The 57208-nt window shown below is 61.4% G+C and carries 57 protein-coding genes (2 of these 57 only partly in view); 37 read left to right on the forward strand and 20 right to left on the reverse strand.

Annotated features, from left to right (window positions below):
• The 11 genes from flhA to EO094_RS05270 all read right to left on the reverse strand — a co-directional run.
• Positions 1–2002 carry the 5' portion of a flagellar biosynthesis protein FlhA gene (gene flhA / locus EO094_RS05220; protein WP_128291195.1) on the reverse strand. It extends 89 nt beyond the left edge of the window, so only the first 2002 of its 2091 coding nucleotides appear in the window; the start codon lies at positions 2000–2002; the stop codon falls past the left edge of the window.
• Between the two features lie 42 nt (positions 2003–2044).
• Positions 2045–2311, reverse strand: coding sequence for a flagellar biosynthesis protein FliQ (fliQ, locus tag EO094_RS05225; protein ID WP_128291196.1), 267 nt, complete (start codon positions 2309–2311; stop codon positions 2045–2047).
• Between the two features lies 1 nt (position 2312).
• Complete coding sequence (flgD, locus tag EO094_RS05230; RefSeq protein WP_128291197.1) at positions 2313–2714, reverse strand: flagellar hook assembly protein FlgD; 402 nt, start codon at positions 2712–2714, stop codon at positions 2313–2315.
• 67 nt (positions 2715–2781) lie between these two features.
• Positions 2782–3192, reverse strand: coding sequence for a flagellar biosynthesis repressor FlbT (gene flbT / locus EO094_RS05235; protein WP_409976992.1), 411 nt, complete (start codon positions 3190–3192; stop codon positions 2782–2784).
• Positions 3189–3536, reverse strand: coding sequence for a flagellar biosynthesis regulator FlaF (gene flaF, locus EO094_RS05240; RefSeq protein ID WP_128291198.1), 348 nt, complete (start codon positions 3534–3536; stop codon positions 3189–3191). The genes flbT and flaF overlap by 4 nt, the downstream gene beginning before the upstream one ends.
• A 23-nt stretch (positions 3537–3559) precedes the next feature.
• On the reverse strand, positions 3560–4600 hold the full coding sequence (locus EO094_RS05245; RefSeq protein WP_128291199.1) for a flagellar hook-associated family protein: 1041 nt from the start codon (positions 4598–4600) through the stop codon (positions 3560–3562).
• A 4-nt stretch (positions 4601–4604) separates the two neighbouring features.
• Positions 4605–6071: a flagellar hook-associated protein FlgK gene (gene flgK / locus EO094_RS05250; protein WP_128291200.1), complete on the reverse strand. Its 1467-nt coding sequence runs from the start codon at positions 6069–6071 to the stop codon at positions 4605–4607.
• Between the two features lie 34 nt (positions 6072–6105).
• Positions 6106–7362: a flagellar hook protein FlgE gene (locus EO094_RS05255; protein WP_128291201.1), complete on the reverse strand. Its 1257-nt coding sequence runs from the start codon at positions 7360–7362 to the stop codon at positions 6106–6108.
• 74 nt (positions 7363–7436) lie between these two features.
• Positions 7437–8759, reverse strand: coding sequence for a flagellar protein export ATPase FliI (gene fliI / locus EO094_RS05260; protein ID WP_128291202.1), 1323 nt, complete (start codon positions 8757–8759; stop codon positions 7437–7439).
• 41 nt (positions 8760–8800) lie between these two features.
• Complete coding sequence (flgF, locus tag EO094_RS05265) at positions 8801–9523, reverse strand: flagellar basal-body rod protein FlgF (protein WP_128291203.1); 723 nt, start codon at positions 9521–9523, stop codon at positions 8801–8803.
• Positions 9524–9526: 3 nt separating this feature from the next.
• Positions 9527–10306 carry a DUF1217 domain-containing protein gene (locus EO094_RS05270; RefSeq protein WP_128291204.1) on the reverse strand — a complete coding sequence of 260 codons (780 nt, stop codon included), beginning with the start codon at positions 10304–10306 and terminating at the stop codon, positions 9527–9529.
• A 172-nt stretch (positions 10307–10478) separates the two neighbouring features.
• On the opposite strand from EO094_RS05270, the gene motA reads away from it, so the two are divergent.
• The 24 genes from motA to EO094_RS05390 all read left to right on the forward strand — a co-directional run bounded on the left by motA (position 10479) and on the right by EO094_RS05390 (position 34022).
• The gene (gene motA / locus EO094_RS05275; RefSeq protein ID WP_128291836.1) at positions 10479–11369 is read left to right on the forward strand and encodes a flagellar motor stator protein MotA; all 891 of its coding nucleotides are present in this window, start codon (positions 10479–10481) and stop codon (positions 11367–11369) included.
• A gap of 3 nt (positions 11370–11372) precedes the next feature.
• A complete protein-coding gene (locus tag EO094_RS05280; RefSeq protein ID WP_128291205.1) occupies positions 11373–12302 on the forward strand; it encodes a flagellar motor switch protein FliM in 930 nt (309 codons plus the stop codon).
• 265 nt (positions 12303–12567) lie between these two features.
• The gene (gene fliN, locus EO094_RS05285; RefSeq protein WP_370642383.1) at positions 12568–12873 is read left to right on the forward strand and encodes a flagellar motor switch protein FliN; all 306 of its coding nucleotides are present in this window, start codon (positions 12568–12570) and stop codon (positions 12871–12873) included.
• Positions 12874–12883: 10 nt separating this feature from the next.
• Positions 12884–13912, forward strand: coding sequence for a flagellar motor switch protein FliG (locus tag EO094_RS05290; protein WP_128291207.1), 1029 nt, complete (start codon positions 12884–12886; stop codon positions 13910–13912).
• An 11-nt stretch (positions 13913–13923) separates the two neighbouring features.
• Entirely contained in the window at positions 13924–15009 is a 1086-nt protein-coding gene (gene flhB / locus EO094_RS05295; RefSeq protein WP_128291208.1) for a flagellar biosynthesis protein FlhB, read from the forward strand.
• Complete coding sequence (locus EO094_RS05300) at positions 14987–15439, forward strand: hypothetical protein (protein ID WP_128291209.1); 453 nt, start codon at positions 14987–14989, stop codon at positions 15437–15439. The genes flhB and EO094_RS05300 overlap by 23 nt, the downstream gene beginning before the upstream one ends.
• A gap of 101 nt (positions 15440–15540) precedes the next feature.
• A complete protein-coding gene (gene flgB / locus EO094_RS05305; protein ID WP_128291210.1) occupies positions 15541–15924 on the forward strand; it encodes a flagellar basal body rod protein FlgB in 384 nt (127 codons plus the stop codon).
• A complete protein-coding gene (gene flgC / locus EO094_RS05310) occupies positions 15924–16343 on the forward strand; it encodes a flagellar basal body rod protein FlgC (RefSeq protein ID WP_128291211.1) in 420 nt (139 codons plus the stop codon). Before flgB ends, flgC begins: the two co-directional genes overlap by 1 nt.
• Positions 16343–16666 (forward strand): flagellar hook-basal body complex protein FliE, encoded by a 324-nt coding sequence (fliE, locus tag EO094_RS05315; protein ID WP_128291212.1) that lies wholly within the window; start codon positions 16343–16345, stop codon positions 16664–16666. Before flgC ends, fliE begins: the two co-directional genes overlap by 1 nt.
• Before the next feature lie 10 nt (positions 16667–16676).
• Positions 16677–17465: a flagellar basal-body rod protein FlgG gene (gene flgG / locus EO094_RS05320; protein ID WP_128291213.1), complete on the forward strand. Its 789-nt coding sequence runs from the start codon at positions 16677–16679 to the stop codon at positions 17463–17465.
• Positions 17466–17473: 8 nt separating this feature from the next.
• The gene (gene flgA, locus EO094_RS05325; RefSeq protein ID WP_128291214.1) at positions 17474–18004 is read left to right on the forward strand and encodes a flagellar basal body P-ring formation chaperone FlgA; all 531 of its coding nucleotides are present in this window, start codon (positions 17474–17476) and stop codon (positions 18002–18004) included.
• Entirely contained in the window at positions 18001–19170 is a 1170-nt protein-coding gene (flgI, locus tag EO094_RS05330) for a flagellar basal body P-ring protein FlgI (RefSeq protein ID WP_128291215.1), read from the forward strand. Before flgA ends, flgI begins: the two co-directional genes overlap by 4 nt.
• A gap of 65 nt (positions 19171–19235) precedes the next feature.
• Complete coding sequence (locus EO094_RS05335; protein ID WP_128291216.1) at positions 19236–19901, forward strand: MotE family protein; 666 nt, start codon at positions 19236–19238, stop codon at positions 19899–19901.
• The gene (gene flgH / locus EO094_RS05340) at positions 19898–20608 is read left to right on the forward strand and encodes a flagellar basal body L-ring protein FlgH (protein WP_128291217.1); all 711 of its coding nucleotides are present in this window, start codon (positions 19898–19900) and stop codon (positions 20606–20608) included. The genes EO094_RS05335 and flgH overlap by 4 nt, the downstream gene beginning before the upstream one ends.
• Complete coding sequence (locus tag EO094_RS05345) at positions 20608–21126, forward strand: flagellar basal body-associated FliL family protein (RefSeq protein WP_246008366.1); 519 nt, start codon at positions 20608–20610, stop codon at positions 21124–21126. The genes flgH and EO094_RS05345 overlap by 1 nt, the downstream gene beginning before the upstream one ends.
• 38 nt (positions 21127–21164) lie before the next feature.
• Positions 21165–21944, forward strand: coding sequence for a flagellar type III secretion system pore protein FliP (fliP, locus tag EO094_RS05350; RefSeq protein WP_128291218.1), 780 nt, complete (start codon positions 21165–21167; stop codon positions 21942–21944).
• A gap of 163 nt (positions 21945–22107) precedes the next feature.
• On the forward strand, positions 22108–23802 hold the full coding sequence (locus tag EO094_RS05355) for a methyl-accepting chemotaxis protein (protein ID WP_128291219.1): 1695 nt from the start codon (positions 22108–22110) through the stop codon (positions 23800–23802).
• A 302-nt stretch (positions 23803–24104) separates the two neighbouring features.
• Positions 24105–25388, forward strand: coding sequence for a flagellin N-terminal helical domain-containing protein (locus EO094_RS18845; RefSeq protein WP_128291220.1), 1284 nt, complete (start codon positions 24105–24107; stop codon positions 25386–25388).
• 187 nt (positions 25389–25575) lie between these two features.
• Positions 25576–27228 (forward strand): flagellar basal-body MS-ring/collar protein FliF, encoded by a 1653-nt coding sequence (fliF, locus tag EO094_RS05365; RefSeq protein ID WP_128291221.1) that lies wholly within the window; start codon positions 25576–25578, stop codon positions 27226–27228.
• Between the two features lie 233 nt (positions 27229–27461).
• Positions 27462–27899, forward strand: coding sequence for a hypothetical protein (locus EO094_RS05370; RefSeq protein WP_128291222.1), 438 nt, complete (start codon positions 27462–27464; stop codon positions 27897–27899).
• On the forward strand, positions 27892–29172 hold the full coding sequence (locus EO094_RS05375) for a flagellar motor protein MotB (RefSeq protein WP_128291223.1): 1281 nt from the start codon (positions 27892–27894) through the stop codon (positions 29170–29172). The genes EO094_RS05370 and EO094_RS05375 overlap by 8 nt, the downstream gene beginning before the upstream one ends.
• A gap of 311 nt (positions 29173–29483) precedes the next feature.
• Positions 29484–31799 carry a hypothetical protein gene (locus tag EO094_RS05380; protein WP_128291224.1) on the forward strand — a complete coding sequence of 772 codons (2316 nt, stop codon included), beginning with the start codon at positions 29484–29486 and terminating at the stop codon, positions 31797–31799.
• Between the two features lie 2 nt (positions 31800–31801).
• Complete coding sequence (locus EO094_RS05385) at positions 31802–33439, forward strand: flagellar hook-length control protein FliK (RefSeq protein ID WP_164879562.1); 1638 nt, start codon at positions 31802–31804, stop codon at positions 33437–33439.
• 115 nt (positions 33440–33554) lie between these two features.
• Positions 33555–34022: a transglycosylase SLT domain-containing protein gene (locus tag EO094_RS05390; protein ID WP_246008427.1), complete on the forward strand. Its 468-nt coding sequence runs from the start codon at positions 33555–33557 to the stop codon at positions 34020–34022.
• Positions 34023–34354: 332 nt separating this feature from the next.
• Here the strand turns inward: EO094_RS05390 and EO094_RS05395 are convergent, their stop codons facing one another.
• Positions 34355–38317: a PIN domain-containing protein gene (locus tag EO094_RS05395; RefSeq protein WP_128291227.1), complete on the reverse strand. Its 3963-nt coding sequence runs from the start codon at positions 38315–38317 to the stop codon at positions 34355–34357.
• Positions 38318–38769: 452 nt separating this feature from the next.
• Here EO094_RS05395 and EO094_RS05400 point away from each other — a divergent pair, with 452 nt between their 5' ends.
• Both EO094_RS05400 and EO094_RS18675 read left to right on the forward strand, forming a co-directional pair.
• Positions 38770–40578: a sensor domain-containing diguanylate cyclase gene (locus tag EO094_RS05400; RefSeq protein ID WP_128291228.1), complete on the forward strand. Its 1809-nt coding sequence runs from the start codon at positions 38770–38772 to the stop codon at positions 40576–40578.
• Positions 40575–41297, forward strand: a complete 723-nt coding sequence (locus EO094_RS18675; protein ID WP_246008367.1) for a putative bifunctional diguanylate cyclase/phosphodiesterase — start codon at positions 40575–40577, stop codon at positions 41295–41297. The genes EO094_RS05400 and EO094_RS18675 overlap by 4 nt, the downstream gene beginning before the upstream one ends.
• A gap of 9 nt (positions 41298–41306) precedes the next feature.
• On the opposite strand, the gene EO094_RS05410 is transcribed toward EO094_RS18675, so the two are convergent.
• Together EO094_RS05410 and EO094_RS05415 are read right to left on the reverse strand one after the other, a co-directional pair.
• The gene (locus tag EO094_RS05410) at positions 41307–41756 is read right to left on the reverse strand and encodes a GNAT family N-acetyltransferase (RefSeq protein ID WP_128291230.1); all 450 of its coding nucleotides are present in this window, start codon (positions 41754–41756) and stop codon (positions 41307–41309) included.
• 158 nt (positions 41757–41914) lie between these two features.
• Positions 41915–42745, reverse strand: a complete 831-nt coding sequence (locus EO094_RS05415; protein ID WP_128291231.1) for a helix-turn-helix domain-containing protein — start codon at positions 42743–42745, stop codon at positions 41915–41917.
• Positions 42746–42867: 122 nt separating this feature from the next.
• Here EO094_RS05415 and EO094_RS05420 point away from each other — a divergent pair, with 122 nt between their 5' ends.
• A complete protein-coding gene (locus EO094_RS05420) occupies positions 42868–43839 on the forward strand; it encodes a threonine dehydratase (protein ID WP_128291232.1) in 972 nt (323 codons plus the stop codon).
• Positions 43840–44104: 265 nt separating this feature from the next.
• Entirely contained in the window at positions 44105–44944 is an 840-nt protein-coding gene (locus EO094_RS05425; RefSeq protein WP_205649826.1) for a hypothetical protein, read from the forward strand.
• Here the strand turns inward: EO094_RS05425 and EO094_RS05430 are convergent.
• Both EO094_RS05430 and EO094_RS05435 read right to left on the reverse strand, forming a co-directional pair.
• Positions 44891–45328, reverse strand: coding sequence for a very short patch repair endonuclease (locus tag EO094_RS05430; protein ID WP_128291234.1), 438 nt, complete (start codon positions 45326–45328; stop codon positions 44891–44893). The two genes, EO094_RS05425 and EO094_RS05430, sit on opposite strands and share 54 nt — an antisense overlap.
• 4 nt (positions 45329–45332) lie before the next feature.
• Entirely contained in the window at positions 45333–46487 is a 1155-nt protein-coding gene (locus tag EO094_RS05435) for a DNA cytosine methyltransferase (protein WP_128291235.1), read from the reverse strand.
• A 174-nt stretch (positions 46488–46661) separates the two neighbouring features.
• On the opposite strand from EO094_RS05435, the gene EO094_RS05440 reads away from it, so the two are divergent.
• A complete protein-coding gene (locus EO094_RS05440) occupies positions 46662–47039 on the forward strand; it encodes a hypothetical protein (RefSeq protein ID WP_128291236.1) in 378 nt (125 codons plus the stop codon).
• Between the two features lie 337 nt (positions 47040–47376).
• Complete coding sequence (locus EO094_RS05445; protein WP_342772730.1) at positions 47377–47619, forward strand: pyridoxal-phosphate dependent enzyme; 243 nt, start codon at positions 47377–47379, stop codon at positions 47617–47619.
• 131 nt (positions 47620–47750) lie between these two features.
• On the opposite strand, the gene EO094_RS05450 is transcribed toward EO094_RS05445, so the two are convergent.
• On the reverse strand, positions 47751–48140 hold the full coding sequence (locus EO094_RS05450) for a winged helix-turn-helix transcriptional regulator (protein ID WP_128291238.1): 390 nt from the start codon (positions 48138–48140) through the stop codon (positions 47751–47753).
• 182 nt (positions 48141–48322) lie between these two features.
• Here EO094_RS05450 and EO094_RS05455 point away from each other — a divergent pair, with 182 nt between their 5' ends.
• From EO094_RS05455 to EO094_RS18680, 6 genes are all read left to right on the forward strand, one after another.
• On the forward strand, positions 48323–49138 hold the full coding sequence (locus EO094_RS05455; protein ID WP_246008368.1) for an alpha/beta fold hydrolase: 816 nt from the start codon (positions 48323–48325) through the stop codon (positions 49136–49138).
• 1115 nt (positions 49139–50253) lie between these two features.
• A complete protein-coding gene (locus tag EO094_RS05460) occupies positions 50254–50904 on the forward strand; it encodes an SMI1/KNR4 family protein (protein ID WP_128291239.1) in 651 nt (216 codons plus the stop codon).
• A 467-nt stretch (positions 50905–51371) separates the two neighbouring features.
• Positions 51372–52016, forward strand: a complete 645-nt coding sequence (locus EO094_RS05465; RefSeq protein WP_128291240.1) for a hypothetical protein — start codon at positions 51372–51374, stop codon at positions 52014–52016.
• Between the two features lie 363 nt (positions 52017–52379).
• Positions 52380–53198, forward strand: a complete 819-nt coding sequence (locus tag EO094_RS05470) for a DUF2711 family protein (protein WP_128291241.1) — start codon at positions 52380–52382, stop codon at positions 53196–53198.
• Positions 53199–53403: 205 nt separating this feature from the next.
• Positions 53404–53973, forward strand: coding sequence for a cupredoxin domain-containing protein (locus EO094_RS05475; RefSeq protein WP_128291242.1), 570 nt, complete (start codon positions 53404–53406; stop codon positions 53971–53973).
• Positions 53957–54268 carry a GNAT family N-acetyltransferase gene (locus tag EO094_RS18680; RefSeq protein ID WP_342772732.1) on the forward strand — a complete coding sequence of 104 codons (312 nt, stop codon included), beginning with the start codon at positions 53957–53959 and terminating at the stop codon, positions 54266–54268. The genes EO094_RS05475 and EO094_RS18680 overlap by 17 nt, the downstream gene beginning before the upstream one ends.
• Before the next feature lie 13 nt (positions 54269–54281).
• Here EO094_RS18680 and EO094_RS05485 read toward each other — a convergent pair whose 3' ends face one another.
• Positions 54282–54653 (reverse strand): SecDF P1 head subdomain-containing protein, encoded by a 372-nt coding sequence (locus tag EO094_RS05485; protein ID WP_128291244.1) that lies wholly within the window; start codon positions 54651–54653, stop codon positions 54282–54284.
• 96 nt (positions 54654–54749) lie between these two features.
• A complete protein-coding gene (locus EO094_RS05490; RefSeq protein ID WP_128291245.1) occupies positions 54750–55370 on the reverse strand; it encodes a hypothetical protein in 621 nt (206 codons plus the stop codon).
• Positions 55371–55577: 207 nt separating this feature from the next.
• Here EO094_RS05490 and EO094_RS05495 point away from each other — a divergent pair, with 207 nt between their 5' ends.
• Positions 55578–55991: an ASCH domain-containing protein gene (locus EO094_RS05495; protein ID WP_128291246.1), complete on the forward strand. Its 414-nt coding sequence runs from the start codon at positions 55578–55580 to the stop codon at positions 55989–55991.
• A 174-nt stretch (positions 55992–56165) separates the two neighbouring features.
• On the opposite strand, the gene ptsP is transcribed toward EO094_RS05495, so the two are convergent.
• On the reverse strand, positions 56166–57208 hold the 3' portion of the coding sequence (gene ptsP / locus EO094_RS05505) for a phosphoenolpyruvate--protein phosphotransferase (RefSeq protein ID WP_128291247.1). The gene runs 1498 nt beyond the window's last position; only the last 1043 of its 2541 coding nucleotides appear in the window; its start codon lies off the right edge, out of view; its stop codon occupies positions 56166–56168.

Here is a 57208-nt window from a genome sequence, read left to right on the forward strand (position 1 = left end):
TAATCATGCGCACGTAGATCCGTGCTTCCGGCGCCGTCACCAGCACGATGCTCTCGTTTTCCGCAAGGCGCGCACGCAGAACCTCGGATGCCTCTGTGGCGAACTCCTCTACCAGGCGCGGATCAATGTCGAACTCGATGACCTCGCCCTTGGCATCGCGCTTCAGGCTCTGGTGGAAGGCGAGGTCCCACCGATTGCCGAGACGCAGCACGTTCAGCACGCCGCCCTGGGCAAGGTCGCCGCAGATCTGCTGCGCCATGCGCATGCGCACATGCTCGGCGATCTGTTCGGAGCGGCGCGCATGCGGCACGATCTCCGCCAACGCTTCCAGAATGAGATGCAGGTTGCGGATGGAGACGCGCTCGGTAAGCAGGAGCTTCAAGACTGCCTGAAGTCCGGAATAGGTGATGTGGCTCGGGCAGATGTCGTCGACCAGGCGCTTGTACTCCGGCTCCAGCCGGTCGAGCAGCATGCGCACGTCCTTGTAGGACAGGAGCTGCGCCAGGTTGTTGCGGATGACTTCGCTCACATGAGTGAGCACGACGGAGAGATTGTCGATCGGCGTATAGCCTTCGCGGCGAACCTCCGTGGCGAAGGCGTCGGAGATCCACATCGCCTTCATGCCGAAAGCGGGTTCGCGAACCGCGTCGCCAGGCACGTCCGGTATCGCATTGTCGCCGGTGACGACGAGCAGCTCGCCGATGCGCATCTCGCAGGTTGCAAAGACCGTGCCGTGGATGCGGATCTCGTAACTCTTAGACGGGACGTTGAGGCTTTCCGTCAGTTTGATTTCGGGCACCACGAAACCGTATTGCTGCGCGAACTTGCGCCGCATGCGGCTGACGCGATGAGCGATCTCCGGCATGTTGGAGAGGATCTGTGTTGCGAGCTGCTTGCCGATGCACAGCTCGATCTCACAGGTGCGCAGCGATTCCTTTACGGAATTGCGCGCTTCCACTTCGGCCGCTTCCTTCTTCTTTTTTTCCTTCGTCTCCGCTTCCTGGCGCTTTGCCTCCTGCTGACGGGGAATGGTGTAGGCAACGAAAGCAAGGAACCCGCCAAGCGCCCCAAAAGGCAGGAGCGGCAGGCCTGGCATCAAGGCGAAGACGAACATGAGAGCCGAGGCGACGCCGAGCGCTTTCGGATAGGCTCCGAGCTGGCCGAACACGGCCTTTTCTGCCGAACCGCGCGTGCCGCCCTTGGAAACGAGTAGGCCTGCGGCGAGGGAGACGACAAGAGCCGGGATCTGAGCCACCAGACCGTCGCCGACCGACAGGCGCGTGAAGACATCAGCCGCTTCGTCGAGCGGCATGCCGTAACGGGTCGTGGCGATGATGATACCGCCGAAGATGTTGACGGCGATGGTGATGAGGCTGGCGATCGCCTCACCGCGAACGAACTTTGATGCGCCGTCCATGGAGCCGAAGAAGGAGCTTTCCTCCTCCAGTTCGCGGCGGCGCAGCTGAGCTTCTTTGTCGTCGATGAGGCCAGCATTGAGATCGGCGTCGATCGCCATCTGCTTGCCGGGAATGGCATCGAGGGTAAACCGCGCGCCGACTTCGGCGATACGCGTCGCACCCTTGGTGATGACGAGGAAGTTCACCGTGACGAGAATGAGGAAGACGACGATGCCGATGACAAAGTCGCCGCCCATGACGAACATGGAAAAGCCGTTGATGATGTTGCCCGCGGCCGTCACGCCTTCATTTCCGTGGGCGAGGATGAGCCGTGTCGTCGCCACGCCGAGCGCGAGGCGCAGCACGGTCGCGATCAAAAGCACCGTCGGGAAAGAGGAGAATTCGAGAGGCTTCTCAATCCACAGCGCCACCATCAGGATCAGCACCGAGAAGGCGATCGACAAAGCCAGACCGAAATCGATCAGGAAGGTGGGGATCGGCAGGAACAGGATGACCAGCATGCCGATGATCAAGGTTGCGAAGCCGATATCCCGCTTCGACTTCTTTTCGAGCGCGTCGCCCGCAGTGAGCAGCATCTCCGACATGATCAATTCTTCCCCGGATATGGTCCGTCGTGAGAACGCGCGCTAAAAGCCGGTGGCAATGCGCCCGTAAACTTCGTTGGTGAAGGCGAAAATCTGAGCGCCGATGAAGGGCGCGCTGATCGCGGTCATGAGCAGGATGACAATGATCTTCGGAATGAAGGTCAGGGTGACTTCCTGAATCTGTGTGAGCGCCTGGAAAAGCGCGATGCCAATGCCAACGAGCATGGCCGCACCGACCGCCGGCCCTGCGGCGATGATGATCGTCCAGATCGCCTGGCGGACGACCTCAAAGGCGTCGGCTTCGTTCATCTCAGGCGACTGTCACGCCGGCGCCGATCAGCATCTGCGTGCCGTCATCCAGGTTGGCGATGAGGCCATTGGAGGTGATGCGCACGGAGGCGACGGTGCCTGTGGTGCTGCCGTCAGGCGAGGTCACGGTGTGTCCGATGAGTTCGTTGGCCTGGCCGATGGCCGAAGAGGTCAAGATCTCGTCGAGCTTGTTGTTGGTCTGAATCGTCTGCTCGACCTGCGAGAAGCTTGCGAGCTGCGCCATGTACTGGGTGGTTTCCATGGGCGAGGTCGGGTCCTGGTTCTTCAGCTGGGTGACCAGGAGCTTCAGGAAGGTGTCGTAGTCGACCGTGGAGCCGGGGTTGTTCGTATTGCTGTTTGCGGCCGCAGTCGTGCCTGCGCCCACGCCAGAGGTGGAAGTCATGTCAGATCTCCAGATGTTCGCTGGGCCCCGCTGAAAGGCGGGACTGCTCTCGCTCGTGCGGGCCGTCTCAGGCGGCGCGGGCTGACTGCTCGGAGCTCTCCAGGATGCGGCTTTCCACTTCGAAAAGGTTGCGCAGTGTGCGCAGTGCCTCGAAGCAGCGACCGCCTTTGACGAGCCCTGCAACCCCTTCCAGATCCTTCAAGATTGCATCGTTCTTGAAGGTCGTCTTCAAGCGCGTATGCATGTCACCGAAGAGGCGGCGGGCTGCCGCTGCTCCGTCAGGATCGATCAGCATCGTCTGGATCACAAAATAGAGCTGCCGCAGCGGCGTCGTCGTCTCGTGAGCCTGAAGAATGTGGTTATCGAGCAGGAAGGTCGCGTCATTGAGGAGCGTAAACGTGACCTTGCGGTCGACGCGGATCACAGCTCCATTCAAGAACAATCTCTGCCCGGGTCGGAGCGAGATCCGCATGGTCATTTGAGACCGTCCCGGATCGTCTGGTTGACCTCGATGAGGGCGGCGAAGTTGCGCGAAGGGTCGACGAGGACGTTTTCCGCCTCGCGGATGACCCAAAGTCCCACGGAGATGAGATCCCGGCGAAGCTCCTGGCCGAGGCCGTTTTGAGGGCTGGCGAGATCGCGGATCATGAAGTTCCAGAGCTTGTTGACATAGCCAAGAGCCTCGGCGGCTTCGGGGCTGCCCGCGCCGCGTATCTCCGCAACGTGCAGAAGCTCCAGCGCGTGATCGAGCGCCATCTGCTCGCGAGCGCGTGATTCCCCGCCGGAATCGTCGAGGATCTCCGCGTAAGAGAATTTGTACATTTGAACCTCCACCCACGCCTGAATCAGGCGTACTTCAAAATGCTCAAGTTCATGATCTGAGTTGTCAGTGCGTAGGACATTTCGATCTGTGTCGTGAGCGTATCGAAGCGAACTTTCGCTTCGGCCGGATCGACATTCTCCAGTGACTGAATGCCCTTGGAGATGAGATCCTTTTCGGCTGTCATCCTCTCGGTCGCCGCGGTCACACGCTGCTGCGTGAAGCCAACCGCGCTTTGCATATCGGTGAGCTGAGGCAGAGCGCCGCCGATCAGCTCACGGGCCTTGTCGACGACGACCTGGATGGTTTCCGGTCCAAGTTCTGTCGTTCCGAGCTCGGCTACCATCGTATAGGCCATGGCGAGGTTGCGCAGAGCTTGCGTGTTGCCGTTCACGGAGGTGGTCAGCTCTTCGTGGGGAGAGATCCGGCTCGTGATGTTGGTGTTGGAGGCGTTCGACCAGACGGTCCCCCATGAGGGGTCCTCGAAAAGTGCCGCGAAGTCGCCGTCGAGGAAGGTCTCCATGTCGCTTGCGGTGATATTCGCAACCGCGGGATCGCTCTGCGAAAAGCCGAAGAAGGTGGCGAAAGCACCATCGACCGCGGCCTTCGGCCCTCCGGCATCATAATCGTTGAAAGGTGCCGTGCCGGTGTTGATCCCGGAAAAGAGATACTGCCCGTCGGCAGCCGTGTTGCCGAGCGAAATGAGTCCGGAGAGTGCGGCTTTCGCTGAGGCCTGAAACTCTTCGGAGGCAACATAAGGATCTGACACCGAGACGAAGACCGCGAGGGTCTTGTTCGCCGTGTCTGCGATCCCATCCATTGAGATCTGGGTGCGTTGCAGCTGAGAGGAGAGAAGGCCGTTGGTTGCGATGAAGGATTCCGCCTGCGTAAAATCGTGGCGGAACGACAGCGTTCGTGTTGTCGAATAACCGAGCGTCAGCCCGACATCGGCGTGCCGGCTCGTTGCCATCTCGACGCCCGCCTTTGCGAGCTCGGACTGCATGCGCGGAACGCTCGAGCGCAGGTTGTTGGCGAGAGCGTACGTGGAGACGAAGGTCGTTTTCATGGCGTCAGCGCGCGTTCATGAGCAGAGTGTCGAAAAGCTCGTTAATCACCGACAGAACCTTGGCGGATGCGGCGTAGCTTTGTTCCAGCTGCAGCTGCAGTGCATATTCGTCGTCGAGATTGACGCCCGTCGCGTTGGAAAGCGCGTCGGAACTGTGAGCAACGAGGGTGTTCTGGTATTCCACCTCGGCGGTTGCCGCCTGGCGCCTGCCCTCCAGCCAGCCGGAGGAGGACGTGGTGAAATCGATCAGGCTCTGGCTGTCCTCGAGCTGCGTTGTGGGATCGAAGCTGCGTGCCGTTCCCATACCGGTGACGAGCGCATCGAGCCGGTCGGAGAAGGCGGCCGCCCCGGTCGAATTGTAGGCGTAGGCCGCCCCGTTGACGCCACCGTCGCGCAACCGCGAAAGTGTTCCGCCCTGCAGGGGATCGATGGCCGCGTTGACGGTAATCGAAGCAGCGAGACCAGCTATTGCCGTGCCACCTGCCGGAACTGCCGGGCCACCAGGATAGGTGAAAAGCCCGGCCTGATCGGGGGCGCCGCCAGCCGTTTGGTCGGATTCCGCAAAGACCTCGATGAGGCCGCGGGCAACTTCGTCTAGCTGGTTCTGATAGGTGAGGGCGACGTCGTCGCGCAGTGTCGTCAGACCGACGAGCGCGCCGCCGTGAAGCGGCATGGTGGCGTTCGGCCCAGTTACCGGAACGCCGTCGACGAAGACCGCATTGCCGGGTGCGCCAGCCGTCAGGGCAGGCGAGGCAGCAAAGGTGACGCTTCGAGCCGTCGTTTCGAACAAGGTGGCGCCGCTATCGGTATAGAGCACCATGTCGTTGTTGGCGCGGGTGACGGCCGAGACGCCCATCTGCTCGGAGATCTGGGCGAGCACGGCATCGCGTTTGTCGAGCGGATCGGTGACGTCGGCCCCTGCGAAGGAGCCTTGGACGACCAGGTTGTTCAGCGTCTCGAACTTGTCGAGAAGGCTGTTCAGGTTGCTGACCGCGTTGGCGATATCGGCATCGGCGTCCTGACGGACCTCGGCGATCGTCTCCGCGGACGAATGGAGTTTCGTTGTCAGCGCGTTGGCACGGGTCACCACATTCTGCGAGAGAATGGAATCGTCCGGTCGGTTGGCATATTCCTGCAGAGTGATCTGCAGCTGGCTGAGCTGCGCTGCCGGCGAGTACTCCGATTTTGGATCACCGATCGTAGCTGACAGCCGGTTGAGGCCGGCAACGAGAGCATCTTCGCTCGCGGCGCGCGATGTCGCGCCGAGCATGGTCGTGTAGAGAGCGCGGTCTGTGGCGCGGGTTGTGGTGACGACGCGCACGGCGCCGTCTGGCGTCGTTATCGACGGCGCCAGCTTGCGTGAATAGGTCGGGTCGCCCGCCCCGGAGACATTCTTGGCAGAGACGGAAATCTGTGCCGCGGTTGCCTGCAAGGAGGAACGCGCCGTCGTCAGCGCGGCCTGAAGGCTCATGGCTAAACTGCCCTTTCAGTGGGAGAGGACGTGATTAACGCTTCAGGTTCATGAGGACGTCCAGAAGCTCTGAGCCTGTCTGGAAGACCTTGGAATTGGCCGAATAATCCCGCTGGGCAACGATCATGTCGGTGAGCTCCGAGGCCATATCGACATTCGATTGCTCAAGAGCTCCTGAGACGATTGCGCCGCGTGATCCTTCCGTTGGGAAGCCGACCTCGACCGCACCCGATTCCAGCGTCACCGAGAAGACATTGCCGGACAGGGCTTCGAGCTTATCCGGGCTTGGCACGTCGGCTAGCGGAAGGCGGAAGGCCGGGGTCATCGCGCCATTGGTGTAGTTGGCGTAGACCGTTCCGTCCTCGGAGATCGTCACATCCTTGATCGTCGCCGGCGCGTTGCCGTTGACGGTGGCCTTCATTGGTATGTACTCGGCGGCAAGATGCGTGGTGCCAGTGAGATCGAGCGTGATCGCTTCACCGCCCGGCACCGTCAGTGCGATTTCAGCCGGTGTGCTCGTCAGGGCCCCGGCGTCATCGAAGGTGACTGTCTGGGTCGACAACGCGGCTGATGCGTAAGGAAAGCCACCGTCGGTGGCGCCGGCGTGATCGTAGACCGTGTATTCCCATTCCGCCGGGCTGTCGCTCGTCTTCGACATATAGATGTCGAGCGTCACTTCGTTGCCGACCTTGTCGAAGACGGTGATGGACGACTTGGCGGTATAGGCTGAATCCGCCGCGTTGGCGGACGGCAGGTTGCCTGTCACGACCTCTGCGCTGTCGGGCAGATTGACCTTGAAGAGGCCGCTGGTGGTCGGATTGGCGGTCATGTTCATGCCGCCGAAATTGACCGGCTGAAGTCCCGTGAGGCCGTTCAGGACAACACCCGGATCGCCACCGCTGATATCGTAGCCCATCAGTGTGAAGCCGGCCGTGTTGACGAGATTTCCGGTGTTGCCGTCGAGTGTGAAGGCGCCTGCCCGGGTCAGATACGGATTGCCGTTCGGGTCGTTGACCACGAAAAAACCGTTGCCCTGGACGGCGAGGTCGGTGTTCGACGTCGTATAGGTCAGCGGTCCGCGATCGCTGATGGCATGACGGATATCCGTCTTCACCGCACCCGGATTGTAACTGCCTTTGCCGCTGTTCAGGAGCAGCGATGAGAACTGGGTGTCAGCGCGCTTGTAACCGATCGTCCCGCTGTTGGCGATGTTGTCGGAGACCGTGCCAAGCAGGTTCGACTGGGCGTTCATGCCCGAAACGCCGGTGCGGAGCATCCCATAGAGGCTCATCAGCTTAATCCTTTTCCTCAACCCTTGTGTGGCCTGTTTGGCCCGGTGAGCTTGCGTGAAGCTGTCGGTGGCGCCTACTGACGCAACAAGACAGCGAGGTCTGCGAAGGCGTCCTGGGCAAGCGGGCTCGAGGGGTCCTGACGCAGCGCATCATAGACGCGCGGCACGAGCTGAACGGCCCGGTCGAGCTCAGCATCGGCACCCTGGTGGTAGCCACCCATGAGCCTCAAATCGCGTGTGTCTTCGAAACGAGAGATCAAGGTGCGAAGCTTCCGCACCAATTCGCGCTGGTCAGTCGTCCAAACGATCTGCGCCAGTCGCGAAATCGATCCGAGAACGTTGATGGCCGGATAGCGTCCCTGATCGGCGATGTTGCGATCGAGAACGATATGGCCGTCCAGCGTGCCGCGGATGGCATCGGCAACGGGATCGTTATGGTCGTCACCGTCGATCAGGACGGCGAAGATGCCGGTGATCGATCCCGCTCCTTCCTCGCCGGGGCCTGCGCGCTCCAAAAGCTTCGGCAGATCGGAAAAGACGCTGGGCGCATAACCGCGCGCCACCGCTGGCTCACCAGCTGCGAGAGCGATGTCGCGTGCTGCATGCGCGTAACGTGTGACGGAATCGACGATGAGCAGAACGGAATCGCCCTGGTCGCGGAAATATTCGGCGATCGCCATGGCGGAGAGCGGGGCGAGACGGCGCATCATGGGACCTTCGTCGCCGGTCGCCACGACCGTGACGGCGCGGGCACGATTGCCGTTGAGGGCGCCTTCGATGAATTCCCGCACTTCTCGGCCGCGTTCACCGACCAACGCCACGACGACCGTGTCGAAACCGTGCGAATGCGCGATCATCGACAGAAGCGTGGACTTGCCGACGCCGGAGCCGGCGAAAATGCCGATGCGCTGTCCTTCGCAGATCGGCGTGAAGATATCGATCGCGCGCACGCCCGTCGTCAGGGGGCGGTGCAAGCGCGCGCGGGTCATTGCGGGCGGGGGCTCGGCGTCGACATTCATCATGCGCTGGCCGTGGGCGAGGGGACCGAGCCCGTCGACCGGTTCGCCCATGGCGTTGATGACGCGGCCTTTCCAGTCGTCGCGTGGGGCCAGGCCGATCGCGCCGATGCGATGCGCCTCGGTGCCTATGCCGAAGGGCATCCGCGTCTCGAAAGGTTTGACGATCACGTCACGCCCGTCGATGCGCACAACTTCGCCAAGCGCGTTCATCTTGTCCCAAGAGAAACGCACCCGCTCGCCGAGGCGCACGAACGGAGAAAGACCGGCGACGCGGCAGTAAGTCGGCGCAACCTCCGTCACGAGGCCGCCCACACGCACGGGCGGGATTTCGACCGCTGCACTGTCGATCACGGATTTGAGACGCGCGAGAGCGGTCATTCAGCCATCCCCTGATGTCGGATCTTCTATTTCCTGACGGATTAGGACGGGCCGAGCGAGCGGATCGCCTCTTGCTGCGTGGATTCGCTCTTCTCTACGGCCGAAGCCGCACTGTCGAAGGCGCGTTGCAGCATGATCAGCTTACTGATCTCGGAGATTGGATTGACGTTGGCGCCTTCGACGTAGCCCTGACGCAGGCCGTTGACGGTCATATCCTCGACGGGCTGGGCCGCTTCGCTCGGGATCACGCCCGAGTTTTCATAGCGGCTGAGCTTGGCAGTTTCGGGGATCGAGAACAGTCCGATCGCGCCAACCTGGTTGCCGCCTTGAGAAATGGTGCCATCCGCCGCGATGGAGACCTCGCCGCCGCGCGGATCGAGAAGAATGCCCGCTTCACCCGGATCAAGAACGGGATAGCCGGCGGTGCTCAAGAGCTCGCCGGTTGCGGTCATCTGCAGACGGCCGTCGCGCGTGTAGACCGTGCCGTCTGGGGTCGAAAGCGCGAGCCATCCATCTCCCTGCACGGCAACGTCGAGAGGATTGCCGGTGTAGGAGACGGAGCCGGGACTGCGCGAAATATATGTGTCGCCAGGTGACGCGAAGGCGACCTTCTCGGGACCTGTCCGCGTCATTACAGCGTCGAATTTAACCTCTTCCGCACGAAAGCCCGCCGTGTTCATGTTGGCGATGTTGTTGGCGATCGTCGTCAGGCGGCGGTCGAGTGCCACCTGTGCGGAGAGTGCGACGTAGGTGCTTGTCGGCATGTCTCAGGTTCCGCCGTGCTTCAACTGGTTCAAGGTCAGGAGGAGGTCGGCGCTGACCGAGGTCGAGCGGCTGTTGGAAAAGAGATTGAGGATCGGATCCGCTGTCACGTTTTGCGTTGCGTCCCACATGATGGTGAAACGCTGGATGAGCTTTGCGAGTTTTTCCGGATCCTTCAGGTCAGCGATGTCCATCCGCTGCTCGACGGCCTTGGCCTGTTTGTCGATATCGGCGTTCGCCATTTCGGCGGGAAAGCCGAAGGTCGTTTTGATCACGGCCCACAGCGCATCATCAGCGAGGAGGCCGTAGGCCGACTTCACTTCGGGAGCCGCACGCTCGAAATACAACGCGAGCCGGACGCCTTCATTGTCGTCACCGGCCTTCTCTTCGAGTGTCTGGCGGGTGTAGAGATCGACGACGCCCTGCTGCGCCTCTTTCGCTGCGGTGGTCGTTTCGCCGTTCTCTGAAAAGTTGAAAACGGTTGCCAATTCCACGAAGCGATCGTCCGACATGCGATTGGCGAAGCTCTTCGGATCGCTCACCCCTTCTTCCAGGACCTTGCGAATTAAGCCCTTGGCATACGCCATATCTTCGAGGCCGAAGGCCTTCATCGCGTATTTGTAAACGCGATCGTTGTCGAAGAATTCGTCGAGCGATTTGATCGTGCCGATATTGGCGAGATAGTAATTGGTTTCGCGCGTCACGATCCGATCGCTGGAGACTCGGCTCAGAGACTTGTCCATGTCGCCGGAGATGCGCTGGTAGCTGATAGATGTCGAGATCATTGCGGCCTCACAATCGAGATGAGGCTCTAGGTCGCCAAGCTTGCGCGAAACTGGCTTCTTCTACGTTTCTGACTTCCTCGCGATGCGGCCGACGCAGCCGAGTGCTCCAGCTTCACGCAAGCCAAATCGAACAGTGAGGGCTGCGAACGAAACCATTTCATGGAGCGGGCTCTTGGCTATCCTACTCGGCTTGGTGATCGGCATCGGCTCGATGCTCGGCGGCTTCATGGCCATGGGCGGCCATGTGGGGGTCATCTGGCAGCCCTTCGAATACGTGATCATTGTCGGAATCGCGCTTGGCACTTTCATCATCGCCAATCCGATGGCGATCATCAAAGATGCCGGGGCCGGTATCTTCGAGGCGATGAAGGGCACGGCCCCGAAGCGGAGCGATTATCTCAGTATTCTGAGTCTGCTTTTTGCCTTGATGCGAGATCTCAGGACTCGTCCTCGCAACGAGGTCGAAGCGCATATCGACGATCCGGCTAATTCGGTGCTCTTTCAGCACTTTCCGACGATTCTGAAGGACAAAGAGCTCACCGCTTATATCTGTGACTACGTTCGCCTGATCATCATCGGCAATGCGCGCTCGCACGAGATCGAGGGGCTGATGGAGCAGGAGATCTCGACGATCAAGAAACACAAGCTGAAGTCTGCTGGCGCGTTGGGGACGGTTGCTGAAGCGCTTCCGGCGATCGGTATTTGCGCCGCGGTCTTGGGGATTGTGAAGGCGATGGGCGCTATCGATCAGTCACCGGAGATTCTCGGCCACTACATCGCCTCGGCGCTAATCGGCACGTTCATCGGTATCTTCCTGTCCTACGCAGTGCTTTCTCCTCTGGCAGGCAAGATCAAGATTCTGCGTGAAAAGCAATGCCAGCCTTTTGTCATCGTCAAGCAGACGCTCATTGCCTTCATGAATGGTGCGCTGCCCCAGGTCGCGCTCGAGCATGGCCGCAAGACGATTTCTTCCAAAGAGCGCCCGACCATCGACGAGGTGGAAAACGAGGCGATTTCCAACACCCCGAGCTCATCGGCAGCTCCTATGCAGCAGGCGGCCTGATCCATGTCCGAACCACAAAAAGGCACTGATATCCGTGACATGCTGCTCGATGCGGCAGGTCTGTCGGTCGACAAGCTGCCGATGCTGCAGATTATTTTCGACCGCATGGCGACATTCTGTGCCGATAGTCTGCGCACACTGGCTGCATCTCAGGCCTATTACTCCCTGAGCCATGTGGAGAGCGGGCGTATCGGTGACATCCTGGAGATGTATGAGGCCAATGCCGTCGCCGGCATCTTTCATGCGCCGACCTGGGACAACCACATCATCGTCGGCTTCGATCGCGATTTCATTTTCTCGATGGTCGAAGTTCTGTTTGGGGCCGATGGCTCGGAGCCGCCTTTCGACGACGAGCGGAATTTTTCCACGATCGAAAACCGAATTGCACAGATGCTATTCGAGCAGGCGGGCAAAGCCCTGCAGGCCTCTTTTGCCCTCGTCTCAGACACGCCGTTTAAATTTGAACGTCAGGAAACCCGTATGGACTTCGCCGTCATCGGGCGGCGCAATAACATGGCGGTGGCGGCAAAGTTTCTGCTGCAGGCGCTCGGACGCGGCGGCGAGATGTTCGTGATCATTCCGCAATCGGCGCTGACGCCGATGCGACAGGTTTTGTCGCGTGTGATCTCCGGCGAATCGAACGCGGGCGATCCGAATTGGTCGCGCCAAATTCGTACCGAGGTGAAGAAGGCGAGTGTGCCTCTCCGCGCGGTGCTCGAAGAGCGCAGCATCATGCTCGACGAAGTCGCGCACTTTAAAGTGGGCCAGGTTTTGGAGTTGCAGGCCACGCCTGCAAGCCGCGTCAAGCTCGAGGCGAACGAGCAACCGCTTTTCTGGTGTCAGCTTGGCCAGACGGAAGGCTCGTACAAGCTCCGTGTGGAAGAGGTCTTTGATCCCGAGAAGGAGTTCATCAATGACCTTCTTTCTAACTGACTTGGCGATCCTGGCTGCCTTTGCTGGAGTGAGCGCGGCTGCCGTTGCTTTGCAGCTTCGCAATCGACGTGAAGAAGCTGTGGCCAGGGTTAAAGGCTCACGCACCAGGGAACTGGAGCGCCGGCGCTAAAGGGGGCTGGTCCAACGCCGCATGCGTGAGGGCCTGCAGGATTGAATCGAGAGGAGCGTTTTCATGTCTGGAGATCCTTTGAAGGATATGCAGGAAAAGCTGAACGAGACTTCCACGCACGAGGATGATTTCACTGTGGAGGTGTCGGCAGGGCAGGGCGAGACTTTTGGCACCGGCCGCAATCTGGAATCCGTCATGCGGATTCCCGTGCTGATGCAGGTCGTGCTCGGCTCCGCACGTATGCCCGTTGCCAATCTCATGAAGCTTGGTCGAGGAGCCATCGTGCCGCTCGATCACCGCGTCGGCGAACCTGTCGAAGTGGTCGTCAATGGTCGCGTCATTGCCCGCGGCGAAGTGGTGGTCGTCGAAGACGACAATTCCCGCTTTGGTGTGTCGCTGACCGAGATTGTTGGTCCGGCTGGCGCCGAGCTGACGAACTAAGCAGGGCGAGATGGCAGCCACCGCAAACAAGCCGCCTGCGCCGCGTCCTCTTCAGGGGCCGGACCGGGTCGCCGCGCTACTCATGGCGATGGGCAAGCCCGCGGCTGCCCGCGTGATGAAGCATTTTGATCCGGAGGAGATCAAAATCATCACGCGCTCCGTGGCGACGCTGAAATCTGTTCCGCCTCAGCAGATCGAACAGCTGATCGAGGAGTTCGCCTCGAACTTCCTGAACGGCGCTCAGCTCGTGGGTACGACGGGGGAAGTAGAAAAGCTTCTGGAAGGTGTTCTGCCTCCCGATCAGATCGGCGAGATCATGGCCGACGTCATGGGCAATGCCAGTCGCTCCATCTGGGATCGCATGTCCAATGTCTCGGAAAACCTGATCGCTGCCTACATTCTGAAGGAGCATCCACAGACGGCGGCACTTATCCTCTCGAAGGTGAAGCCGACTTGCGCGGCGAAGGTCATGGGGCATTTGCCGCCGGATCGCCGAAATGAAGTCATGCGTCGCATGCTCGGCTTCAAGCCGATGGTGGACGAGACGATGCGTATCATTGAACGCGTCGTGCACGAAGACTTCATGACCAATCTGTCCCGAAATCAGGGTGCGGATCCGCACGCCAAGATGGCCGATATCGTCAATAAGATGGAGCGCGATCACATGGAAGACGTGCTCAACAGCCTATCGGAATCGCGGCCGAAATCTGCGGAGATCTTGAAAAGCCTGTTGTTCACTTTCGACGATATCTCGAAGCTCACGCCGAAGGCGCGGACTGCTCTCTTCGACCGCGCACCGACCGACAAGGTGGTGATGTCGCTCAAGGGCACCGATGCGGAATTCCGTGAGATCATTCTCTCCTCCTTGTCCTCGCGCGTGCGGCGCATGGTCGAGCAGGAACTCAGCAGCAGTGAACCGGCCCCGCATCGTGAGGTCACGGATGCTCGCCGTGTAATTACCGACATGGCTCTCGATATGGCAGGAAAGGGTGAGATCGACCTCAATTCCGACAACGAGGAAGACGCCTACGTCATGTAGGCGCACTCGCTATGTCGGAGAAGCCGGACAAGGACAGCCAAACCGAGGAGCCGACAGAGAAGAAAATCTCGGATGCGGTGGAGAAGGGCAATACGCCGCATTCGCGTGAAGCGGCGATCTTTACCTCGATACTTGCGATCCTCATCATCATGACGCTGCTGATCCAGGGCGCAGCCCGCGATCTCAGCGCTATCTTGATGCACTTCATCGACAATCCGGGAGGTTTTTCTCTTTCGAACGGGACAGAGGCGACGCTCTTTCTTTGGCGCGTCGCCTGGGATTGCGGGCGCCTCATCCTGCCGGCCATCTTCGTTCTGGCGCTCTTCGGTATCGCTGCTTCACTCTTTCAGAACGTGCCGAGCCTCGTTCTTGAGCGCATCCGTCCGCAATGGTCGCGCATATCGCCTGCTGCTGGATGGAAGAAGATTTTCGGCAAACAGGGCGCCGTCGAGTTCCTGAAAGCGCTTTTCAAAGTCACGGCTGTGGGCATCACGTGCCTACTCGTCATCAACGCGGACCAGAACGCCCTCATGAGCGCCATGTACAGCGACCCGACCCTGGTTCCGCAATTGATCCTTTCGATCTCCGTGCGCCTTGTTTCCACCATTTGTGTGGCCACTATTGTGCTCGTGGGCGCCGATATCGTCTGGTCGCGCGTGCGCTGGCGCAACGATCTCAGAATGACACGTCAGGAGCTCAAGGAGGAATTCAAGCAGGCGGAAGGGGACCCGATTGTGAAGGGGCGCTTGCGGGCGATCGCACGTGAACGCGCCAAGCGCCGGATGATGGCGGAAGTGCCACGTGCCACGCTCATCATCGCCAATCCGACCCATTTCGCCATTGCTATACGCTATGAGCGTGCCGAGGGCGGAGCCCCTTTGGTCATCGCAAAGGGAGCCGATTTGGTGGCGCTAAAGATCCGCGAAATCGCGACCGAGCACAATGTTCCGATCATCGAGGACAAACCATTGGCCCGCGCAATGTACGATGCTGTGGAAGTCGACCAGTTCATTCCGTCGGAGTTTTATGTCGCCGTCGCGAAACTCCTCCATTATATCTATTCGCGTGAGAGTAATGCACATCACCACTCAGCGTAGAGTGATCGAACGGTGCCCGGAGAACGAGCAGGACTTCCTATCCTGCGAGAAAGCTCTCGCGGAGGCGTTGAAGCCGTTCATGGCGGAATTCTACCTCATCAACGCCGGCGTGATGGCCTACTACATCTACGCGGAGCGTGAGGCGAATATCCGTGATATCGTCGATTCCTCGGCTGAAATGCTGCGGCGCCCAGAGCTTTTGCGCTACGCGCGGCAGGCAGCCGTGCAGTTCGATTGGCACAATGCTTTCGCCATCGCCATCCGGATGGAATTCGTCCAAGACAAGGTCACGGCCTTGTTCGATCTCGTTTTCAACACCGATTATGTCGGCCTCGACATCCTCTCCATCGTTTTTCACGGAGAAGGGGATGAGAATTTCTGTGAGCGTTTCCGTCAGGCTGTCGCCGACCTGACCCGCAACGACGCCTGACGAAAGGCGGCACCTGCCGCCATTCCCTTTCGCTTCCCACGCCAGCTTCGGGCAAGGCTCGATGTCTAGCTAGGTCGCGTAGAGCGAAAGGGAGGTTCCTCTTGCAGCCCGTTCATTTATTTGATCTCGCTGCCCGTCAGGCGCAATGGGCGTCGGTCCGGCAGTCGCTGATCGCTGGCAATATTGCCAATGCCAATACACCGGGATACGTCGCCAGGGATATCGAGCCTTTCTCCAAGATCTTGGATTCCACGCATCTTGAGATGACGCGCACCGCGTCGGGCCACGTCGATACCTCCGGTACGTCTCTTGAGACCGGCAAGATCAAGCCTGAGGATAGCTGGGATGTCAGCTTCTCCGGCAATTCCGTGAGCATTGATCAAGAACTGATCAAGGCGGGCGGGACCGAGCGCGCCTTCCAGCTCAATGCCAGCCTGGTGAAGGCCTTCCATCGCATGTTCCTAATGAGCGTGAGGTCGAGCTGATGATCGATCCACTCGCCAGCGCCTCCCAGATCGCGGCCTCGGGGCTCAGAGCCCAGTCGACCCGTCTCAGGATCGTCGCCGAAAACCTCGCCAATGCGCAATCGACCGGTACGACACCCGGCGCCGATCCCTACGTGCGCAAGACCGTTTCTTTCGAGAGCGTGCTCGATCGCACCATCGATGCTGCCAGCGTCAAGGTGAAAGCGCTCGGTGTCGATAACGCGCCGTTCCGGCTGGAGCATGATCCGAGCCACCCGGCGGCCGATGAAGACGGCAACGTCAAGATGCCGAACGTCAATCCGATCATCGAGATGGCCGACCTTCGCGAGACGACAAGGTCTTACGAAGCGAACCTGCAGGTGATTAAGCGGGTGCGCAACATGTTCTCCACCACGATCGATCTTTTGAGGAATAGTTGATGGTTTCTCCGGTTCAGTCGCTGTCCTTCATGGTCGACAGCGCGGCCTCTTTGAGCGGCACCCGCTCGACGGCCGCTACGCCCTCGGTCGCTGGTGCGGCGGGGGGAGCTGATTTCGGCAGCGTCCTCGCCAACATCTCGGGCGATGCGCTCAACACTTTAAAGGCCGGCGAAGCCGCGGCCATCACGGGTATCAACGGCGGTATGCCTGTCCAGGATGTAGTTCAGGCCGTGATGGCGGCCGAGCAAACCCTGCAGGCGTCTCTGGCAATCCGCGACAAGGTCGTTGCGGCTTACCAGGAAATCAGCCGGATGCAGATCTAAGGAGATTGAGATGAGAGCGCTCGCAATCGCAGCGACCGGCATGGCTGCTCAGCAGATGAATGTCGAAGTCATCGCCAACAACGTCGCCAACATCAACACCACCTCCTTCAAGCGCGCCCGCGCCGAATTCTCCGATCTTCTCTACCAGACGGAGCGGACTGCGGGCGTTCCCAATGCGGGCGGTGGCAATCCCGTTCCGGAAGGTACCCGTATCGGGCTTGGTACGCGTACGATCGGTGTGCGGAATCTCCATATTCAGGGTCCGCTCGGCCAGACCGGTAATCCGCTGGATCTCGCCATCAACGGCGGCGGCTGGTTTCAGATTACCAACCCGGCAGGCGAGACGCTTTACACGCGTGCCGGCTCCTTCAACAAAGGTCCGAACGGCGAGCTCGTGACGATCGACGGTTACACCGTCGAGCCGGCCATGACTTTTCCTGCTGATACAGTCGATATCACCGTGAACGAGTCTGGCGAAGTCTACGCGACTGTCGCAGGACAGGCCGATCCGCAGCTTCTGGGTCAGCTGACGCTCGTCAATTTCGCAAATGATGCTGGGCTTGAGCCTCTCGGCAGCAATCTCTACCGCGAGACGACCGCTTCGGGTCAGCCGACCACCGGCGTTGCGACCGACCCGGGATTTGGCAAGATCAATCAGGGATATCTTGAAGGTTCCAACGTTGATCCGGTGAAAGAGATAACGGAACTGATCGCGGCCCAGCGTGCCTATGAGATGAACTCCAAGGTGATCCAGGCAGCCGACGACATGTCGGGCACGGTCTCCAAGGGCATTCGCTGAGCAAGCCGATGATGGGGAGGAACTTCATCGGCCTTCGGCGTAAGGCAACGAACGCGCTCGCGCGTGCCGTTTCCGCCCGGCGCATTCTCGCTGCCTGCGCGTTTGTGTTCGCGGCGAGCGTTTCGGCTGCCGCTCAACAGCAGGCTCAGCCCTACGATCTCCTGCCTGTTCCCTCCGTCACCGTTTATCCGGGCGACGTGATCGATCGGGACATGCTGAAGGAGATGAACTTTCTGCCGAATACGCGTTCGCGATATCCGGTGGTCGACAATATCGACGCCCTCGTCGGCAAAGTGGCGCGCCGTACTCTCGTGCCGGAACGGCTCATCCCGTCCAACGCGGTGGAGGAGCCGGAAATCATCGCACGCGGCTCGCTCACGCGGGCGGTCTATCAATCCGGTGGGCTGTCGATGACGGCAGGCGTGCTCGCTCTCGAAGCAGGCTCTCTCGGAGATGTCATTCGCGTCCGCAATGTCGATTCCGGCCAGGTGATTGCCGGTGTCGTCCAGGCGGACGGAAGCGTGAAGGTGGGACAATGAAAAGGCTTGCCGCCGTCCTTTGCGCTGTGGCGCTCGTTGCCGCCGACACAGTCTGGGCTGCAGATCTCGTCGGAAATGTGCCGATCGGCGATCCCAATCAGATTGCTGGTATCGATCCGTCCTCCGGAGCCCGCATCAAGGACATCACTACGGTTCAAGGCGTGCGGGAGAACCAGCTGATTGGCTACGGCCTTGTCATCGGCCTGCAAGGCACGGGCGATTCCATGCGCAATTCGCCCTTCACCGGCCAGGCACTGGAATCGATGCTCGATCGTCTTGGCATCAATGTGAGCGGCGCGGCCCTTCGTGCGCGCAACGTCGCCGGTGTGACCGTGACCGCCAATCTGCCAGCCTTCGCTGGGCGCGGTGGTGAGATCGACGTGAACGTCGCGTCTATTGGTGATGCAACCTCACTTAAAGGCGGTACCTTGTTGATGACGCCACTCTCAGCCGGCGATGGTGAGGTTTACGCCGTCGCACAGGGGCCTGTTGCGGTCTCCGGCATCAGCGTGGGCGGAGAGGCTGAGACTGTGACGCAGGGTGTTCCGACGGTCGGTCGGATTCCGAACGGAGCGATCGTGGAGCGTGAAGTTCCGGGCTCGATGGAAGACCTCGGCGAGCTCGTTCTCGTGCTCAACAATCCGGACTTTAAGACCGCTGCGATGATGGCCGATGCGGTCAATGCCTATACGAGCCGTCAATTCGGGCGCCCGTTAGCCGTCGAACGCGATTTGAGGAGTGTCGCCGTCCGCAGGCCCGCTGGCGTCACCTCTGCTCGCTTCATGGCCGCGATCGGGCAGCTGCGAGTTGCTCCGGATACCCCCGCGCGCGTCGTCGTCGATCAGCGCACCGGCACGGTCGTCATCGGCTCCAATGTTCAGATCTCACAGGTTGCCCTGACTCATGGCAATCTCACTGTGCGGGTTACCGAGATGCCTCAGGTATCGCAGCCGGAGCCCTTCAGCGACGGACAGACGGTAGTGACGCCGTTGACCCAGGTCGACGCCACCGAAGAGGAAGGTCATCTCGCCATCATCGGCGGGACCGATCTGAAGACTCTGGTGCATGGGCTCAACCAGATCGGGCTGAAACCGAGCGATATCATCGCGATCCTTCAAGCGATCAAAACTTCTGGTGCGCTTCAGGGCGAACTCATCGTCCAGTAGCACAGATTGTCGGGCACCCAGCCGGACCCGGCCCTTGAGAAAAATCTGGAGAAAGGCAGCCGAAGATGAGCACGCCTGTCCGAGAATTGCGTAAGTCGATTGCCTGTCTGCTGGCAACGAGCGCCTTGATTTTGGTTCCTGCTTTCGCCAAGGCGCAGATGTCGGACGCTGCGCAACAGGCGCAGGATATAGCCAACGTCCTGCCCATTCCGTTGGATGCGGAACCACCTGCGACCGGGGCGGTCGCGGGGGATGCCAATGCGGCTTCCGTTCTACAGACTGAGCCGGACCCTGCGCCTGCGCAGACCACGGCAGCTGTGCAGTCTGAAAATGCGCGGCAGTATTGCAGCAACATCACCGACGAGGCCACGGATGCGCGCTATGCGCGCCAGGTCGCTGCTCTGAAGAAGCTCGAGGAAGACGTCAATGGACGTATCGAAGCTCTCGAAAAGAAGCGTGCGGAATATGAGGAATGGCTGAAACGCCGCGAGGACTTCCTACGCAAGGCTGAGGAAAGCGTCGTCGCGATATTCACGCAAATGCGCCCCGATGCAGCGTCTCAGCAGATGGCTGTGATGGCGCCGGCCGCTGCGGCCGCGATATTGGTCAAGCTCAAGCCTCGCAGCGCGAGCGCGATCTTGAACGAGATGGAGCCAATCAAGGCGGCGCAGCTCACGACTACAATGGCAGGGCTCGCAAGAGCGAGTGATGAGGCGAAAAATCCGGGATGAAAAAGATCTGCACAATCGCGGTGCTGCTCGTCATGGGCGGCTGCGCTGCACGTGACAACATCATCACCGGTCCCGAGCTAAGCCCGGTGGGCGAGGGGATCGTTGTGAACCGCCAGCCTCTGCCCGTCAGTTTCGTCGAGCCGGAGCCGAAGACGTTCCAGTCGCTTTGGAGTGGAAAAAAACAAGTCCTCTTCACTGATCGTAAGGCACGGCAGGTGGGCGATGTCATCACGGTCAATATTCAGATCAACGACAAGGCCCAATTTGACAACCAAAGTGACCGGTCGCGAGATTCGAAGTCCGATCTGAGCTTTGGCGGATTTCTCGGCTTCGGCGGCTTCAACGTCGAAAATGAATCCGGTGAGGCCTCCGGTGGTCTCAATGTTGCGTCAAAGACGTCGACCAAGGGTGAGGGTTCAATCGATCGCTCGGAAAAGCTGCGTTTGTCGATCGCAGCGCTGGTCACCGAGGAATTGCCGAACGGCAATCTGATGATCAGCGGTTCACAGGAGGTGAAAGTCAACAACGAGGTCCGCGTGCTCAACATCGCCGGCATCGTCAGACTTTCCGACATCTCCACGGATAATTCTGTCTCCTATGACAAGATCGCGGAGGCACGCATCTCCTATGGCGGCCGCGGCCGAATTTCCGACATGCAGCAGCCGGCCTGGGGCCAGCGGATTTACGACAAAGTGGTGCCTTTCTGATGAGCGACGCATCCATGGCTTTGGCCGACGATGTCGGTGAGGAGGTGGCGCCCAAGAAAAAGGGCTCCTTCCTGATGGGCCTTCTTGGCGTGCTTGCTGTGACGCTGCTTGCCGGCGGAGCTGGCGGGGGCCTAGGGATCTATCTGGCTGGCGCTATCGAAGCGACGGTTGCCGAGAAGCTCAAGGACAAGCCGGAAGACGAGCCGCAGCTGCTCTATTCCGGAGACATGGTGTTGCAGCCGGTCGGTCCGGTCGTCGTGAACGTGGCCGATCCTGCGGATGTCTGGATTCGCCTCGAGACCGCGATCGTGTTTCCAAACGGCGCTCTTGAAAATCCCGAAGTCACAGCCGGGGAGATCCGCGAGGACATCATGGCCCTTGTGCGGACCATGCCTCTGTCGCAGCTCCAAGGCCCGAGTGCATTGCAGCACTTACGCGATGATCTCAACGATCGTGCCGCCGTAAGGACCGACGGTAAGGTGAGTGAGCTGATCATCGAGACGATGGTCGTTCAATAAACACCAATGGCGGTTTTCCGCCTTGTGAGACAGTTTCGATGAAGCGCTTGTTCTTCGCTCTTTTGCTGGTGCCCTTCCTGGGGGTTGCGGCCCATGCACAAGTACCCGACCTGGAGAGCCTCATCCCTTCTGGCGATGCGGCGGCGACCGGCCGCATCGTGCAGCTCGTCGCTATTTTGACAGTGCTCTCGATTGCGCCGGGCCTCCTCATCATGGTGACGAGCTTCACGCGCTTCATCATCGCTCTGTCGTTTCTGCGCTCCGGCCTAGGCCTGCAGGGCACGCCAGGCAATCTCGTCTTGATCAGCCTGTCGCTGTTCATGACCTTCTATGTGATGGGGCCGACTCTCGATCGGGCCTGGACCGAGGGCCTTCAGCCGCTCACAAACAATGAAATCACCGAACAAGAAGCGTTCGAACGGATCACCGATCCATTCCACGATTTCATGCTGACGCAGGTCCGACCGAAAGATCTTCAACTTTTCGCCGATCTGTCCGCTAGCAAGCCTGGGGCGGAAGAGGGGGCGGAGCTGGCGCTTCCGGAGACGGGAGCGGACGCGACACAAGCGGAATCCGTGCCGTTGCGTGTTCTCATTCCCGCTTTCATGATCTCTGAGCTACGGCGTGGCTTTGAAATCGGTTTCTTGATCGTTCTGCCATTCTTGGTGATCGACATGATCGTCGCCACGCTCGTCATGTCCATGGGCATGATGATGATGCCGCCGGCGGTCATCGCTTTGCCCTTTAAGATCCTGTTTTTCGTTCTGATCGACGGCTGGAATCTGTTGGTCGGAGGGCTGGTTCGTTCGTTCTTCTGACCTTTAGACATCGAAGTCGTTTCGAAATGCTCAGAAAATTAACCGCGACTTCGATCAAACCGATCTGACGCTTCCGTGAACGTCAGTGGAAGTCTGACGCAAGCCCGGTGCAAGCTGACTGAAGCCTTGTGTGCTGACGCAACGTCAATAGGGGGCACACTCAATGAAAAAAGGGCTTCGTCTTAGGCTTGGACATAAGATTTATGCGGTCCTTGCTGTCGGCTTTATAGGCTTTTCCGCCATCTCGGGTTTCCAGCTGCTTGAGCTGGGTCATGCGCTCGAAGATCAAAAGAGCCGCGAGCTTTCGCATCTGACAGAGCTTGCACTCGACATAGCCAAGGAAGAAGAGGCCACGGTCGCGACTGGCGCTCGCTCGCTTCAAGACGCTCAGGCGGATGCCGCTCGCCGTATCGGGGCGCTACGTTATGGTGACAATGAGTATTTCTGGATCAAGGATCGCAACGCCCGCATGGTGATGCATCCGATCAAGCCGGAGCTCAATGGCACGGATCTGACCTCGATCACGGATCCCTCCGGCAAGCACCTCTTCGTTGAGATGCTCGATCTGGTGGCCAAAGAAGGCAGGGGCTTTGTTCGCTATGAATGGCCCAAACCCGGCTCAGCAGAGCCGCAGCCCAAGCTCTCCTATGTCGACGAGTTCGCTCCCTGGGGCTGGGTAATCGGTACCGGCGTCTACATTGATGATTTGCGCACGCAGACATGGGCAACGGCGAAGACCGTTCTCATGATTGGCGGCCTCGTGCTCCTCGTCGTGGCGGCAATTTGCGGTTTCGTTGCCAGACGTATCTCACAGGCAATGCATGCCACGACCGCGGCCATGAACGAACTCGCCGGTGGCAATTTCGAGATTGTTCTGCCCGGGCTCGATCGCGGTGACGAGGTCGGCGAGATCGCTCGTGCCGTCGAGGTGTTCAAGCAGAAGGCCATAGAGAAGGCGCGGCTCGAAGCGGAAGAGCGCGAAAACAAGTCGCGCCAGGCTGAGGCGGAGCGACGCCAGGAAATGCAGCGCCTGGCGGATATGTTCGAAAATGCGGTCGGCGAGGTCACCGAGGGCGTGTCGTCTGCGGCAACGGAACTTGAAGCGGCCGCTGGCTCGATGACAGAAACGGCGGAACGCACCGAAAACCTGTCGAGCACGGTTGTCAGCATCTCCGGTCAGACTTCGTCCAACGTCCAGTCCGTGGCGTCTGCGTCAGAGGAACTTGGTGCCTCGGTTGGAGAGATCAGCCGCCGCGTTCAGGAGAGTGCCAAGATCGCTGGTGAAGCGGTCGAACAGGCCGGCAGCGCCAATCGCCGGGTCGTCGATCTCGCCGACGCGGCCCGTCGCGTGGGTGCGGTCGTGAACTTGATCACGGCGATTGCCGAGCAGACCAATCTGCTTGCGCTCAATGCGACCATAGAGGCAGCCCGCGCCGGCGATGCCGGCAAGGGCTTCGCAGTCGTGGCGATGGAAGTGAAGACACTCGCAGCCCAGACGGCGAAGGCGACTGAAGAAATCGTCGGCCAGATCACCTCCATGCAGCAGGCGACCGATGAGGCGGAGAGTTCGATCCGTTCCATCACGGAGACCATTGCACGCATGTCTGAAATATCTGCGGCGGTCGCCGATGCCGCGGAGCAGCAGTATGAGGCGACTCGCGAGATCGCCGAGAACATCCAAGAAGCGGCGCATGGCACGGCGCAGGTTGCGACCAATATCCTCGATGTGCAGGAGGGTGCAGGCGCGACGGGTGCTGCCTCTTCGCAGGTTCTGGCTTCGGCGCGCTCTCTGTCTCAGGAGAGCCATCGCCTCAAGCAGGAAGTGCAGAGCTTCCTGGCAACGGTGCGTGCCGCCTGAGGTCGCGACAGCCCTTTTTTGACGCTCTGCGGCGGGGGCTTCCCCGCCGTTTTTGTTTTGAGAACCAGCGCGACCAGAGAATTTTTGCGCAGCCGTCCGAAAAACCGGCATGTCTGCAAGCTTCACGCAAGCTTGCGCTGCTATCCCTTCATGCATGGCAGGTTGGTTGCTCGACACGGGCAGCAGTTACGGAAGCCGAGTGCTCCGTCCCACCAAAGGCATGATGCCGCCCTGCCATGCCGGTGAAAGCCCGGCATGTCCCCATCAATATCTCTGACACTTAGTCTGAAGGGACATCAATTATGTCTAGCCTTATCACCAACACCTCCGCAATGGTCGCCCTGCAGACCCTGCGTTCGATCAACTCCAACCTGGACGAGACGAACAACCGGGTTTCCACCGGCCTGCGGGTGAATACCGCTTCCGACAACGCCGCCTACTGGTCCATCGCCACGACCATGCGCTCCGACAATCAGGCCATGTCGGCCGTGAAGGACGCTCTTGGCATGGGCTCGGCCACTGTCGATGCGGCTTATACTGGCCTCTCCAAGGCTGAAGAAGTCCTGACCAAAATCAAGGCGAGCCTTGGTGCTGCGACGGGCGAAGGTGTCGACCGGGCGAAGGTTCAGGAGCAGATTTCGGCTTACCAGGACCAGCTGAAGACGATCGCGGAATCCGCGTCGTTCTCCGGCCAGAACTGGCTGAGCACGGGCTCCAGCACGGCCTTCAACAAGGAGATCGTGTCGTCGCTGTCGCGTGATGCCAACAACAAGCTTGCGATTGGCACCATCGACGTCGATATCACCAACACCCGTCTTTATGGCGATGGTACCGCTCAGTTCGGTATCCTCGACAAGACGATCGACCTGAACACCTACACCTCTAACTCGGGTCAGGCGGCAAGCGTCGAGACGGCTGCGGTGGCCTTTGCTGCGGCGGATGACAAGATCAGCTTCAGCGTGTCGCAGAACGGCGCTCCGGCCAAGACGGTCGAGATCACTCAGCAGACCCTGGCGGATGCCGGCCTGTCTGACACCTCGATCCGCTCGAATGCCGATCTTGCGGCGGTCTACACTCAGGCCCTGAAGGATGCCGGTATTGAGGGCATCGACGTGGTTCTGGACGGCTCCGACCAGGTTGAGTTCTCGTCTACCGATGACTTCAGCATCTCCGGTGCCACGACTGCCGGCGCGACCGGTATCACTGTCGCTTCGCTCGGCCTGTCGGCCACCGACGTGACGACTTCGGCGGCTGCGGCTGGTGCTGCCTCCGTTGCCACGATCGACATCTCGTCGGCTTCTGGCACCGAAGTGCAGAACTTCATGAAGGTCGTCGACGAGGCGCTTGGTCAGGTGACCTCGGCTGCGTCTTCTCTCGGTACGGTTCAGACCCGCATCGACATGCAGACGGAGTTCGTGAAGACCCTGATGAGCACGATCGACACGGGCGTTGGTGCCCTGGTCGACGCGGACATGGAAGAGGAATCCACGAAACTGAAGGCTCTCCAGACCCAGCAGCAGCTGGCTGTGCAGTCGCTCAGCATCGCCAACTCCTCGAGCCAGAACATCCTGTCGCTCTTCCGTTAAGCGAGGTGAAGATAGCGAGGTAAGAACCTTCCAAGGTTTCGCCTCACGCTCCTCCCCCGTGCAGGCGGACCAAGAGAGCCACGCTCCGAAAGGAGCGTGGCTTTTTTCGTATGCAACGCTGAGGCAAGCTTATCACGTCAAATCCCCATGAGACGCAATGCAAGACTGTATGGCGTGGGGAGACTTGATGAACGCGCGCGAGCAGATGGATAAGCTGTGGGCCAATCTCGCTGGGCTCGGCGGCCGGCGGCTTGCTGCCCTGGGAATTGTGGGCGCGACCGTGCTCCTGGCGATCGGTCTCGGGGCCTTCTACCTGAGCAAGCCAGAACGAGAGATCCTCTATAGTGGTCTCAGCCGCGAAGATGTCGGCCAACTTGGATCGGTCCTGAAAGACAACGGAATTGGCTTCGACGTCGCTCCCGATGGCACGTCAGTGCTGGTCGGTCACGCCGACACGGCCCGTGCCCGGATGCTTCTCGCCGAGAAGGGCCTGCCCCAGAGCACCCATTCCGGCTATGAGCTTTTCAACGAGCTCGGCTCCTTCGGCCTCACCTCTTTCATGCAGGATGTCACGCGTGTGCGCGCCCTCGAAGGCGAGCTTGCGCGCACCATCCAGACGATGGACGGAATCAAGGCTGCGCGCGTCCACATCGTGCTGCCCGATCGCGCCTCGTTCCGTCGCGACCAGCAGAAGGCCTCAGCCTCGGTTGTTATCCGTACGCGGCTTCCCGATGATGCGACGGCCGCCAACGCTATCCGTCATCTCGTTGCCGCCTCCCTGCCGGGCATGGACACGAACAACGTTACCGTCCTCAATACCGAGGGGGTTGTCCTTGTCTCGGGGGACGATCCTTCCGCCTCTGGTGGCGGCCTCATGGACGATCTCAAGCGGCGAGTCGACCGTGAGCTGGAAGAGAAGATCCGGCGTACGCTGACGCCTTATCTCGGCTACGACAACTTCCAGATCAGCGTTTCCACTCGTCTCAACACTGACCGGAAGCAGGTGAGCGAAGTCATCTATGATCCGGAATCCCGCGTGGAGCGCTCCGTGCGCGTCGTGAAGGAAGCCGGCACCAGCCAAAACAGCACGACCGATTCCGCTGCGACCGTGCAGCAGAACATCCCAGTCGCGCAGATGGCGGCCGGCGGCGGCAATAGCTCCAACGAAGAGAACGAGCGGCGCGAAGAGCTGACCAATTTCGAGATTTCTTCCAAGAAAGTCGACACTGTTCATGACGGCTACGAGGTGGAGAACTTGTCCATCGCCGTTCTCGTCAACCAAGCGCGGCTGCAGGCCGATGAGGGGCAGCCCGACGTGATGCCGATCGAAACGCGGCTCATGGAGATCGAGCAGCTCGTCCAGTCGGCCACAGGCTTCGACAAAGAACGCGGCGATCAGCTCAAGGTCTCTTCGGTCATGTTCGCCGATGGCGGTAACGACCTCGAGCCAGTGCCTGGTCCTTCGATGGGCGAAGTGCTGATGCGTCAAAGCGGTACGCTTATCAATGCCGGCACTATCCTGGTCATGGCCATATTGCTGATCTGGTTCGGCCTTCGTCCGACGCTGAAGACTGTCCTTGGTCGTAGTCAGCAGCTGGAAGCCGGTGCAGTCGCGATCGAAGGTGAGATGGCTGCCGGTATGCTGCCTGGCCCGGATGAAGCTGACATGGCCGATGGTCATGTCGCAGGACTGGCGCCTCCGGAACAGGTCAACCTGATCGAAGATCTGACCAGCAAAAAGAACCGCACACCGCAGAAACGTCTCGAGCAGATTATCGACTTTGACGAAGAGCAGGCGGCGACGATCCTGCGGCAGTGGATGCGCGTGGAAGGAGCATGATGATGCATGCTCTTGTCCGCCTTCTGCCCGACTTCGATGAGCCTGAGGCAGGCCGCAACTTGCGCAAGGTTCTCCCAGAGTTTCCAGCGGAAACGCCGCGTGTCGAACCGACCCTGGCTAGTATTTTCGCTGTCAAACCACCGAAAGAGGATCCTGAGAAGGCCTTGGCGGCAGCGAGAGACGCTGGGTTCGCGGGAGGGCTTGCGGCCGGCCGACGCGAAAAAGAGACAGCCTTGGAGGAGATACGCGCCAGTTTCGCGGCAGAGCTCGAAGAAAAGCGCGCCGGTTGGGTGGCTGAGGAAGCAGAAAAGATTGCCGAAAGCATCGGCAATGCGTTCAGCGAACTCGATGCAAGCCTCAGTGAAGCTGTGGCCGCCATTCTGGTCCCCCTGGTCGGTGCTGCAATCGCCCAGAAGGCCGTCGCCGAGCTGTCAGACATGATCATCGACATGAGAAGCCGTGAGGACGAGCCGGTCCTCGAAGTGGTGGGGCCGGAGGATCTTCTCGAGGCGGTGAAAACTCGTCTGGGCGAGATGGCCAGCGGGATCGGTTTCAGGGTGGGTGGGGGGCCGGATGTGCGGGTGACCGCCGGCCCCACCATCATCGAGACGCAGTTGCAAGCCTGGCGCGAGCGCGTGTCGCGGGCGATCAGTGAGGCCGAAAATGTCTGACGACGCCAAAGACCATCAAGAACTTATCATCATCAAGCGCTACGAGGACGAAGAGCACGAGTCTCATTCGAGCGCGTGGAAGGTTGCGCATGCCGACTTTATGACGGCGATGATGGCCTTCTTTTTGATCATGTGGCTGATCAACGTCACCGATGAGGAAGTGAAAAAGTCGATTGCTAACTATTTCAATCCGGTGAAACTTTCGGCCAGCATCACCGATCGGAAGGGCCTTAACAACCCGGAGGAGATTGGTGAAGGCGATAGCGAAAGCAGACGCTCCGGCGACGGCGCGGAGCGTGGCACCCCAGGCCCGCTCGAAGGCGGCCACGGTCAGGATGAAGAAGCTAAACGTGACGCCTCTACTCACGAGGAAGCTCGAGGAGAGAGCGCTGGAGGTGCCGAGGGCAACTCGCCTCCAATCGACCGTCCTGCACCCGATGCAACGATGACTGCTGAACAGGCGGCCTTCAGCGATCCCTATCTCGTCCTGGCTGAGCTTGCCGATGAAGTTCCGCCGGCCGATCCGGCGACGATGGAAGCGCCTGTCGGCGAGACGGGAATCGTCGGTGTGACGGGCGGCGAAGTTTATCGTGATCCGTTCGACCCCGTTTACTGGCAGATGCAACCAGCTTCTCAGTCGAAGACCAAGAAGCCTGGGGACGTTAAGAAGATTGCCGAAAGACCAAGCGATCGGCGGCTGGATGCCACTGCGGCGAGCGATAAAGATATTGCAGACGCTTCCTATGATCAGCCTGTGCTCTTTCCCCAGGTGGTGCCTGGTGCTGCCAAGGGCGTGAGCCAGGCCGAGAGGGTCGAGGCAGCCCAGATGGAAGCGCAGCTTCAAGCAGAGCTCAAGAAAAAGCTCGGGGAACTCGATGCACCAAACATCAGCGTGCAGGCGACCCCCGAGGGCATTCTGATCAGCCTTACGGACGAAATGGACTTCTCCATGTTCGAAATTGGTTCGGCGATTCCGAAACCCGTCGTCGTCGTTGCGATGGAAAGCGTCTCGGAGCTCCTGGTTGATCGTCCAGGAGATATCATCGTTCGGGGCTATACGGACGGACGGCCCTTTCGTTCTCCGACCTACGACAATTGGCGCCTGTCCACGGCCCGTGCCCATATGGCGTATTATATGCTGACGAGAGGACGTCTTCCGGAAACGCGCATTCGCGCGATCGAAGGTTTTGCCGACCGCAACCTCAAGAATCCTGAAGATCCGAATGCGGCTGAAAACCGTCGTATCGAGATCCTGCTTAAGGAGCCGGCATGATGTGCGTCATGAGGCTCAGGATCGTCGTGGCGCTGTCGCTTCTTATCGTGGCCGTGCCGAACGCCGTGTTCGCACAGACAGGTTCAGACCGTTTGCGTCCCGCGCGCGTCCTTGATCTTCCGTCATCAACGGATCAGGGCGGCCGCGCTTCTTTTTTCTCTCGGGGCCTTAGGCTCTTTGGGCGTGAAGAAGTGCCGCCTACGCCTGCACCGAACTTAGATACCGAAGTCGAGCCTGAGACGAGTGACCAGCCTACGAAGGCACGCCGGCGCACCCCTGCGTCCGCACCCCGGCTTCCGCGTGCACGGCCAATGGTCTCTGAAGAGGACAAAGCCGATGTCGCTCAAAACGCTGGTGCTACGGCGGATATCGACGCTGAAAACGTTCAGGAACTTCCGGGAGTGGCTGTGTCTTCCGAGCCCACGGAGGAACCTCTAGCGGCAAGCGTATCGGATGCCCGAGGTAAGGGGGCACGTGATGAGGCGATGCAAGCTGAAACCGGGCAGGGTGATAATGTTGCTGCCAACGATGTTGCCGAGCAGAACGCCGCGTCTGCCGATGTCGAGCCTGCGGGTGATGAGGAGTCTGTACCCCAGAGCGAAGAGCCGACCCCCATCGTTCCAAAGGACGCGATGGACGGTGAAATGCTCGCGGCCCCTGGCGCTGATGGTGACGGATCGGCTCCCACGGAAGCTGGGGTGGCCGAGGGTTCCGGTGCTGGTGAGGATGGCGCTCCAGCGTCCGTCTTGGGCTCAGCCGGCTCTACGGTAGACCCGTTCTCTCAGAGGCCGGACGATGGCAGTGCCGAGGTTGCTGGCGGGCACGAAATTGCCGAAGGCGCTCACACTGAAGTTGGTGGAAGGTCTGCTAGATCGGCCGACCGACACACGTCTGAACAGACATATGAAACCAGCGTCGGGGGTGAGAAGTCGTCTGTCCCACAGGATGGAGCGGATGAAAACCACGGTGCGAGCGTCGATCCTGAGGAGGGGACGGACCATGGTGGTCCCCACGTCGTCGGTGATGCCTCGACGGTCCAGACCGGAGCGCAGCCGAATGAGGTGGTGCCTGCTGTCGAAACATCCCATGCGCCGGCGACGAATGAGGGCGCTCATACGGACATCGCTCCGCACGATGACGCACATGCCGACGCGCACGAGGCCGACAATGGTCATAAAGCTCTCCAGCAAGCGGAAGTGAGCGACGACGAGCGTGCATCTGAGGAGACGCATGTTGAAGACGGCGTCAAGGCGGAGGCCGGCCGGAGCTCTGAAGGTATTGATGACGGCCAGAGCAGCGACCACGCTGATGATGAGACCGAAAGTGGTGCCGATAAACATGCTGCGGACGATGCGCATGCGGGCAGCGAAACTGAACAAGGTGCGGGGGATGACGAGTCAGTGCCGGCCGGAGGTGATGGTGATGGTAAGGCCGCGGAGAAGGTCGAGCCCTTGCCGATTGCCCCGCGTCCCGGGCTCGATGCTGCAGCGCTGTTCCGCGACCTGCAAAGTGTGCAGGATCGGATTGCTCAAGGATCGACGGAGGCTCTGGCCGAACAGCGCCAGGTCCTCGATCGCATCGAAGTCGAGTTCCGTAAGGCGGCGCCGGAGACCTGGCAGGATCCACGCAATGCGGTGTCTCTTGTCGGCTACGTGCTGAGCGGCGGAAGGCCCGCCGTGCTGCGGGACATTCTGCGCTCTGAACCTCTGCCGGCCGTCGATGAGCAATTGATGCGAGGCGCGCTTGCCTATGCAGAAGGGCGGGCGCAGGCTGCGAAGGAAGCTCTGGCGGAGGTGAAGGCGCGGAACTTCACCTCGACGGGAAGCCAGGTCGCCATCGCTCAAGCGGCTCTCGTCGTGTCGGAAGATCCCATGCGGGCAGCCGCACTCCTTGACGAAGCGCGTTTGCTGGCGCCGGGCACGCTGGCCGAAGAAGCGGCTTTGCGGCGCGAGATTCTCGTTGTGGCGGAGCTTCAGCAGGTGGAGAAATTCGCGCTCCTGTCGCGTCAGTATCTGCAGCGCTTCCGTCATTCTGTCTATGCGGGCAACTTCCGGCAGCGTTTCGCGACGGCGCTCACGCGCATGAAGTTCGTCGATAATCCTGAGGAATTACCGAGGCTTGACGACATCTTGAGCGACATGGAGCCGGCGGCGCGTCAGGAACTTTATCTGATCATCGCGCGCGCGGCCGTCGTGCAGGCGAAGGCACCGATTGCGCGCTTTGCGGCGGACAGGGTCCTGGCGATGACGGATCTCAGCGACACCGCCAAGGAGCAGGCGCATCTCTATCGGGCGGCTGTGTCTGTCGTTGGGGTGGAGACGTTCGACGGCGCGAGTGCGGCTCTCAAGAAGATCGATCGCAACCTTTTGGAGGAGGCGGACCGGGATCTTCTCGACGTGGTTTTGGGGATTGCCGACAGCATTCGTAGGGCACCTCAGGTCACACTGACGGATGTGGCCGCCGATCGCCCGGCGGACGAAAGCGCTGCGGACGCGAACCCGGCGAGCGCCGCCGCATCGCCGCAAGCTGCTGAATTGAAAGATGAATTTTCACAGACAAATCCCACCATCGCGCGCGCCCAACAGGCGGTTGAGGCGGCCGATGAACTGCTCGGGGGAGCCCAATGAACGTGGCTGATCTACCTTTTCTCACAGGGCCGGCGCGGCCGGATGGCAAGGCGAGTGCGGGCGGGAAGGGCGCGGCGGAGGCGGGGGACGGCTTCGCGAAGCTCATGCAGAATGGCGCTGCGGAGGCGGAGAAAAAGCCCGCTGCAGATGTCACGTCGAGAGCCCAAGACACTGACATAAAAGAGAAAAATGCCGGCGCGAAAGGACGCGACGGCGCAAGCGGTGAAGCGGCCGACGAGACCGGCGGCGCCGAGGATGCGGCGGCGCGGCTGAGGCGGCGTATCGCCAGTGCGGAGGGCCAGGAAAACCAAACGAAAACAAAGACTTCCGACGAAGACCCGCGGATCGCCATGCGCCGGGCCGAGGCGCAGAAACGCGAAAAGGACGCGGCGGCGAAGGTGGCCGGCGAGGCGGGCGCGGAAAAGACCGCAGAGACCGCAGACGACGGCGCTAACACGCTGACGGATAAAGAGATTTCGTCGGATCTGCAGGCGTCCGAGCCCGCCGAGGAGAGTACGAAACCGCAGGATAAATCGCGCCCAGATGAGGCAAAATCGGGCGAAAAAGCTGCGCAAACCATCGATTTCGCGGCGGATGCGCTCGCGAACGTCGTCGATGCGGGAAAAACCAACGAGGCGGGTGGGGCAAAGACGCAGAATGGCGCCTCAGGGCTCTTCCCCGGCGCCCGTGCCGTCACGCAAGCCTTTGAAGGATATAAGCTTTCTGGCGAGGCGGGGACAACTCCCTACGTCATGCACCGGGTCGACGTGATCCAGCAGGAAACGAACTTCGCGCCGGTGCTGACGCCCGGATCGCGCTTCGCACAGGCGCTTTCGACCGCCGAGCTGTCGCAGAAAACCGTGTCTGCGGAAGGGCTTAGCACGCAAGCGGCGGGGCCGGAGCTGGTGCTTGGGCGCGAGGCGCGCGGTCAGGGCCGGGCGGGCGCGCAGGAGCGGGGAGAAGCCGCACTCTCGGCGAAGTTGGCCGAGACTCGCGCTGCGACCGCTAAGACCGCGGACCTGGCCGAGGCCGGGGCCGACGGGGACAATGCCGGGCTTCCGGGCGGCGAGTTGAAGCGGATCGCGGATGCGATCGTCGCAGAAAACCGCGGTGGCGGCGGATCGCAGACCGCGGAGACGGGGCGCTCGGCGAATTCCGCGGCATCTGCCAATTCGCCGGCGCAGCAGGCGTTCAACAGCCCGGCGCGGCTGTTGCGCATCCAGTTGCACCCGGAATCGCTCGGCACCGTTCAGGTGGAACTCCGCATGCGCCAGGGCGAACTTTCGGTGACGTTGAAGGCGAGCCGGCCGGAGACCGCCCGCATGCTGGAAGAGGACAGCCACAAGCTGTCGGAGATCCTGAAGGCGGCCGGGCAGGAGCCCGACAGCGTGACCATTCAGTCTGAACGCGCGCTGCCGCAGATCGATACATCGTCGAATGCGGCACGCTCCGGCATCGCGTTTGCGATGGGCAACGGCTCCGCGAATGGCGGGCCGCAGGCCGGCACGCAACAGGGCGGGGCCGGCGAGAATGGAACCGGCGGCCAGAATGGCGGCGGACAACAGACCCAAACCCCAGAGGAGCAGAGACATGGCCAGGCTTCTGAGGAAAACCGCTCTCGCGGCGGCCTGTTCGTTTAGCCTGATCGCGGCGACCTGCGGGGCGGCGGGGGCGGCCGCCACGCTCGGCGACGGGGCCGGCGCGGCCGGCAAGGCGGCGGGGAAGGCTGCGGGCGGCAATATCTGCGAGCGCGAAATGGCGGTCGCGGCGAAGAAATACGGCGTGCCGCTCGGCGTTCTTTATGCCGTCGGGCTGACGGAGACGGGGCGCAAAGGCTCGCTGCAGCCCTATGCCATGAACATTCACGGCCGCCCGTTCTTCGGCAAGAGCGTGGCCGACGCCCTCGACGAATTCAAACGCTCGCGCGCCGCCGGGTCCAAGCTGATCGACATGGGCTGCATGCAGATCAACCATTATTTCCATTCCGAACATTTCGAGTCCCCGGCCGAAATGTTCAATCCGAAGAAGAACGTCGATTACGCGGCGCGGTTTTTGACCAATCTTCGCAAGCGCGAGGGCAGCTGGACGCTCGCCGTTGCCCGCTACCATGCCGGGCCCAACAACAACCCGGCGCAGAAGCGCTATGTCTGCGCCGTCATCACCAACATGGTGGCGACGGGGTTTGGGGCGTGGACGAAGGAATCGAAGGAGTTTTGCGGGTAGGGGGTAGGCTGGTGAAGTGGACGGCGGAGATGGGGCGAAAGTGGACCTACCGCTTCCGGGTATACGAAGCTCTTTGGCGGACATCTGTTTAGCTGACTGTTAGACTGGCAAACCTAAGGAAAACGCTCACGCTTTTCGTCCGCTTCACGGTTTCTGATGTTCATACAGGCGGTTGGAGCAGATAGATGACACACGCTTGGTTCGCTTCTAAATGCTCGACCCCGACAACGTCCTTCCTGCCACCGTTGAGCTTCTGATTTGACATCTGATGTTGTGCTCGATTGAAAGGTTCAGGGTGAATACCAAGCTCGGGAGCGTGCCCGCGTGACGCATCATCGCCCCTCTCTAAGCGTCGCATGCAGCAGAAAGTGGCCCCGCAACCAACCCCACACGTATTCCGACAGGCCGAACGTGCCGTGCGACAAAGCGAGAATGGTCTGCAAGATAATTGGGTAATCGCCATCCCGTTCGCGAACTAACTGGCGCAGCAGATGCCCGGTCACCGGCTGTCGGTAGCTGACGGTGCGATGATCTGTCCAGAGGTCGTCCAGGCAGGCGACCACCGCCTGCACGTGCGAGATTGTTTCCGCCGCACGACCGCCGATCGTTTTGCTCAAAGTCCGAAAAAGATAGCCGGGCGCATCATCCTTAGCCGCGTCGAGACGCGCCGCGTGGGCCAAGTCCGCGCCTGACATGCCAAGGTAGTTGTGTCCTGCATCGACCAAGGCGGCCGACCAGCGCACGTACTGGTCGAAATCGGCGTGCTTCCAGTCCACGGCGATGCCGAAAACCACGTGCAGCCAAGCGCCGCCGTGACCGCCCACGATTCGGTCGGCCTGTCGCGTGGGCAGGTCGTCGGTGACGAGCAATGTTCCAGATTGTCGGGCGAGGATTAGGCTGTCGAAGATGTCAGATCTCCCGAGGCGCAGATGCTTCCGCAAGCCCTCCGGCAGATCGTCGCTCGCCACCACCGGCGACACTGTCGCGTTCGCCTCTGCCCAAGCAATAGCACGGTCGATCTCGTCGCGCAGACCGACGACCACCTCCGCCGGCACCTCACGCAGCACGAGCCTGCCGTCCTCGTAACCTGCGCTCCTGTGGCCGTCGCGCGCCGAGAACTCGAACTGCTCTCGACGTCCCCGGAGCCGGTCCAACACGCTCTGCGGCAGATGGATCCGCCCGCAGGTTGACTGCACGGCGTCGAGCGCATCAAGCCGCCACGCCGTCCAGAACGCGAGGAGGTCGAGCACGCAACCGCGGCGGGCGTTCTCGCGGACTGCCCCGCTGGCAGACTCGCGCTCATCCAGGTTGCCAAGCGCAACCTTGAGCTTCACGCCGTGCCCGGCCAGCCCGTTCGCCACCTCGATCGTGTCCATCCCGACCCGGTGCGCGAGGACGCCGAGTGGCATCGGGCTGTTGAGGTATCGGCTTTCCTCCTCCTCGATCCAGTCGCGCCGCGCCTTGACTTCAGCGATCAGGCAGTCGAGTCCGCCATGCCGCTCGACGTCGACCGATACGCTCTTAAAGCCGGTGATCTCAGGAAAGCGCGTCTCGTGATGCTCCATAACGAAGTGGAGCCGGGCGACGTACTTGTGACGAACTCGGCAAACGACGCCTTCGCGTCCATCTGGCCCAGTGAAGCGCTCACCCGCTTTGAGCCCTGTCACGGACCGTGCCACCGCGTGGTCAGGCTCCCAAGACTCCGGGTCGAACTTTCGCAAAGCCGCGTCCGGCTCGACGACGAAGAAAACTTTAGTGCCGTCGTCATACACGAGATCCACCGCGGCGTTCGAACAGACCTCCGACGCGTTCCACAGCCGCGGCTTGTCCTCCTCACCTCGGCCTTCGTCCAGGACGAGCATTGACAGCGTCATCCAAGCCCGGGACAGATCACGATGTTGCAGGAACAGCCGGTACGCGAGGTCGGCAGCGCGCTCTGTGAAGCCGAAGTGGCCGAGCAGTGACGCCAAGCGGAACTGGTCGCTCGGTCGCTTCCACAGCAAGCGTTCGAGCGGCTTCTCCAACTCCGCAAAGAGTTCGACGGAGCGGTCCTGGCGAACGAGTATCTCGATCTTAAGCAGACGTGCCTGCGACTGGTCCGGCTCTTGGGCGAGCAATTCGTCAACGGCCGTCATTGCGGCGGTGAGGTCGCCTAAGTTCCAGGAGTGCGCGGCGACGGTCCAGAGCGTCTCCGGGTCATTGAGTACCTCCGGTGCGGCCTCGGCCAGAGCCGCCCGGAATGCTGCATCGCGACGGGCCCCAGCCAAGCTCTGGAGGAACAAAGATGTCAACGGGCTACGCCGTGTCAGATCGACATGCCCTTCGAGAAGTCTCGATGCCTCCTCCGGCATATCCTGGTTCCGCAGCTCATCGGCCAAGAAGTAGCGGGACACCGTGTCGAAATCGGCTGGGACGGATGCCGCCAGCGCTCGCAGCCGCTCTTGGGCGGTGTCCTCATCCGCCACCGTCTCCCGCTCGCTCCGAATCTGCAGCAGGCTCGCGCTGATATCCTGCGGGTTAAGGGAGCGCAAGCCAGCAACTGCCGCGTCAAGGCTTGCCTGATCGTTGATGCGCAGGGCGCACTCGCCGACGATCCGCCACCGAAGCCGTTGTAGCCGCTCCGGCAGATCATCAGTTTCGATTGCACGCGCGTCCGCCATGGCGCTGACTGCCTGGCCAGCGGAGATTTTTAACTCAGCACGAAGGATCTGGTTTTCCGGATCGGTGTCCCCATCGAGCCCGGCGATGGCTTCTTCGTACCGATCCCGAACCGAGCGGATCAAGGCCAACAGTCGCCGCAGTTGCGGTTGATCGCCGACCTTCGGCATCCCGCGCACGAGGAGTGCTTCGGCCTCGCCGTGGCGCTCGCAGAGCCGGAGCAGGACCGCGGCATTGTTCAGATGGACCATCAGGTCGTGCGTATCGGCGAACCCGATGTCGAGGCAGTGTTCGGCTAGGGCCTTCATGTCGTCGGCTGCTGCGCTCAGCTCGACGTTGGTCACCGGACCGTGGCCGCCCGGGATGATCGCCCCGCACTCGACCGCCAGCGACAGAACGGCGATGGCGCGAACACGCTTGAACTCCGGTACGTCGGCATGGCGGCGCGCCATCTCGAGGCTTCGTTCGGCCCAGCCTGGTACGTCTCGGCGGCGCAGGAATTCCGCTATGCCGATGTCCGCCTGCGCCGAGCCCACCAGGTCAGGTGGGATAAGCGTCTCGGGATCTCCCAGCCAGTCCGACCGTGCGGCCGCTTGGAGCAGGTAACCTACCGCGTGATCCGCCCGTGGGGCGCCATTGAGGGCGGTTTTCGCCGCGGTCATAGCCTCATCGAACCGCCCCTGTATGGTCCGGGCCAAGGCCAGATTCGCCAGCGCGTTGGGATCTCCTGGGCGGACTGCGTGCGCGGCCTCGAAGTGGGTGGCCGCTTCCGCCTCGCGTCCAAGATCGATTGCAATCGAGCCGAGGTTCGTCTCGACGCGGTATCGCGCCCATGGCTCCGCCGAAAGGTCTTCCTTTGCTAGGATTGCTCGCAGCCCCTTCTCGGCTAGCAGCGGTTCGCCTTCATCCTTGAAAAGATCGCGGAAAGTGTCGATACGGGCGTGGAGCGCCGGATCTTCATCAGCGCTGGCAGTACCCTCACGGGGCGCGACGGTCAGGGTCGCGCCGCGCATTTGCTCCACGACTTGCGCCGCAACGAACGCCGCAAATTCGGGCGTGCCTGCTGGCGCGGTTATGCTCTGGGGTGTCGAGCTAGCGACCGCAGAGGGATGGAAGGCGTTATGCGCCACCTCGTGGAGCGCGATGATCGTCTGCAGCTGACCCCATCCGTAAACCACGACTGTCAGGTCGTGTCCTTCGGCCCTCAGTGTCCGGGTGACGGCGATAGCGGCGTCGGAAGCGGTCGTGTCGTCCGGTGCCGTGGTCGCGAAGATGAGTTCCTTCAAGCCCGCCTTGAGCTTAAGCGCCTCGCGGGCATCGGAGAGTATCTTCTTCTCCTTCATCGGCTTGGTGATGAGCCGGCACTGTACCCCAACGAAGTGATCGTCCCGCCCGTGGCGCCGGGCAAGTATGTCAATGCCACCCTGCTTCTGCCCGCCGCGGCCATATTCCTGCGCGTGAGGGTCATTCAGCTCGGTGCGGAACAGCAACACGCAGTTACGCTGGAATGCCTGCCAATCCTTTGGCTTCGGAATTTCGATCGCGAGCCGCGTCGTGATCGGAATGGTCGCTTTCCTGTCCTGGCCGAGAGGTGATGATGGCAGAAGGCTATTGCTAGATTCTACCCCATTGGACACGTCGGTACCTGCTCATTCCCGCAACACCTCTCTTTGCGCTCATCGCCGGCTGGTTGCGATCACTTGTTGCTCATCACCCGGGGCCGGGGAGTATTGATTAGTCATAAGACTCAGTGACGCGATACGCTAGGCTTGTCTGTGAACGATGCCACTATCGTCGCTCGCCGTCTAAGGCCGGCCAGGCGGTAATTCCCAGGCTTATCGTGCCGCCACCCTTCGGCCGCCTCGCAATGGCAGGGGTTTGGGCGGTTTCTTGAGAAAATTCGCAAACTGGCTCGCCTCTTCGGATGGGATCTCCGAAAGATGCCAGCGTTGCGTGTATTGTGACAGTTTTATTGCAGTAAACTCTTACGGTTTGGTTAGAACTCGCCGTTACGTCTGACGATATCCTTGGGGGTTTCGGGGGGGGCAAGTGATATCGATACTGACGTCAAGATGATCGAAGCGGTGAGATGACCGGGCACGAGAGAGAGACTGGGGCGGCGAAGGCGGGTTTGCGTCTCGACAATCCGGTGCAGCATTTTTTGCGGCGTTGGGCTTCGGAAATTCGGCCGGGCGAGACGCTGCCGTCTTATGAGAGCGTGGCGCTCGGGCATCTTGGGCGGCTCATCGAGATGAAGGCGCTGGCGTTTCGCGATGCCGGCGAGGCGGAGGATTTGCGGCTTCTGCGCATCGGCCCCGCCTTTGCCGCCTGGGCCGACACTGCTGGCGATGCCGATGGCGGGGAGAATGGTGCGGCGGTGGTCTCCGGGCTTCGCCGCGACCGCGCCCGCGCCGTTTGCGAGGTCATCGCGCGCGCCGAGGAAAGCTGTCGGCCGGAGCGCGTCGAGACGCATATGATCGTCAACGGGGCGATCGCCACCTACGATCTCTGGGCGCTGCCGCTCTCGAACAGGTGGGGGCCGGTGAGCTTCATCCTGCTTCTCGACGAGCACGCGGCGCGGCAGGATCTTCTGGAGACGATGTTCGTCGCCACGATGGAGGGGATGCTGGCGCTGCAGGCGATCCGCGACCGGGCGGGGGCGGCGGTCGATTTCGAGATCATCGCCTTGAACCAGGCGGCAGCAAGGCTCCTCGACCGGGAGGCGGGGGCGCTCTCCTGGCAAAGAATGTCCGATCTTGCGGGGCTGTTTCCGGGGCAGGATCTCGTTTCGGCCCTGCTCGCCTGCGTCTGCGATGGGGGGCGGACGCATTTTGAAGCGACGTTTGAAGGGGCGACGTTTGAGGGGGCGACGTTCGAGGGGGCGGCGTTCGAGGGGGAGGCGGGCGCGCGGCATCTGCGCTTCGGCGTGGCGCCGACGGGCGATCTCGTCTCGGTGACGGTGAGCGACATCGCCGATATTCGCGCGCGCGAGGAGGCGCTGCGCACGCTCTTCGACGACAATCCCGTGCCGATGTGGCTCGTCGACAAGGAAAGCCGCCAGATCATCCGCGTCAATCGGGCGGCGAGCGCGCATTACGGCTATGGGCCTGAGGACTTTCTGACGATGGATGTGCTCGATGTCGCCGCCCCCGGCGACCGCACGCGCATGCGCGAGTTTCTGGAGACGCTCTCGGACACGCGCTCGGGGGCAGGCCAGGCGGCGCGGCCGGTGGAGCAATCGTGGATCCATGTGACGGCGGACGGGCGGCGGATCGAGGTGTTTCCCTATGCGCGCGAGCTTTTTGTGGAGCGGCGGCCGGTCATTCTCCTGTCGGTGATCGACGTCACCGAACGGCGCAAGGCGGAGGCGCGGGTGGAGCATATGGCCCATCACGACGCGCTGACCGATCTGCCGAACCGGCTTCTCTTCCGCACGCGGCTCGAAGCCGATCTTCTGCGCGCCCGGCGGAGCGAGGGGGCGCTCGCCGTCCTCTGCCTCGACCTCGACCATTTCAAAGGCGTCAACGACACGCTCGGCCATCCGATCGGCGACAAGCTGTTGCAGGCGGTGGCGGAGCGCTTCAACCGCACGCTGCGCGAGACGGATTTCGTGGCGCGGCTCGGCGGCGACGAATTCGCCATCATCCAGGCCGATCTCGACGATCCCTCGGATGCGAGCGGGCTCGCCGGCCGGTTCATCGAGGCGATCGAAAAGCCTTTCGATATCGACGGCCATCAGGTCGCCGTCGGCACCAGCATCGGCATTGCGTTCTCGCCCTTGGACGGATGCCAGGCGGATACGCTGTTGAAGAACGCCGATATGGCGCTCTACCGCGCCAAGGCCGACGGGCGCAGCACGTTTCGCTTCTTCGAGCCCGGCATGCCGAACGCGGCATGATCCCGCCCGATGCCTTCATTCCGGTCGCCGAAGAGATCGGCCTCATCGTGCCGATCGGCGAATGGGTGTTGCGGCAGGCCTGCGCGGAGGCGGCGGGCTGGCCGGAGATGATCAAGATCGCCGTCAATCTGTCGCCGGTGCAGTTCAAGAGCAAAAGGCTCGTGGAGACCGTCGTCGAGGCGCTTCAGGAATCCGGGCTCGATCCGGCGCGGCTTGAGCTGGAGATTACGGAATCGGTGCTGCTGCACGGCAGCGCGGGGAATGTGGCGGTGCTGCAGGAGCTCAAGGATCTCGGCATCCGAATTTCCATGGACGATTTCGGCACCGGCTATTCCTCGCTGAGTTACTTGCAGAAATTCCCCTTCGACAAGCTCAAGATCGACCAGTCCTTCGTGCGCGAACTCTCCGACCGGCCGGAGGCGATGGCGATCATCCGCGCCGTCACCGGGCTCGGGCGGAGCCTGCAGATGCTGACGACGGCGGAGGGGGTGGAGACGCCCGAACAGCTGGAACGCCTGTCGCGCGAGGGCTGCACCGAGGTGCAGGGCTATCTCTTCAGCGAACCGCGGCCGGCGAGCGAACTCGCACGCCTTCTCGCCTGCGGCACGGCGCCGTTCGAACGCCTGGCGAAGGACAGGGCGGCCCTGGGAAAAATGGAGGGGGCAGAGATGGACGGGGGAGAGGCGGGAGAAACGGGGGAGATGCAGGCGGTGGCGTAAGCGGGTGCCTCAGCGCGCCGGCCTGCGCAGGCGGGCGTTTTCGAACGGAAAGCCCTCATCGTCTCGGGGGCGGCGCGAGATTTCCTCAAAGCCTTGCGCCAGATAGAAGCGCAGGGCGCCCGCGTTTTCCGTGTAGACTTCGAGGGTGAGTTCGTCGCGGCGCGTGAAGGCATGGGCGATCAGGCGGCGGCCGATGCCTTTTTTCTGATGCGCGGGGGCGACGAACAGGCCGCCGATGAAATTCTCCATCAGGCTGATGAAGCCCGCGGGCTCGCCGCTTCGACATGCGACCCATGTCTCGGCCGCGGGAAGATATCTCTCTTCGATGAGACGCCGCTGTTCCAGGAGCCGGTCGCGGCCGATGAAGGGATGCGCCAGGAGCGAGGCGTCGAGCCAGATTTTTGAAAGTCTTTCGGTGTCCGTCGCCGGGTCGAAGGCGCGGATCGTGACATCGTGCATGAACCCCTCGCAAAAGACGATGCCCGGAGCAGGTCGCCGGTCTTAACTCCGGCGCCGGACCGCGATGAACGAGCTGCGGTTAGTCGGGCTGGGAGATGCGCGTCAAGACGCGGGATGCGCGTTTTGCTGTGGGGCCGCAGAGCCTGCAGCCATCGACATCATGCCCGCCGAAATTGGCTTGGGCACATGCCCAGTCGTTGGCTGAACTGTGCGGTCATATGGGCGTGAGAGGAGAATCCGCTCGCCAGGGCGATTGCGGCCAACGGCGCATCGCTCTTCAACAGCAGATCGCGTGCATGGCGAATGCGGCGGTCGATGATGGCGTCGCGCGGGGTCCGGCCGAAAGCCGCGCGAAAGGCGCGGGTGAAAAAATCGGCAGATAGATTAAGGGCCTCGGCCAATTCGGCGACAGTCAAAGCCTGGGCAAAGCGGGCTTCGATGATCGCCTCGACACGGTTCATGCGTCTCTGCGTCATCCATTGCGCCGCCAAATCGCGAGGTTCCGCCCCATCGATGATCGCCGTTGCCGCACGCTCGAGGTCGAGGGCCAGCGCTTCGATCGCGAGGGGATCGCGGGTGTTTTGAAGCAGGATTTCCCGGCGCAAACGGTGGGCTGAATTGGTCGCCGCCCGATGGGCCGTATCGCTGAAGTGCCGCTCGCGCGGCCTCGCATATTGGCCGTTCTTGCGCAGAATTCTGAGGTATTCGCCGCCGCCTTCAGAGCGCGAGTAGATTTCGCAGCCGGCGGGCAGATAGGCGAAGCCGTTCGCACGCGCCGCAAAATCACGGGTCCTGTCGCCCGCAAAGGCATGCACGCCATTCTGGCGATCAAACGCAAAGCCGATCACAGGTCGTTCGGGCGTGTAGCGCGTTTCGTAGGCCTGCCGGGGGAGGAGCTCCACGCGCCATGTCGCGTCCTCGTACGTCCTGACCGGCTCGGTGGGGTAAGCGCCCATGCTGTGCGTCGTCGTCATGCCGCAGCGTAGCATTTTGCGGAGGCATCCTCACCCGCAGTTCATGGACGCAGGCGATTTCGCATCGGATTCATGAAAGCCCGCCGGGGCACGCGGGGGGCATGATCCGAGAGCCATTGCCACGCAAGGATTTTGCAATGCTCTTCACCCTGAACGACCTGGACGCCGCCGTTGCCGTCGTCGGCACGACCGTCAAGCCGACACCGGCCTATGCCTGGCCTCTTCTCGCGAGCCGAACCGGGGCGGAGGTCATCGTCAAGCATGAAAACCACACGCCCACCGGCTCGTTCAAAGCGCGGGGTGGGCTGTTTTATGTCGAAAAAATGCGCCGCGCCGGCGCCCTGCCGCCCGGCCTGGTGACGGCGACGCGCGGCAACCATGGCCAATCCATCGCCATCGGCGCCGCCCGAGCCGGCATTCCGGCGAAAATCATCGTTCCGGAAGGCAATTCGCGCGAAAAGAACGCGGCGATGGCGGCTTTCGGCGGCGAAGTCATCGTCGCGGGCAAGGATTTCGACGAAAGCCGGGAGATTGCGGCGGGCTATCAGGCCTCGCACGGCTTTACGTTCGTCCCCTCCTTCCACCCCGATATCGTTGCGGGCGTTGCGACCTACGCCCACGAATTGTTCACCGACCACGCCGATATCGATGCCGTCCTCGTTCCGGTCGGCATGGGATCGGGGATCTGCAGCCTGATCACGCTGCGCGATCTGTTGGGGCTGAAGACGGAGATCTGGGGCGTGGTCGCCCGAAACGCGCCGGCCTTTGCGCAATCCTTCGAGGCCGGCCGCCCCCGGCCGACCTCGACCGCGCGCACATTTGCCGACGGCGTGGCCTGCCGCGAGCCTCAGCCGGAGGCGCTGGAGATCATTCTGAACGGCGCGGCGGGCATCTTGCAGGTCGGCGAGGACGAAATCGCCGAGGCAATCCGCATTCTCTACACCCACACGCACAACATGGCAGAAGGGGCGGGCGCCGCGCCTCTGGCTGCGCTGATGGGCGAGAGCGAACGCTTCCGCGGCAAACGCGTCGCCCTCATCCTGACCGGCGGCAATATCGACATGCCCGTCTTCCGGCAGATTCTTTCGGGCCAAACGCCGGTAGCTTAGATGCGGTGGAGGTCAAGCCGGGAGGGTGCGGCGTGCGGGTCGAGATCGCAGGGCGCGATTTTGCCGAGGGGATGGAATGCAGTTTCTCTAAAGGGGGCGCAGGATGGGCCTGGGCGGCATCGACACTACCGTCCACCTGCTCTGTGCCTCGTTTGCCCCGGCCGGCGGAGGTCTTCTGTTCACTTATAATCGCACGGAGTCGACACAGATCATCGGCACCGCTACCTATGCACGGTTATTAGGTCGCGGGTTGTAGATGGCTGGATTGGAAATTCTCGCACGTACGCTGAGCGCAGTTACTCGGCCGGATAAACGAGGCAATCACTGGCAGTACAACTCTCGAAGCGATCATCACTCGAAGGTGGCTTGCTGGGCGATAATTTTCGACCTCATGCAGCGTAGCACGCTTCTGAGGGAGCACGTCGAATCGGGTCTCGTACATTTCGGCATCAATCACGAAATGCGTGACTTCACCAACAATCGGAAGAAGGATCTCGATCTTGTACTCTGCACGGCGGCAACCGGCTCCGTCGTCTCTGAGGAAATGACCCTTTCGGCTCTCGCTCTACGGTACGATGTACAGCTGACCGCCACCGAACAGCAGATTCTGCGAGGCCTTCCGGCGCTTACAATGGCGCCAGTGGGTGCGGTTCTCATGGCGCTTGAAGCGAAGGCCTGCATGACCGAGCATTCGAAGGCTCGGCCGAGGCTTTACGACGAACTGAATTCTTCGCACGCTACTGTTCACGGCGCGACTGATCAGGCGATCGCAGCTGGCTTCGTGATGGTCAACTTTGCCGACGAGTTTCTCAGTCCCGGCCGCAATCAAGATATCCAGCGGGTAGGGCCCGTATGGAACCGGCACCGCCAGCCCCATGCGACGACCACCGCGATCGAGAAGGTGCGTGAGCTTCCTCGTCGGTCGCGTCTCGGCGACGTGGGTTATGACGCGCTGGCAATCGCAGTCGTAGAATGCCGTAATGACGGCTCTCCGGTTTCTCTGGTTACCGATCCGCCGGCACCGCAGCCAGGCGACGTCGACCACTACAACTCACTTATCGACCGTCTGACCCACATCTATGCGACTCGGTTCAGTCAGCTTTAGGACGCGCTTGCGGGCCTCTTCGCCCTGACACTCCCAGATAACGGCGACGCGGTAGCCTGCCCGTCTAAGCTCACGAATAGCATGCGCATCGCGCTGACGGTTTCGTTGAAACTTCGCCCACCAGAAGTCTCGGTTCGCTTTGGGTACTGTGGCTTTTCGACAGTTTGTGTGGTGATGCCAGTAGCAGCCGTTGACGAAGATTGCCCAGCGCCGTTTCCGGTTGGCGAAGTCGGGGGAGCCGGGCAGCGCGCGTACATTCTTGCGGTATCCGACGCCCAATTCTCGGAGCAGTGATGCGATCCTCAGCTCCGGTGAGGTCTCCTTCTGGCGCACCCGGCCCATAAGGGCGCTGCGTTCCGCCGTCGTGGGGACCGGTTGTCCCATCAGCTCATTCCGCAGCGATGTTGTTGGCAGAAACCATCATACGGTGAAGGTGCTGGCGCACCCGGTCTCGAAACCCGGGCACAAACCGCAAGCTGCTGCGCTCGGTGCGGGACAGGAAACCCTGACTCGCTCTTACCGATAGCGGCTTTCCCGGATGTTGCAGGAACTCGGCCAACGGCGCGCGCGGCCGATAGTCGGGGAAGCCACTTATCTCTACTGCGAGGCGGTTTGTTCCATCGTAGCGAGCGGCACGCGGCCAGCGGCCATTCGCCGGCAACGCGCGGTCTCTGGCACAGTCGTATCCACCTGGCATTGACAGTCTCTGTCCGATCCATTCCGCGACAGGCACGGATACGGCGTTGCCTACCAGTGACCAGCGGCTCGATGGCCGAGCGACTTTCTCGGCTTCAAGCGTCCAGTCTCTGGAGAACCCTTGAAGCCGTTCGGCATCACGAATGTCCGGGGTAACGACGTCGCCGTTGGGCAGCAGAATCGCCGGGGGCGAAGGTATCCCGATCGTGGATCCATTCTTCAGCGTGGGGATGGCATCTGGTGCCCATCCCAGACCGCGCACACCTTCGGTCCAATAGAAACCATGCGCGTGGGTCTCGAGACGCGTTTCTGGCGTCGGGGCTTCGGCTTCATCTGCCAGCACTACACTGGCCGGATCGATATCGCTGGTGGTTGCGATGAAAATTACCCGTTCGCGTCGCTGCGGCAGAAAAGCTAGCGTATTCACCACGCGATAGGCCCACCTGTAGCCCCTCTCCTCAAACGCCTCAACGATAGTGCGCATGCCGCGCCCGGCGTCGAGCTGTAGCATAAATGAAACGTTCTCCAGGACGACCCACGGCGTTGGATGGTCATCCAATAGACGGAAGATCTGTCCGACAAGGCCGGAACGCTCACCCGTGATACCCTTTGTTGTGCCTGCCTGACTGAGGTCCTGACAAGGGAATCCCGCAGTGATCAAATCTACGCTGCTGGGGAGATTTTGGATCGCGCGCACATCGCCGGCACACTCGATATCAGGAAACTTGGCAGCCAGGACGGCTCGCGCCGGTTCGGATATCTCGCTGAGAAGCACTGGATGGTGACCAGTTGCTGCGAGACCGATCTCCAGACCGCCGATGCCAGCAAAGAGTCCTGCGACTTGCAAACTTCCCGATCCCGCGTTTGACGGCCTCTCACGTGATTCGCTTTTTGTTCACGTAGGGTACCCATACAACGCTGGTTGGTCGGTGGAAACACGGTTTCTCGATTTCCTAACAGACAAACCGCCTATGGCCTTCTCGCAGCACGCGTTCGGCCTCGCTGGTGATCGGAGCGGCTGTTGGTTTTGACAGAGCCGCGCCGGGCGATCAGTCTCTTGGGCGGGGCGCAGGATGAGCCTCAGATGTCGATCCCGGTGAGGGGAGAGCAGATGGATCTGATTGATATTGAATTTGTCAGGAGCGCTTTGATGGCGCTTTTCACTATCAGCTTTTTTGCCGGGTTTATTAATACTTTTATAGTTATCGGAAAACTTAGTTTGATCGATATGAAGCCTTCGACTATGGGGCGGCGCGCGGCTCAGAGTTCGGAGCGGCTCGGATATCTGTTTACGAAGAAGGAGTTTCGTCGGGAAAGAAATATCATGTTTCTTTCCATGGGCGGTTGTTTCTTTTCGTTCATGTCGCTCGCCATTCTCACGGCGGTCGCTGGCAAGTAGGGCGTGACCTGCGGGCGAGGCCCGGCTTTCGGCTTGCCCGAGAGGGTGGTGTTGCGAGAATGGCCCCGGACGGGTTCTCGGCGCCGTGGAATGGTCGCGAAAGCGGTCCGTGGGCGGTGGCTACTTTGCAGGGGCGAGGGTGAGGATGGAGCGGCCGCTCTGCAATCGCTTGGCCAGATCCTGGCTTTTTGCTGCGCTCTCCGATCCGCCGACCGTTACGGGCTTCGCCCGGTGTCTTAGGCGGGACGCGCGACGGCGGGGTATTGGCGTTCAAACCTTGTGAGATGCCAGCATCCAGACTTGTCGGCCTACTGTCCGCACAGCCGGGCCGGCCGTCTTGGCACGCCGAATGTCCGACGCCACCTTGCAGGTCGGCGAGGACGAAATCGCCGAGGCAATCCGCATTCTCTACACCGACACGCACAACATGGCGGAAGGGGCGGGTGCTGCGCCTCTGGCCGCGCTGATGGGCGCGCGCGAACGTTTTCGCGGCAAACGCGTCGCCCTCATCCTGACCGGGGGCAATATCGACATGCCCGTCTTCCGGCAGATTCTCTCGGGCCAAACGCCGGTCGCTTAGATGCGGTGGAGGTCAGACTGGGGGCGGTGGTGTGCATGTCGAGATCGCCGGGCGCGATTTTGCCGAGGGGCGCCGTTCCGGCGATTGTTATGCTTCATAACAGCGGACATTCGCGAGGCGGGACGAGGGCTTTAAGCGTCCGCCGAGCCGTGGTCAGCCTGCATGGCATCATAGCGCCGTTTGGCTTCTTCTATTTTATCGAGATTTTCGATTGACCAGTCATAGACTGCCCGGAAGGGAACTTGCAGCGTCTGCCCGAGGGGGGTGATGGAGTATTCTACGGCGACAGGCGAGGTTGCTAGGACCCGGCGTGAGAGCAGGCCATTGCGCTCCAGCCGGCGCAGCGCCTGAGTCAGTGCCTTGTGGGTGACCCCCTCCATACGGCGCTTCATCTCGTTGAAGCGCGACGGCCGCTCACTGAGGATCGTCAGGATCATCACCGCCCACTTGTTCGCCACCTGATCGAAGAAGGATCGCGCCGCGCAATCGGCAAAGAAAACCGGATCGTGTCCATCAGCCACTAGATATCCTCACATCCATCTACGCACTTTCAGGTGCGTAATTGATCCTAGATATCCGATGTGCATCTTGATGTCAGCTTCTATGAGAAGTGGCGCGACAACGGCATCAGGACCAGATGGAAATGGATCAACCGAGTTTGTCGAGGCGAAGTCTGCTTGGTTTTGCAGGTGCTGCGGGCGTCATGGCAATGGCGCCGGCCCGCGCGGCGGCAGCGGCGCGAACAACCGCCCGCCTTTTCTCGACGGAAAGCGGCAAGGGCCGAAATCTCCTCCTGCTCCACGGATGGACGGCGGACTCGAACGATTGGTGCTGGCAGCTTCCCGTTCTGGAAAGTCGCTATCGCACCGTGGCCGTCGATTTGCGTGGGCACGGCTGGTCGGAGGTCGTGCCGTCAGGCGCCTACGACCCTGCCGACTACGTCTCGGACCTGGAGGCGTTCATCGACACCGGATATCCGACAGAGCGGTTCGTGCTGGTCGGGCATTCGATGGGCGGGCAGCTTGCCGCCCGGCTTGCAGCCAAGCGCCCCGACATCGTGGATGCCGTCGTGTCGGTAGATGGCTCTTTGGGGTTCGCCGAAAACCTCACTCCAGTATTCCAGAAGGTCAGCGCCGCTCTCGGCACTGGTGATCCTGGATCGGTCGCGCCTGCGCTCTTCGAACAGTTCTACGATCCTGCCACGGCTCCGGCGATGAAGCGCTGGCACGCGCGGCGGGTCCAGGGCATGCCCGCCCATGTGGTGCGTGAGACGTTCGGCCCACTGTTTCTAGGGGCCAATCAGGTCGGCGTCGGCGCGCAGAGCGAAGTCTTCTGTCGCAAGCTTCGCGTGCCGGTCTATCATTTGTGCCGCGACGACGCGCAAGCCGAGCGGATGCGGCCCTGGTTCTCTCATCCAGCGTCAAAGGTCGAAGCGTGGGAGCATGCCGGGCACTGGATCATGCAGGACCGTCCCGAAGACGTGAACGCCGCGCTGACGGCGTGGATCGACGGGCTGTGATTGAGCTGCTCCGACCCCGACAAATCAAGCCGCAGTAGACTCTGCGGTCGCGTGAGATCTTTCAGAGGTTTTCGGTGTCCGACGCCGGGGCGAAGGCGCGGATCGTGACATCGTGCATGAAACCCTTCGCAAAAGACGATGCCAGGAGCAGGTTGCCGGCCCGGCAGGGTCGCCGGCCTGACCTTCGGCGCCGGACTGCGAGGAACGAGCTGCGGTTCGTGGGGCGGGGAGATGCGCGTCAAGACGCGGAGTGCGCGTTTTGCCGGGGGCAGACGAGTCGCGAGTTCAGGATCGTCTTTCCGTAGGATGCGAGACGCGGAACGATGTCAGAACTGCTCGCCTGAGCGGTCGCTGCGACAAAGTCAGCGGAGGGAGCGAAGGAGCCGCCAGATCAGGACGATCAGTGCCGTCGGGGCGATCACGATGCCCATGAGAATCAGGGCCACAAAGAGGAATTCCCCCTCTTCAGAGCAATAGGGGCTATCGGAGATGAATGTTACTCCGCAGTAGCGCATTAACCCCCAAAATCCAAAGAGAACTCCAGCTGTGCCTGCCACGGTCATTCCCAATGGCCAAATGTAATGGAGCGGGCCTTTATTCGAGTAACTTGTATCGTTCATTTTTGCGATGCTGCCGGTCGAATACGTTCCGTCCTGCCAGGTAAGCGGGGCCAGGTAAGCGGGGCCAGGTAAGCGGGCCAGCCTAACTAACCTCGCGCTCTCGTAGTGTCGTGGAAGGGGCGCAAGCAAGGCCGCTGTGGAGGGCCGGTAGAACAGCTCAATGCGTAGCTGCCGCAGTTCGAGACGGAAACCCCACCGCGCTGCGCGTGTGGTCAGCCTTGCCGTCCACAATGAGATATTGTTCGAAAGAGGAATAGGGCGGGAGCTGTGGCCTGCTGCCGGTTTCCATCCGTCCGAGCCCTATGTAGCGCCGTCACGACGGGACGATTGCTGACTGTCCGGTCTGGAGTGGGTGCACTGGATAGATGCCGTTTCCAGTCCAACCTCCTATCCCCGCTCACGACCCATCTCCGCCCTTCCCAGACTCTCTACCGCTTGCCGTATGCGGACTCCGCGTCAGTTGCTACGGAAAGGTCTGGCGAGAGCGGGTGCATTATGGGCTCAGGCGGTTTCAACGAGGTGCTGGAGGAGCAAGGGCCGACCACGGACACGTTCTTTCGAGGCGAGCCTCACTGGTCGGATCCTCCTGTGGCGAATGTCGCTTTGATCGCCGCAATCGAGGAACGTCTCGACATCACCCTGCCCAGCCTTCTGAGGGAACTCTACCTGCGCCAGAATGGCGGCAGCACCGACTTCGTATTTTCCGCCATAACGCCCGACGCACCCCTCGACGCAGGCGATGATTTTGAGCGGCACTGGCGCACCAGCCTGCCCGACGATGGTCTTCGACCCGTCGGTGACCTCGATACGATGACCGAGTTGCAGGCGACGTTCGACCACGATCCAGACGGCTCCTGGGAGACGTATCTTCCGGGAGCGGAGCGGCTCGTTCGCATCGCACAGCAGGGTTGGGACGAGTATCTTTGCCTCGATTATAGCGATGGGCGACGCGAGCCGAGGGTCGTCCTGTTCTATGACGGACACTCGGCACCGAGGAGCGAGATGACGTTCGAAACAGTGTGGCCGAATTTCGAGGCGTTCTTCTCTGGACTGCGTCGCGCGACCCTGACGGAAGAAGGCGGAGTTCTCTATCGCGGCATCAATCCCGCGGGGCCGCACGATCAGCAGGGGCAGGGCTCGCAATAGAGGGGGGCACGGTAGCGGTAGCTCTTGGGGAACTCGTCTCGGAGGCAGAATGGAAATTATCCACCCAACCCCGCGATCGAACCCGCCGCTCCGATTTCTCGATTGCGGAACGGCAGCTTCCCGTTGGATGCTGCTACAAAGCTGTCGATCCGGTCTCAGCCCAGAACGGAAGTGCGGCGTTCACTTTCGTTTTTTGCCACGGAGGCCATAGGATCGGATCGTCTGCTATGGCGACCTGATCGACCAAATTTATCATATTGAGGACATCGGGCACGGAAGGACTGGCTCACATGACGCATTGGCGGACCGTGATGGCCACGATCTGCATCACGGCGGCCGGACTTGCCGCCACTCTCTGGACTTGGACGGAGGAAACTGCCGCGACATTGGCCCCTGCGAAGTCCTTGCCGGTTACTCTGCTCGGGGACGTCGTTTCGTTTCACCAGCACATCGGGGAGCCACCTTATATGGGGCATGACGGCGGACGGGAGGACATCGGCACATTTTTCTTCGAGGCCCCCGCCGCGGCGACTGAGGGGCCGGACGGATATGTCCTGCGTTACGAAGATGGCGAATGCCCGCCCGTGATCTTGCCTGCGGGACGCATGGTGGCTGTCGATTACGTCGGGCTGTGGATCTCCGGCGTTTCCGCGACCCTGCCGATGGAGCCACTCTCTTTCGAGGAGGCGCGCGCGATGGCCGAGGAGATCATGGAGAAGATGATGGCCGCCAGCTGGGAGCGGACGTACCATCGTCCGGACTTCGATGCGGCCCGTATCGCGAACGTCATGGGCCACCGCCACACGCTCGCAAGATTCACCGTCTGCGGCGATACAGGCACCTACGCATCGGTGGTCGTGCGCAACTACGGCGATGGCCCTGCGGGGTATTCGATTCCGCCGATGGCCGTAGGCCAACCCTTGCCGGAGAACACGCCGACGCGTTACCTCGTGCGCGTCGAGATCCTGGGCCGGAACTTCTCCGACGACACTCCAAACCTCATCGATGACCGTAAAGCTGCGGTCCGATCCATGCGCGAAAAGGTTTCGGGCAACGCGAAACAGGCGATCCCGCTCTCCGTCTGGCTAGATAAGCCGGATTGGCAGCCCTAACCGGCGAGCATGGGATAATCCGATCGGACGCGATTGAGGTTGTGATACTTCAATGGCCTTGGATGAGTTCGACTGAACATCCGCAAGGTATCAGCCGTCGATCTGCGGTCTCGCGAAAGACTGGTTCCATCCGCCCGGAGAGGTCCATAATGCCTCTCCTGGCACTTCTTTCCTAACGGTTGTCCGTTTTCAAGCAGCAGATTTGACTGTCGCAACGACCGAGATGGGGCATTGCTGCCGCGATTCACGGGCGGCGGATTTCCAACATTTCTTTCGGAGCGCGCGCAATCGTCATTGGTGGCGCGCTCTTGTCGCCTGAAGCGCGGAGGCTGGCCTCGCAACGGTTCGTGCTTAAAATGAGGCGTGGATGCAGTCGATCGATATAGATTTGGGCCGCCGGATGACACGCCAATCCTGCCTTGGTTTGGTGGCGCATACACGCATGGCTTTGTCGCCCTCCATCCATTTTTCACTGTAGATGGGCTGGACCCGACGATCTGCGAATACGGTACGCTCATCCTCTCGCGGGCAGCTCTGCCTAACGGGCTCGGTCTGTTGGAGTGGGGCGACGACGAGGAGGCCAAACGACGTGTCGGCAAGGACGTCGATCCCGAAGAGGTCGATCGCGCGGCAAAGCGGAATGGGCTTCAGATCGGCTGGCAAACGATCTGCCGGCAGGCTGGTTTTGCCGACCACTGCGAACTGGATCAGGCCCTTCGTACGAGCATCGACGGTCTCAGAGATGATCTCGCGGACGCAGCCAAGTCCGACCGGCTGGCGTCTTACTGCTCTCTGCATCGCATATTTCCGCCGAACGAAGGGCGTTTCGAGCCGCTGATGCAAGCCAGCCTCGCCAGCCTATTCAGACGAACCGGTCACGACCGGGTGATCGTGGGAGATGAGTTCGGTGAGGACGAGCGCCTGGTTGACGCTGGTCTGTTGGAACAAGGTGATTTGTGGGATGCCATGGCCGAACTTCCACAATATGGCGTGAAGCGCCTTATCGCTCCCGATCGATCGCTTCTCGCATGGGTCCACTGGGATAGCTTTTACACTCTGATCCTAGGGAAAGCCGAGACGTTCCAAGAGCTCGAAATCGCCGGGCTATTTGAGGGATTTTGGTGTTCCGACGAAACGGAGACTTACTGGCTGACACAGCCCTGCATCCCGCTTGCGGAATAGATCGCAAGCCAATCGGCCTTTTCAGATCGGCTGGATAATAGCGGCCCGGCGGGGACCCGAACGGCGTCACGTCTGCGATGGTGCCGCGTCGTCGTGTCTGCGGGCGATCGGTGGTGGATGGTTGGAGATCGTGGGCCCGATTGGCCGCGGACGCGTTATCGTGGGAGCTCGAAACGAGGTGGTGGCTCTCGATGGAGTATGACGAATGATCGCCAATCGCAGGCTTTTTTCTGTCCTCGCCCTGATGATGCTTGCGGAGCCCGTCTGTTCGTCGTTTGCCCAGGAGACGATGACGCCGCAGGAGCTCTGCGCCGGACTGCCCGCCTTGGCGCAGGAAAACTGCAATGCTGCCGGCGAGCTTCTTTCGGCCCCGCCGACCGAGGAGCATCTCACCGTATTCTTGAGGGCCAGCGACGGCGCTCTTTCCGTCGAATACCGTTTCTCTGGCGAAGGCGCTTCTGACGATCATTCGGTCGAATGCTCTGCGGAAAACGTGATCACTCTTCCGGCGGGCGAAGTTGTGCGTCTGCTCTTTACGTCATCGGACGCCATCTACAGCTTTGACGTGCCAGGTTATGCGGGGCCGGTCGACCTTGTTCCGGGTCGCGTGAACGAACTCCTCGTCAAATCTCCTTCGCAGCCGGGTGAGATCGATGGGACCCTTCAGACGGATCCGGAGGATACAAAGAGAGCCGTGCGCTTGCGCTTCGTCGCGGACAAACAAGCGTTCAATCCGCAAGACGGAAAACGAGTGGCAACTGTTTGCCCTCGATGAAGGCCGACCCGTCGGATTTGTCTCGGTTTGGGAGCCAGGCAATTTCATCCACCACCTGCATGTCGACCCGCGAGAGACAGGGCGGGGCATCGGTCGGGCGCTGCTGTCCGCGTTGCCGGGCTGGGAGGTGGCTCGCTACCGGCTCAAATGCGTGTCTGCGAACGCCGAGGCGCTCGCTTTCTATCGTGCGCGCGGCTTCATCGAAGTTGGTGAGGGCAGCTCCGATGGGCAGGGTTACCTCATCCTGGAATCATCTGTGTCGTTCGCCATTCTCTCGGCGGTCGCTGGCAAGTAGGGCGTGGCGGTGGCTATTCTGCAGGGGCGACGGTGAGGATGGAGCGGCCGCTTTGCAATCGCTCGGCCAGATCCTGGCTCTTGGCCTGGCTGTCCGAGCCGCCGATCGGGAGAGGGCCGCCGTAGATCGGTGAGCGGATCATCGGCGTGACGAGCACCTTGCCGTCGACCATGACGGCGATCTTTTGTTGCTGATGCGCCTGCGTGAACCGGGCGAAGGCTTTCGCGCTGTCATCGTCGAGACGGATGACGACCTCCCATTGCCGGCTCGCCTCGTTGAACACGGTCTGGGCCTCTGCCAGCGACAGCGCGAGCGTGTCCGCCAGGGCGTGCGTCGGGAGAAGGCCGGCCAGGAGGGCGGCGGCGAAGATGTGTCGTATCCGCATGGGTTTTCCGGGTTCGATCGTCAGACATGAGACTGCGCAAGCGGGCGGCGCATATATGGCGGCCATCGGAGGCGCCGGCACGATCAATGCGTCCGCCTAGTCTCCGAGGATGATTCCGGCCCGCCTCAGCCATGCTTCGGGGTTGGCGGATTGCGAGGTTCCGCCGGCTGCGCAGACCAGGGGACGTACCTCTCGATTGGGAGGCCATTCGACCTTCGCCTTGTCGAGCGCCGCGAAGTCGCAAAAGACCGGGCTCGTTTCTACGAACTGGGTGGGAAAGTCTTCGATGGCGCCCGTCACGCAGGAAAGCCTTTCCTCTCCATGCCCGGGGCAAAGCAGCCAGACGAAGCTCATCAGCACGACGTCGCCGCGATAGCGAAAGGAGCCGTCGGGATCGACAATTCGATCGCCCAGTTCCGGCTCCATGGATCTTGAGACGTAGAAGCTGAAGAGAGCGGATCGTTGCGCTTCGGCGATCTCAAGGGTGCTGCTGGTGACGATGTTGAGGATGGCGCGGACCGTGGAGCTCGGGCAATTCGCATCCGGCACGGGCGAGCGGCCATTGCGCAGGCCGCTGAAATAGTCGAGCCACGGGCCGACCTCCTCGATGCGTTCCAGGACGAAAGTCTGCCGCTCGCAGAACGCCTTCGCCGCATCGAACGGCTTCGCCTCGGCGGCTTGTGCCTGGATTGCGAAGAGGGCCGCGGGTATCGCCACAAACAAAGCGGCTCCCCACGAAACAAACGGCTGCTTTGGCTGGGGCATGGTTTCCTTCCTGCTGTCCGAAGAGGGGGCGCCAGTGAGGGGTCTCGGTTTTCTGTCCTAAAACGTCAAGTTCGCGACTCGGTTATATGGCGAAGCGATACGCATGGGGTCGGATGTGCCGTATGCGGCAAAGCCTGTTGGGCAAGAGGGAATGCGCTGATGTCTGAGGAGTTGGCGGCGCTGAAGCGGCGTTATCCGGGCGCGGAGACGTTCAAGTTCGGCGACAGCGCCGCGTTGTGCGACACCCTTCTTGCGCTGGTGCGGGCCGGCAGGAAGGTGGCGACCTGCGGCGCGCTGCGGGACTTTGAGGCTGGCGAGCCGATGCCCGCCATCGGGCGGCGGGACATCGCGCTCAACTGGGACGACACGCCGGCGCTCGTCATCGAGACCGTCGAATTGGTGGAATGCCGCTTCGACGAGGTGACGGAGGCGATGGCGCTCGCCGAGGGCGAGGACGACAGCCTGGAGGGATGGCGCGCGGGCCATCGCGGCTATTTTGAACGCAATGGCGGGTTTTCGCCGGAGCTGCCGATCCTCTGGGAGCGGTTCGTTCTCATTGAAGATCTGGGCTGAAAGCGAGCCCGGGCGGTGCTGCGGGATCAGCCGGCGCTTCGGGCGCGGGCCGATCACCTTTTCGACGTGATCGCCGGCGCCATCCTGATGAAGGGGTGAGGCGCCGGCGGGTTTGTCTTCGGGGGGGCTCAGGCCCGCCTGTGGCCTGGCCTAAGCCCAGCCCAGGCCAGGTTTTCAGTCCGTCTCGATCTCGTCCAGGAAGGCCGCGACGCGTTTGCGGACGGCTTCTGCACCGTCGAGCTTCAGCACTTCGGCTGCGAGATCTTCGCAGGCGGGCTTTGCGAGGCGGCGGACGGTGAGCTTGAAGGTGCCGATATCGACGGGCTTCATGCTGAACTCGTCGAGCCCGAGACCGAGCAGGACCGGGGCGGCGAGGCGGTTGCCGGCCATCGCCCCGCACATGCCGATCCAGATGCCGGCCTCGTGGGCGGCTGCGATCGCGCGGGCGACCATGCGCAGGACCGCCGGCTGCAGCGGATCGGAGAGCTTCTGCACCTTCGGGTTCGCCCGGTCGGCCGCCATCATATATTGCGTGAGGTCGTTGGTGCCGATGCTGAAGAAATCGACTTCCGGGGCGAGGAGGTCGGCCATTTCGGCGGCGGCCGGCACCTCGATCATGATGCCGATTTCGAGCTTGTCGTCGAAGGGCTGGCCGGCCTCGCCGAGCCTGTCTTTGACAGCTTGCAGCCGATCTTTTGCGGCCCGCAGCTCCTCAAGGGTTGAAACCATCGGGAACATGATGCGCACGGGACCCTCGGTGCTCGCCCTGAGGATTGCCGCGAGCTGGGTGTCGAAGAGCGCCGTCTCGTCCAGACTGTAGCGCAGGCCACGCCAGCCGAGATTGGGGTTTTCCTCCGCCGGGCGGTCCATATAGGCGACCGGCTTGTCGCCGCCGATATCCATGGTGCGCACGGTGAGGGGTTTGCCCTTCAGACCGGCGATGATGCGCTTGTAGATCTCCGTCTGCTCGTCCTCGTCCGGCGCCGCATCGCGGTCCATGAAGAGGAATTCGGTGCGCATCAGGCCGATTTCTTCCGCGCCGCTGTCGGCGACGGCGGCGAGCTCTTCGAGCGCGGCCATGTTGGCGGCGGCACGCACGAGGTGGCGGTCTTTGGTTTCGGCCGCGAGGTCTTTGGCCGCTTCCGCTTCGGCGCGAAGAGCTTCGAAGGCGGCGCGGTCGCGCTCCATCCTGGCGATATCATCCGGATCGGGCGCAA

This window comes from Afifella aestuarii (assembly GCF_004023665.1).
Classification (GTDB): Bacteria; Pseudomonadota; Alphaproteobacteria; order Rhizobiales; family Afifellaceae; genus Afifella; species Afifella aestuarii.

Bases quoted from the DNA above. Each gene is read 5' to 3' on its own strand.
- flgG (WP_128291213.1), top strand. From the start codon at position 16,677: ATGAGAGCGCTCGCAATCGCAGCGACCGGCATGGCTGCTCAGCAGATG.
- flgA (WP_128291214.1), top strand. From the start codon at position 17,474: ATGATGGGGAGGAACTTCATCGGCCTTCGGCGTAAGGCAACGAACGCG.
- EO094_RS05390 (WP_246008427.1), top strand. From the start codon at position 33,555: ATGGCGGTCGCGGCGAAGAAATACGGCGTGCCGCTCGGCGTTCTTTAT.
- fliI (WP_128291202.1), bottom strand. From the start codon at position 8,759: ATGACCGCTCTCGCGCGTCTCAAATCCGTGATCGACAGTGCAGCGGTC.
- EO094_RS05460 (WP_128291239.1), top strand. From the start codon at position 50,254: ATGGGCTCAGGCGGTTTCAACGAGGTGCTGGAGGAGCAAGGGCCGACC.
- EO094_RS05280 (WP_128291205.1), top strand. From the start codon at position 11,373: ATGTCCGAACCACAAAAAGGCACTGATATCCGTGACATGCTGCTCGAT.
- EO094_RS05355 (WP_128291219.1), top strand. From the start codon at position 22,108: ATGAAAAAAGGGCTTCGTCTTAGGCTTGGACATAAGATTTATGCGGTC.
- EO094_RS05485 (WP_128291244.1), bottom strand. From the start codon at position 54,653: ATGCGGATACGACACATCTTCGCCGCCGCCCTCCTGGCCGGCCTTCTC.
- fliF (WP_128291221.1), top strand. From the start codon at position 25,576: ATGAACGCGCGCGAGCAGATGGATAAGCTGTGGGCCAATCTCGCTGGG.
- fliP (WP_128291218.1), top strand. From the start codon at position 21,165: ATGAAGCGCTTGTTCTTCGCTCTTTTGCTGGTGCCCTTCCTGGGGGTT.
- flhB (WP_128291208.1), top strand. From the start codon at position 13,924: ATGTCGGAGAAGCCGGACAAGGACAGCCAAACCGAGGAGCCGACAGAG.
- EO094_RS18675 (WP_246008367.1), top strand. From the start codon at position 40,575: ATGATCCCGCCCGATGCCTTCATTCCGGTCGCCGAAGAGATCGGCCTC.
- EO094_RS05375 (WP_128291223.1), top strand. From the start codon at position 27,892: ATGTCTGACGACGCCAAAGACCATCAAGAACTTATCATCATCAAGCGC.
- EO094_RS05380 (WP_128291224.1), top strand. From the start codon at position 29,484: ATGGTCTCTGAAGAGGACAAAGCCGATGTCGCTCAAAACGCTGGTGCT.
- EO094_RS05420 (WP_128291232.1), top strand. From the start codon at position 42,868: ATGCTCTTCACCCTGAACGACCTGGACGCCGCCGTTGCCGTCGTCGGC.
- EO094_RS05400 (WP_128291228.1), top strand. From the start codon at position 38,770: ATGACCGGGCACGAGAGAGAGACTGGGGCGGCGAAGGCGGGTTTGCGT.
- flgI (WP_128291215.1), top strand. From the start codon at position 18,001: ATGAAAAGGCTTGCCGCCGTCCTTTGCGCTGTGGCGCTCGTTGCCGCC.
- flgD (WP_128291197.1), bottom strand. From the start codon at position 2,714: ATGACTTCCACCTCTGGCGTGGGCGCAGGCACGACTGCGGCCGCAAAC.
- flgF (WP_128291203.1), bottom strand. From the start codon at position 9,523: ATGCCGACAAGCACCTACGTCGCACTCTCCGCACAGGTGGCACTCGAC.
- EO094_RS05410 (WP_128291230.1), bottom strand. From the start codon at position 41,756: ATGCACGATGTCACGATCCGCGCCTTCGACCCGGCGACGGACACCGAA.
- EO094_RS05245 (WP_128291199.1), bottom strand. From the start codon at position 4,600: ATGAAAACGACCTTCGTCTCCACGTACGCTCTCGCCAACAACCTGCGC.
- flgK (WP_128291200.1), bottom strand. From the start codon at position 6,071: ATGAGCCTTCAGGCCGCGCTGACGACGGCGCGTTCCTCCTTGCAGGCA.
- EO094_RS05465 (WP_128291240.1), top strand. From the start codon at position 51,372: ATGGGGCATGACGGCGGACGGGAGGACATCGGCACATTTTTCTTCGAG.
- EO094_RS05255 (WP_128291201.1), bottom strand. From the start codon at position 7,362: ATGAGCCTCTATGGGATGCTCCGCACCGGCGTTTCGGGCATGAACGCC.
- EO094_RS05345 (WP_246008366.1), top strand. From the start codon at position 20,608: ATGAGCGACGCATCCATGGCTTTGGCCGACGATGTCGGTGAGGAGGTG.
- flbT (WP_409976992.1), bottom strand. From the start codon at position 3,192: ATGACCATGCGGATCTCGCTCCGACCCGGGCAGAGATTGTTCTTGAAT.
- EO094_RS18845 (WP_128291220.1), top strand. From the start codon at position 24,105: ATGTCTAGCCTTATCACCAACACCTCCGCAATGGTCGCCCTGCAGACC.
- EO094_RS05300 (WP_128291209.1), top strand. From the start codon at position 14,987: ATGCACATCACCACTCAGCGTAGAGTGATCGAACGGTGCCCGGAGAAC.
- EO094_RS05415 (WP_128291231.1), bottom strand. From the start codon at position 42,745: ATGCTACGCTGCGGCATGACGACGACGCACAGCATGGGCGCTTACCCC.
- fliQ (WP_128291196.1), bottom strand. From the start codon at position 2,311: ATGAACGAAGCCGACGCCTTTGAGGTCGTCCGCCAGGCGATCTGGACG.
- flgH (WP_128291217.1), top strand. From the start codon at position 19,898: ATGAAAAAGATCTGCACAATCGCGGTGCTGCTCGTCATGGGCGGCTGC.
- EO094_RS05495 (WP_128291246.1), top strand. From the start codon at position 55,578: ATGTCTGAGGAGTTGGCGGCGCTGAAGCGGCGTTATCCGGGCGCGGAG.
- flaF (WP_128291198.1), bottom strand. From the start codon at position 3,536: ATGTACAAATTCTCTTACGCGGAGATCCTCGACGATTCCGGCGGGGAA.
- EO094_RS05455 (WP_246008368.1), top strand. From the start codon at position 48,323: ATGGCAATGGCGCCGGCCCGCGCGGCGGCAGCGGCGCGAACAACCGCC.
- EO094_RS05430 (WP_128291234.1), bottom strand. From the start codon at position 45,328: ATGGGACAACCGGTCCCCACGACGGCGGAACGCAGCGCCCTTATGGGC.
- fliE (WP_128291212.1), top strand. From the start codon at position 16,343: ATGGTTTCTCCGGTTCAGTCGCTGTCCTTCATGGTCGACAGCGCGGCC.
- EO094_RS05335 (WP_128291216.1), top strand. From the start codon at position 19,236: ATGAGCACGCCTGTCCGAGAATTGCGTAAGTCGATTGCCTGTCTGCTG.
- EO094_RS05270 (WP_128291204.1), bottom strand. From the start codon at position 10,306: ATGATCTCGACATCTATCAGCTACCAGCGCATCTCCGGCGACATGGAC.
- EO094_RS05290 (WP_128291207.1), top strand. From the start codon at position 12,884: ATGGCAGCCACCGCAAACAAGCCGCCTGCGCCGCGTCCTCTTCAGGGG.
- flgC (WP_128291211.1), top strand. From the start codon at position 15,924: ATGATCGATCCACTCGCCAGCGCCTCCCAGATCGCGGCCTCGGGGCTC.
- EO094_RS05475 (WP_128291242.1), top strand. From the start codon at position 53,404: ATGATCGCCAATCGCAGGCTTTTTTCTGTCCTCGCCCTGATGATGCTT.